The organism is Georgenia sp. X1117, assembly GCF_057784635.1.
The window spans coordinates 2,276,524-2,334,194 of sequence record NZ_CM173492.1; the positions used below are offsets into that span (position 1 = coordinate 2,276,524).

Here is a 57,671-nt window from a genome sequence, read left to right on the forward strand (position 1 = left end):
TGGGCGGTGCTCAGCCGGGTGGCCGTCGGCGGTCGCACGACCCGAGCTTGGCGAGAGGATCCACTGCATGCGAACGGGTATCGAGATCGCGTCCCCGATGGGAACGGCCTCCCGTGCCCCGGGCGGTCGCGCGGTCGTCGGCAGCGCGCCCCCTGCCGACCTCATCATCAACCACCCCGGGGTGGCCCCCGCGAACCTCGAGATCGCCGACACCCCGGGCGGCTGGATGATCCGCGTCGTCGGTGGTGCCGCGTTCGTCGCGGGGCAGCCGCTCACCGCGCCGGTCGCGATCGGCCAGGGCGTGGCCGTCCGCCTCGGGCACCCGGCACAGGGGCCCGAGCTGCGGATCCGTCCCGTCGGCGCACCGGCCGGACCGGGTGCCCCGGGCGCCCCGGCGGGTCCCGGGGGACCGGGCGCCGCCTCGGCGGGTCCCGCGGGACCGAGCGCCGCATCCGCGGGCTCGGCCGGTCCGAGCGCCGCGTCGGCCGCCTCCGCCGGCCCGGCCGCCCCCTCGTCGATCCCCTCGCCGGCCCGGCCCACCGGGACCCCGGCAGGCCCGCCCGCGGACGCACCGGCCGCGCGGGCGCAGGCCGCACCGCCCACGGGCCCGCCGAGGTCGGGCCCGGCGGGCAAGCCCGCGGCGCCGGACGCCCGCGCGTTCTCCGGCGCCCCGGCCGCCGACGCGCCGGCGGCCACCCAGTCCCTGCACCACGGCCGCCCCGTCGCCCCCGCACCCTCGGGCACCCCCGCGGGCAGCCCCTCCCCGGCCTCCGCCGCGGCCGGACGCGCGCCGGGGACCCTGACCATCGGCCGTGCGAAGAGCGCGGACATCACCCTCGACGACCCCCTCGTCTCCGGCCGGCACGTCGACCTCGTGCCCACCCAGGGCGGCTTCCGGGTCATCGACCGCGGCTCGCTCAACGGCACCTTCGTCAACGGTTCGCGCATCACCCAGGGCACGCTCCAGATGGGCGGCATCCTCGGCGTCGGAGGCACCTTCCTCCAGCTCGTCCCCGGCGGCCTGGTGCCCATCGACATCTCCGGCGGCGAGGGCAGCCTCGAGGCCGAGGACCTCACCGTGCGCGTGCCCGCGTCCCCCGACGAGCGCAAGCGGTTCAAGGAGGCCGGCGCGCAGGACCCGTCGAAGAAGACCATCCTCGACGACGTCACCTTCTCCCTGCCCGGGCGTTCGCTGCTGGCCGTCATCGGCCCCTCCGGCGCGGGCAAGTCGACGCTGCTGCGCTCCCTGGTGGGGCGGCCGCCCGCCGACGAGGGCATCGTCCGGTTCTCCGGGCTCGACGTCTACGAGCACGAGGCCACCATGCGCAACCGGATGGGCGTGGTCCCGCAGGACGACGTCGTGCACCGCACCCTCTCGGTGCGCAAGGCCCTCGAGTACGGCGCCGAGCTGCGCTTCGACGAGTCGGTCCAGCGCCGCGAGCGCGAGCAGGCCGTCGAGCGCGTGATGAACCAGCTCGGCCTGACCGAGCACTCGAGCACGCGCATCGACCGGCTCTCCGGCGGCCAGCGCAAGCGCGTCTCCGTCGCCCTGGAGATGCTCACCCAGCCGGACCTGCTCTTCCTCGACGAGCCGACCTCGGGCCTCGACCCCTCCCTCGACGCCGAGATCATGCACCTGCTCGCCGACATCGCCCACGGCGACGACTCGCGCGGGGTGCGCGGACGCACGGTCGTCGTCATCACGCACAACGAGGTCAACCTCGCTGAGTGCGACAAGATCCTCCTGCTCGCCCCGGGCGGCAAGACCGCCTTCTACGGCGCGCCTCACGAGGTCAAGCCGTACTTCGCCAAGGCGATGCGCTACCTGGGCCGCGAGGTCAGGGACCCCGACGACCTCACCTACGCGCAGATCTACGCGTTCATCAAGGAGGACCCCACCCGGTCCCAGCAGATGTTCGAGGGCGCCTCGGCCCGTCCGCACGTGCGGCGCGTCAACGTCAGCCGCCCCCAGCAGCTCGAGCGGCGCAGCCAGCAGTCCGTGGGGCGGCAGGTCTCCACGCTCGCGCGCCGGCAGCTGAGCCTGATGTTCGCCGACATGAAGTACCTGGCGGTGCTGGTGCTCATGCCCGTGCTGTTCGGCGTCCTCACCCTCGCCGTACCCAAGTACGAGGAGAACTCCGAACGGCTCGGTCTCCGGGCGCCCCAGCCCGGCGAGTTCGCCACGACGGAGGCCTCGCAGATCCTGCTCATCGTCATGGTGGGCCTGGCGCTGGCCGGCCTGGCGGTGTCGATCCGCGATCTCGTCGGCGAACGGGAGATCTTCCGGCGCGAGGCGGCGGTCGGGCTCAGACCCGACGCCTACCTCGGCGCCAAGGTCATCGTGCTCGGCACGGTCGCCGCCTACCAGGGGGCGGCCGCGGCGGTCATCACCCTCATGCTCAACAACCCGCCGGACGAGGGCTCGCTGCTGCCGTCGGGCGCCGTCGAGATCGTCATCGCGGCGATGGCGCTGACCGTGGTCAACATGCTGCTCGGCCTGCTGCTGTCGACGATGGCGCAGAACTCCGAGCAGGTGATGATGTCCATGGTCGGGGCCGGCATCCTCCAGCTCGTGCTCAGCGGCGGTGTGCTGGCCGTGGCCGGGACGCCGATCGCCGAGCAGCTCTCCTGGTTCATGCCCACGCGCTGGGGCTTCGCGATGACGATGTCGACGGTCGGCATCACGGACTTCCGCCCCGACCAGACCGACGCCCTGTGGGAGCACAGCCCGGAGATCTGGCTGCTCACCCTGGGGGCGCTCGTGGTCTGGGGCCTGGTGTACGCGCTGCTCACCCGCTGGCGCCTGGCCAAGCAGGCCGACTGACGTCGGTCGGGTCTCGAGGAGGAGACGTGGACGGTGGACGGACCGGCGACGGGGCCGGGCGGTACTGGCAGGAGCCGGCGGGCGGTCAGCACCGGCAGGAGCCGGCAGCTGGTCAGTACTGGCAGGCGCAGGGCCCGCCGCAGCAGTGGCACGGACCGGGCGGGGCGCAGGAGCAGCACGTCGGTGCGGGACGAGCACCGGGCGCTCCGGCCGAGGGACGTGGTCGACGGACATGGCCGCTCGTGCTCGTCGCCGCGCTGGTGGGCGCGGCGCTCGGGACGGGGGCGCCCCTCGCGGTGACGTCGGGCCTGTTCGACTCCGGGATCTCGGAGCTGGCCCTGCCGGAGACGCTCGACGACCTCAGAGAGCTCGAGGCCGTCCAGGCGGATCTCGGTGCGGGCGATACCACCGTGGAGGCGCGACGAGAGGTGCTCGTCGAGCTGCAGGAGTCACTGTCAGGCGCGCACGACGGCGCGGCGACAGCTGCCCGGACCTACGCCGACGAGGACCTCGAGACCATCGTCACCGTGTACGCGGTGGCAGCGGACAGTCCCGGACTCTGGTCGCCGCAGGACTCCGACTCGCTGGCCGAGCTCCTGGGTTTCGGCTCCCCGCAGGCCTGGGTCGTCACCGACGACGACGCCGAGTGCCTGGTCCGGGCCGCCGACCCGACGGTGCTGCTCACCGATGGCAGCCAGCCCACGCGTGACGTGGAGGCGGTGATCACCCTCTGCCAGCTGACGACGGACGGACTGACGGTGACGGTCCAGGGTGACTCGGTCGTGGCACCGGAGCGTGGCCTGGAGCTCGTGCGCGAGGCGGCCGAGGCGGTCGAGGTCGGCTGAGTGCCGGCTCGGCGTCACCGCCAGGGGACGACGACGCCGAACTCCCGGTGGAGCACCTGGAACAGGACGTCAGAGTTCAGCAACTTGTCCGGGCGCACCTTCGCCACGGTCCTGCCCGACCGGTCGAGCACCCTGAGCAGATCGGCCCTCCGCCACCTCCGCAGCGTCTCGACGGCGCCCAGGGAGGCGGCGTCGACGGGCCTGTTCCCGAAGGTGACCGTGCGGCCGGCCAGCGCGACGGCGCCGAAGTCGACGGGTGCGCCGGTGGCCGCGGCGCGCTGGACCTGGGCCATGACGGCGGCGTTGATCGCCCCGCGCATCGTGCGGACGACGCGCCTGTCGTCGACGTCGACCCTGTGTGTCGAGCCCTTCCGACCGATCACCGCGTGGCCGTCCCTGTACAGCCCGACGACATACTGCAGGTCGCCCCACGGCACGTCCTGCACGGCGGAGCGGGTGACGATACGGGCACCCTGGTCGCCGACCCAGACGAGGGTGGCGCCCCTCGGGCGTTCGGCGACGACGATGCCGAGGGCGCTGATGACGCTGAGCGCGGCGACGACGACGCCGACGATCTCGCCGTCCGTCGCGCCGAGGTAGACGCCGGCGGCGAGCCCGAGCATGGCGACGATGGCGGCGGCGCCGAACCCGATGCCGACGCGCATGCCCGTCGTCGCGGAGTAGGCGGGTGCCGGGGCCCGCTGCCCGGTCAGCGTGCGGGCGAGCGCGACGTCGCTGCGTAGGCGCACGACGACGAGCACGATGACGATCGCAGCGAGGACCGCGACGCCGACTCCGAGCCACACCCAGTACTCGTGCGCGCGTGCCGCGTCGACCAGCGCCTCCTCGTAGGAGCGGATCCTTGTCGTGGCCCCGCGCCCCTGGGGACGGGGGATGCGCTGCTCGCAGCGGTCACCGGGCGCCATGGGCTCGCCGTTGCACATGGCGACGGCCTCCGCGCCGAGGTGCCGTGAGGCCACGTACAGCCCGCCGGTGAGACAGAGTCCGAGCAGGAGGACGAGGGAGGCGGGGAAGCGACGGAGGGCGGCGAGGTGGTCGACCGCGGCACCGGGGGCGGGGGACGCAGAGCTCACGTGCGGACCGTAGGAGGCGGCGAGGGCGCCGTTCCCGTCCTCGACGCCGACGAGGTGCCCGTCCTCCCCGGTCGACAGCGGGCACGATCTCGCCCTGGCGGATCACGGTTGAGCGGAAGGAGACTCGACCGTGTCGGCGTGGATCCGACAGATCACGTCAGGGGACGACGACTCCGAACTGTTCGCGGAGCACGTGGAACAGGACGTCGGAGTTCGCGATGCGGACCGGGCGAAGGGTGATCGGGGTCCTGCCGTCCCGGTCGCGCACCTCGAGGTGGACGCCCTCCTTCGTCCGCACCGCGTTGATGGCGGCAAGCGAGCCGGCGTCGAACGACTTCTTGCCGAAGGTGATCGTGCGACCGGCGAGGGTGACGGCGCCGAAGTCGACGGGTGCGCCGGTGGGGGCGGCCTGCCGGACCTCGGCCAGGGCGGTCGAATTGATCGTCGAACGCATGGTCCCGAAGAAGTCCTTGTCGTCGACGCTGACCTGGTGCTTGGCGCCTTTCCAGCCGATCTCCATGAAGCTGTCGTTGCCCGGGTCGGTGAAGTACCGCAGGTCGCTCCACGGCACGTCCTGCGACGTGCTCCGCGTGACGATGCGGGCGCCCGGCTCGTAGGCCCACACCAGGGTGCTGCCCTTCGGGCGCGCCCGGACGACGACGGCGAGCGCGACGAGCACGCCGACGGCCGCGACGGCGACACCGACGATCTCGCCGTCGGTCGCACCGAGGCGCACGCCGAGGAAGAGGCCGACGGCGCCGATGGTGGCCGCGACGAGGAAACCGAGCCCCGCGCTGATGCCGGTCGTCGTGGAGAAGGCGGTCAGCGGCGCCTGCTCCCCGGACATCGAGCGGGCGAGCGCGACGTCGCTGCGCCAGCGCAGGACGACGAGCACGATGACGATCGCGGCGAGGACCGCGACGCCGATGCCGGCCCAGACCCAGGCCTCGTGGCCGCGCGCCGAGGCGACGAGCTGCTCCTCGTAGGAGCGGATCGTGGTCGAGGTGGAGAGGCGCCGACGACGGCGGCTGGTCTCCGAGCACTGGTCGCCGGGCTGCATGGTCTCGTCGCCGCACATGGCGACGGCTTCGGCACCGAGGTGCCGCGAGGCCAGGTACAGGCCCGCGGCGATGAAGACGCCGAGGAAGACGACGAGGCTGACGGGGAAGCGGCGGAAGGCGGCCAGGTGGTCGACCGCGGCTCCGGAGACGGGAGATGGAGAGTTCACCCGCGGATAGTAGGCGAGTCGTGGTCGCGCGATCCGCAGTGTGCCGCGGACGATGCTCCGCCTCTCGGCGCCCTCCTGCTGCGTCCCGAGCTCACGCACGCGATGCGGAGGAGGGGGAGGCGGATAAAAGTTGAGTGGAATAGACTCAAGTTGAGATCGGTTGAACTTCGCAGACACCGCACCCGATACCGAGGAGAGCCATGGACACCAAGCTCACGACCAGGTCGCAGGAGGCCGTCGCCTCCGCGCTCCAGCGCGCCACCACGGCCGGCAACCCGCAGATCGAGCCCAGCCACCTGCTGGGGGCGCTCCTCGACCAGGGCGAGGGCATCGCCCTGTCCCTGCTCGACGCCGTCGGGGCCGACCGCGCCGCGCTCGCCCGCCGCACCGAGGCCGCGATCGCCGCCCTGCCGGGCGTGAGCGGCGGGTCCGTCGCCCAGCCGCAGACCTCCCGCGCCTTCCTCACCGTCGTCTCCGGCGCGAGCGAGGAGGCGAGCGCGCTCGGCGACGAGTACGTCTCCACCGAGCACCTCCTCCTCGGCCTGGCCGCCGCCCCCGGCACGGACGAGATCCTCCGTGCCGCCGGGGCGACCGCCGACGCCCTGCGCGCCGCCGTGCCCGCCGTGCGCGGCAACCGGCCCGTGACCAGCGCGGACCCCGAGGGCACCTTCCAGGCCCTGGAGAAGTACGGCTCCGACCTCACCGCCGCCGCCCGCGAGGGCAAGCTCGACCCGGTCGTGGGCCGCGACGCCGAGATCCGCCGCGTCGTCCAGGTCCTCTCGCGGCGTACCAAGAACAACCCCGTCCTCATCGGCGAGCCCGGCGTCGGCAAGACCGCCGTCGTCGAGGGGCTCGCCCAGCGCATCGTCGACGGCGACGTCCCGGAGTCCCTGCGCGGCAAGACCCTCGTCGCGCTCGACATGGCCGGCATGGTCGCGGGCGCGAAGTACCGCGGCGAGTTCGAGGAGCGCCTCAAGGCGGTCCTCCAGGAGATCTCCGACTCCGACGGTCAGGTCGTCACGTTCATCGACGAGCTGCACACCGTCGTCGGGGCGGGCGCCGGCGGCGACTCCTCCATGGACGCCGCCAACATGCTCAAGCCGATGCTGGCCCGCGGGGAGCTCCGCCTCGTCGGTGCCACCACGCTGGACGAGTACCGCGAGCACATCGAGAAGGACCCCGCCCTCGAGCGCCGCTTCCAGCAGGTGTTCGTCGGCGAGCCGTCGGTCGAGGACACCGTGACGATCCTGCGCGGCATCGCACCGAAGTACGAGGCGCACCACCAGGTGACGATCTCCGACGGCGCGCTCGTCGCCGCCGCCACGCTCTCCGACCGGTACATCACCGGCCGGCGACTGCCCGACAAGGCGATCGACCTCGTCGACGAGGCAGCCTCGCGCCTGCGCATGGAGCTCGACTCCTCCCCGGAGGAGATCGACGTCCTGCGCCGGCAGGTCGACCGGCTCGGCATGGAGGAGGCCTACCTCGCCGAGAACCTCGACGACGGTGACGCCGCGACGGCCGAGCGCCTCGAGGCGCTGCGCGCCGAGCTGGCGGACCGGCGGGAGGAGCTCGACGGGCTCACCGCGCGGTGGGAGTCCGAGAAGGCCGGGCACAACCGGGTCGGTGACCTGCGTGCCCGCCTCGACGAGCTCGTCACCGAGGCGGAGCGCGCCGAGCGCGAGTCGCGGTACGAGGACGCCGGCCGCCTGCGGTACGGGGAGATCCCGTCGCTGCAGCGCGAGCTCGAGGCCGCCGTGGCCAGCGAGGAGGCCGACAGCGCCGAGGACGCGGGCACGAGCGACCCGATGATCGCCGACAAGGTCTCCGCCGAGGAGATCGCCGAGGTGGTCGGCGCCTGGACCGGCATCCCGGTCGGGCGCCTGCTCCAGGGCGAGTCCGAGAAGCTCCTCCACATGGAGGACGAGCTGGGCAGGCGGCTCATCGGCCAGACCGGCGCCGTGCGCGCGGTCTCCGACGCCGTGCGCCGCTCGCGCGCCGGCATCGCCGACCCCGACCGACCGACCGGCTCGTTCCTGTTCCTCGGCCCCACGGGCGTGGGCAAGACCGAGCTCGCGAAGTCGCTCGCGGACTTCCTCTTCGACGACGAGCGCGCCATGGTGCGCATCGACATGTCCGAGTACTCGGAGAAGCACTCGGTGTCCCGCCTGGTCGGGGCGCCCCCCGGGTACGTCGGGTTCGAGGAGGGCGGCCAGCTGACGGAGGCTGTGCGGCGGCGCCCGTACACGGTGGTCCTGCTCGACGAGGTCGAGAAGGCCCACCCCGAGGTCTTCGACATCCTCCTGCAGGTCCTCGACGACGGTCGGCTCACCGACGGTCAGGGCCGCACCGTCGACTTCCGCAACGTCATCCTCGTGCTGACGTCGAACCTCGGCTCGCAGTTCCTGGTGGACGTCAACGTCCCGGAGGAGAAGCGTCGCCAGCAGGTGATGGAGGTCGTGCGGGCGTCGTTCAAGCCGGAGTTCCTCAACCGGCTCGACGACGTCGTCATGTTCGACGCGCTCGGCATCGACGAGCTCGGCCGGATCGTCGACCTGCAGATCGCCCGGTTCGCCGAGCGGCTCGAGCCGCGCCGCATCACGCTCGAGGTCACCGACGCCGCCCGCGAGTGGCTTGCCCTCGAGGGCTTCGACCCCGCCTACGGCGCACGACCGCTGCGCCGCCTCGTCCAGCGCGAGATCGGCGACCGGCTGGCGCGCCTGCTGCTCGGCGGCGACGCCGCGGACGGCACCCACGTCGTCGTCGACCGCGGCGACGGCGAGGGGCTGGACGTGCGCACCGCGGAGGCGCCCGCCGCGTAGCGCACCCTGCCCGCCCGGGCGGGTGGCACATGCGTGAGGGGTGGGCGACGGATCGATCCGTCGCCCACCCCTCACGTGCTGCGTCAGGCGCTCGCGCGCACGCGTGCGCGCTGGGTGCCCAGGCCGGCTACGCCCATCTCCATGACGTCTCCGCCCGTGAGGTAGGGGAAGCGGCCCGAGAGCGCGACCCCCTCCGGTGTGCCCGTGGAGACGAGGTCGCCCGGCTCGAGGCGGACGTACCGCGAGAGCTCCTGGACGATGGTGGGCACGTCGAAGATGAGGTCCGCCGTCGTCGAGTCCTGCCGCGGCTCACCGTTGACGGTCGACCAGATCCGCAGGTCGCCGGGGTCCACCTCGTCGGCGGGGACGAGCACCGGGCCGACCGGGCAGAAGGTCGGCGCCATCTTCCCCTTCGACCACTGGCCGAGGGACTCCACCAGCTGGTGCTCCCGCTCGGAGACGTCGTTGCACACCACGTACCCGGCGATCGCGGCCATCGCCTCCTCCGGAGAGGAGAGCTGGTAGGCGGGAGTGCCGATGACGATGCCGAGCTCGACCTCCCAGTCGAGCTTCTCGGCCCCGGGCGGGATGAGCACGTCGTCGTGGGGGCCGACCACGGTGTTGGGGTGCTTGAGGAAGACGATGATCCGGCTCGGCGGCTCGGCCCCGGACTCCGCCGCGTGGGCGGCGTAGTTCTGACCGATGCCGATCACCGCGGTGGGCCGGGCGATCGGCGCGCCGATGCGCTGCCCCTCGACGTCCACGGTCGGCAGCTCGCCGGCGGCGAGCGCCGTCGCGACGCGGGCGGTCCCGCCCGAGGCGAGGAAGGCGCCGTCGATGTCGGCGGTGAAGCTGGACAGGTCGTAGGTCACGCCGCCGCGGCGGACGACCGGCCGCTCCTCGCCGGCGGCCCCGATGCGCATGAGCTCCATGCAGGTCACCGGGCGTCCGGGACGGCGACGACGGCGTCGATCTCGACGAGGAAGCCGGACAGGTCGGCCTGGATCGACGTGCGCGCCGGGTAGGGCTCGGAGAGGAGCTCCTTCGAGACCTCGTTGAACTCCGGCCAGTCGGCCATGTCGTTGAGGTAGACCCCGATGCGGACCGCGTTCGCCATCGAGGTGCCTGCCGCCTGCGCGACGGCCTCGAGATTGGCGAAGGTCCGGCGGACCTGCTCGGCGAAGGTCCCGCCGACCAGGGTGCCCTCGGCGTCGAAGGGCCCCTGCCCCGCGAGGAAGAGCAGCCCGCCATGGACGATGCCGGGGGAGTAGGGACCCGCGGGAGCGGGGGCGGTGGGTGCGGTGATCTGCTGCACGAGAGGTTCCTTCCTAGTGGCGGCCCAGGACGGGCCAGATGTCGACGACGGTGTCGTCCTCGACGGCGAGCACGTGGGAGTGCATGTTGGTCAGCCCGCAGGCGTGGTTGGGGCGGATCCGGACGAGGTCGCCGACCCGCAGCGAGTCCGACCCGCGCAGCACGCCGTGCTCCTCGTAGCCGGTGACCAGCACGCCGCCGCCCGCGCCGACGACCGTGCCGATCCGGCCGTCGCCGTGCAGGGAGCCGTCCGAGCTCATGGCCTTGATGCCGGCGTCGACGATGACGGGCTCGCCGCGCAGGGTGCTGACGACCCGGGCGAGCACGGTCGAGGCGGTGTCGGCCGGGTCGGTCGTGCCGATGGCGACCTGGTTCTCGTCGCCGTAGACGTAGGTGCCGGGGCGGGCCTCGGTCACCCCGTCGACGGCGGGGGCGGAACGGACCCCGGCGGTCGAGCCGACCGAGACGCTCGGCACCGGATGGCCGTCGGCCCGCAGGGCGCTCGCCACCTCGACGAGCGTGCGGCCCGCCGCGGTGCCGACCTCGACGCGGCGCTCCGGGTCGGCCCCCACGCCCTGGACCTGCCCCTCGTGCGTGAAGACGCCCTCGAGGACGAGCCCCGGCAGGGCCGCCAGCTCGCGGGTGGTGGCCAGGGCCTCGTCGGGGTCGACGCCCGTGCGCCCCAGCCCGGTGTCGACCTCGAGGCGGATCTCGACCTCGATCCCCTCGGCGGCGGCCGCCTCGGCCAGCGCCCGTGCGGGGGCGACCGAGTCGAGACCGACGACGAGCCGCGCCCGGCGGGCGACCGCCAGGGCCGTGGCGACCCGGTGCGGGCCGACCGGCGGGTAGGCCCAGAAGATGTCCGTCACCCCGGCCCCGGCGAGGGCCTCGGCCTCGGCGGCGGTGGCCGCGGTGAGCCCGACGGCGCCCGCCGCCAGCTGGAGCCGGGCCACCTCGGCGCTCTTGGAGGTCTTCCAGTGCGGTCGCAGGGCGACGCCGAGGTCGCGCGCGTGCTCGGCCATCCGCTCGACGTTGCGGCGCACGGTCGGCAGGTCGACGAGCACCGACGGCGTCGGCAGCTCCTCGATGCGGCGGCCGACGAGCTCGGCCGGGTCGGGTGTGGTCACGGGCCCTCCTGGGCTGGTGGGTCGGCGCTCGCTCGGCGCGCGGACGGCGGGGCCCGCCCGGTCGCGCGGGCGGGCGCGACCGGGCGGGAGTGCGATCAGCCCTTGTCGAGCGGGAACTCCCGCCGCACGTCGAACTGCGAGTACGCCACGTGGCGGGTGAGCGGGTCGGCGGCCTGGGCGTACTCCGTCAGCGGCAGCAGCGCCCGCGTCTCGCTGCGGAAGCGGACGTAGGGCTCCGCCAGGGCCACGCCCGCCGTGCGACCGAACTCGCCGTTGCTGGCCTCGATGAGCTTGCGGGCGAAGGGCCCGTCGTAGCCCTGGCTGACGAAGCAGTCCATCGCCGCGATCTTGCGGTCCACCACCGAGCTGATGTCGATGAGCAGGTCGTTGCGCACCCCGTAGGTGGACAGCGCGTCGCCGGCGACCACCGGCAGGCCCCCGAGGAAGACCTGCTTGACGTTGACCTCCTCCTTGCCGTCGAGGTTCTTGAGGAAGGAGGCGGCCCGGTCCATGGCGGCGATGAGGATCATCGTGGCGATGGTGTGGGTGGAGTTGGTGACCGCCGGGTTCTGCGGGTAGTCGGCGATGACGACGTCGGGCCGGTGCGTGGCGATGAGCTCGGCGACCTGGTCGACGATGTCCTCCTGGACGGTGCTCATGAGGTCGTCGTGGTCGAGGAACTCGATGGTGCCGATGCCGATGATGTCGGCCGCGCGACGCAGCTCGTCCTTCTTGTTCTCGATGATCTCGGCGCGCCCGGCGGCGGTGAGCCGCGGGTCGGCGTCGTCCTTGCGCGCCTCCTCGGCGTACACGTTGGGGTGGATGCGGCCGCCGTGGGTGATGATCACCGCGACGATCTCGTCGCCGGCGTCCGCGTGCAGCGCCAGCGTGCCGCCGCAGTTGGTGATCGTGTCGGCAGGGTGTGCGTACACGGTCATGATGCGCATGGGATGTGCTCCTCGGTAGGTACTGCTCTGTCCTTCTCGGAAAGCTGGGAAAGCTCTAGACGGTGGTGATGGCGGACGTGTGGCGGGCCCGCTGGCGGGCGGGGTCGGGGATCGGTGCGGCCTCCACGAGTCGTCGGGCGTAGTCGGTCTGCGGGTCGTTGAGGACGGCCCGCGCGTCGCCCTGCTCGACGATCGAGCCGTGCTGCAGGACGACGACGGTCTCGGAGAGCAGCTCGACGACGGCGAGGTCGTGGCTGATGAACAGGCACGAGAATCCCAGGCGCTGCTGCAGCTCCTGGAACACCTCCAGCACGGCGGCCTGGACCGAGACGTCCAGCGCCGAGGTCGGCTCGTCGGCGATGAGCAGCTCCGGCTCGAGGGTCAGCGCCCGGGCGATGCCCACGCGCTGGCGCTGGCCGCCGGAGAGCTCGTGCGGGAACCGGGTGGTCCAGGCGGTGGGCAGCTGGACCTGCTCGAGCAGGTCGGTCACGCGTGCGCGGCGCTCGGTGCGGGACATCTCGGGGCGGTGCGCGACGAGCGGCTCGGCGATGCACTCCCCGATGGTCATCCGCGGGTTGAGGGAGGAGGCCGGGTCCTGGAAGACCATGCCGTAGTGTGCCCGCGCCTCGCGGGCCGCGCCGCGGCGCAGCGTGCTCAGCTCGGTGCCCCCGACCCGGATGCTGCCCTCGGTGATCGGGGCGAGCCCGACGATGGCCTTGCCGATCGTCGACTTGCCCGAGCCGGACTCCCCGACGAGCCCGACCACCTTGCCGGTGGGGACGGAGAAGCTCACCCCGTCCACCGCGCGCAGGCCCTGGCGGCGCCACGAGCGGCGGTACTGGACGACGAGGTCGGTCACCTCGAGCGCGGGCGCCTCCGCGGCCTCGGGGGATGCGGTCGCGACGGCGTCCTCGCCGGAGGGCTGGGGCACGGCGTCGAGCAGGCGGCGGGTGTAGGGGTGCTCCGGCGAGGCGAACAGCGCGTGCGCCTCCGCTGTCTCCACCACCTCGCCGTCCTTCATGACGACGATGCGGTCGGCCATGTCGGCGATGACGCCCATGTCGTGGGTGATGAGCAGGATCGACAGTCCGCGGCGGTCGCGCAGCTCGCGCAGGACCGCGAGGATCTCGGCCTGGGTGGTGACGTCGAGGGCCGTGGTCGGCTCGTCGGCGATGATGAGGTCGGGGTCGTTGATGAGGGCCATGGCGATGACGGCCCGCTGGCGCATGCCGCCCGACCACTGGTGCGGGTACTGCTTGGCCCGCTCGGCGGCGTCGAGCACCCCGACCCGCTCTAGGCACTCGACCATCTTCTGGTGCGCCTCGCCCCGCGGTGCCCGCGGGTGGTGGATGCGATAGGCCTCCTCGATCTGCTTCCCGATCGAGGCGACGGGGTCGAGGGTGGTCATGTGGTCCTGGAAGACCATGGCGACCTTGCGCCCCCGGACGGCGCGCATCCGCCGGCTGCCGAGCGTGGCGAGATCGACGCCCTCGAGCTCGACGCCGCCGCTGACGATCCGCGCGCCCGGCGGCAGGATCCGCAGCACGCTCAGCGCGGTCATCGACTTGCCGGAGCCGGACTCGCCGACGACGCCGAGGATCTCCCCGGGCTGCACGTCGAGGCTGACGTCCTTGAGGATGTGCGCCGTGCCGTGCGGGGTGCGGATGTCGAGCGTGAGGCCACGGACGGCGAGCAGCGGCTGCGTGGAGGTCTCGTCGGTCATGTCAGTTCTTCCGGGGGTCGATGGCGTCACGGATGCCGTCGCCGACCGCCATGGCCGACAGGACGGTGATGGCGATCATGAGACCGGCCGGCACCCACAGCCACGGCATGGAGGACAGGACGGTGAGGGACTGGGCCTCGTTGAGCATGTTTCCCCAGCTGGACGCGGGCGGCTGGACGCCGGCCCCGAGGAAGGACAGGGACGACTCGAGCAGCACGGACTCGGCCACGAGCAGGGTGGCCGCGACGACGATGGGGGGCAGCACGCCCGGCACGAGGTGGCGCATGACGATGAAGCCCGTGCGGGAGCCCAGCGCGCGGGCGGCCTGGACGAACTCCTCCTCGCGCAGGCTGAGGACCACGCCGCGGGCGATGCGTGCCGGGGAGGGCCAGGCCAGGCCGGCGATGACGATGACGAGCATCGGAACGCTCGGGCCGATGACGCCGGCGAGGACGATGATGACCAGCACCGGGGGCACCGAGAGCATGATGTCGATGATGCGGCTGATGATCGCGTCGATGATCCCGCCGAACCAGCCGGCCAGGACCCCGGCGAGGGTGCCGATGGCCACCGCCATGATGGCGGCGAGGAAGCCGACCATGAGCGAGATCCGGCCGCCGTTGAGCAGGCGGCTGAGCACGTCCCGGCCGGTGGAGTCGGTCCCCAGCCAGTGCTCCGCCGAGGGGGCCGAGCGGATGTTGCCGAGGTCGATCGCGTTGGGCGGGTACGGGCTGATGACGGGGGCGAGCAGGCTCGCCACCACCGTGATGAGCAGGGCGACGGCGCCGATCACCGCGACCGGGTTGCGCAGGAAGCGCCGCCAGGCCAGCTTGTCGGGCGAGACCTGCTTCGAACTCGGCGCGACGTCGACGGCGGAGGCGGGCTGGTGGGACTGGTCGGTCATCGTGCGGTCCTCACCCTCGGGTCGATGATCGAGTAGGACAGGTCGGCGATGAGGTTGCAGATGAGCACCAGCACCGCGATGTAGAGGCCGAAGCCGATGAGCACCGGGTAGTCGCGGAAGTCGAGGGCCTCGATCGCCAGCTTGCCCATCCCGGGCCAGGAGAAGATCTGCTCGAGCACGACGGCGCCGGACAGCGCCGTCGGGATCGTCATCGCCAGGACGGTGACCAGCGACATCAGGCTGTTGCGCAGCGCGTGGCGCAGGGCCCGGGTCCGGGTGCCGCCCTTGGCGATGATCGTGCGCACGTAGTCCTTCTGCAGCTCCTCGAGCACGCCGGACCGGACGTAGCGGATGAAGTTGGCCGCGTTGGCCAGGGCCAGCAGCCCGACGGGCATGACCATGTGCAGGAGGAGGTCGCCGACGTCGTCGCGCCCCGTGGAGTGCATCCCCGAGGAGGGCAGGACGCCCAGGCTGACCGAGAAGGTGTAGATGGCGAGCATGCCGAGGAAGAAGCTCGGCACGGCGATGGCGATGACGCTGACCGAGCTGATCGTGTAGTCGGCGACGGTGTTGCGGCGCACGGCGGCGATGACGCCCGCCGGCACGGCGATGATGAGGCCGATGACCACGGCGCTGCCCATGAGCAGGGCCGTCGGGCCCAGCCGGTCGGTGAGGAGCTCACCGACCGGCCGGCCCGTGGAGTAGGAGTACCCGAGGTCTCCCGTCAACAGCCCGCCGAGCCACCGCCAGAACTGCACCACGACCGACTGGTCGAGGCCGAACCGCTCGCGCACCGACGCGATGTACGCGTCGCGCGAGGCGCCCGCCAGCTCCGGCGGCACCATCATCTCGATGGGGTCGCCCGGGGCGAGCCGGACGAGCGCGAACAGTCCGATGGCGATGAGCAGGAAGACCGCCACGCTCGAGAGGAGGCGTGGGACGAGAGATCTCAGCATGGAATCAGTCCGTCACGGTCCACTCGGCGGCGTTCCAGAAGCCGTTGGCGAAGTCGCCGTGCGGCTCGAAGCCCTGCAGCCGGTCGCTCGCGGCCCACAGCGTGTCGGGCACGTACAGCCACAGGTAGGGCACGAGCTGGTTGTCCAGGCGTGCCGCGTCCTGGTAGACGGACTCGCGCTCGGCCTCGTCGGCGGTGACGGCGCCCTCGGCGAGCAGGGCGTCGAGCTCCTCGTTGCAGAACAGCGAGGTGTTGCCGCCGGCGGGGAAGACGGCGTCGCAGGTCATGGCGTTCGCCGAGACGGTCGGGTCGGGGGTGTAGGTGCCACCGCCGGAGATCATCAGGTCGTACTCGGCGTTCTCGATCATCGACAGCTGGTTGGCCTCCTCGATCTGGTTGGCCTGGACGTTGATGCCGATCGCGGAGAGGTTCTCGATGACGACGTTGACGGCTGCGTCGCGGTCCGCGGTGCCCGGGATCCAGCTGACCTCGAGCGGGGCGTCGAAGTCGAAGCCGGCCTCCTCCAGGAGCGCCGTCGCCGCCTCGGGGTCGTAGTCGTAGGTCTCGAGGTCGTCGGGGAGCGCCCAGGGCGTCATGATCGTGCTGTTGAGGACCTCGCCGTGGCCGCCGAGGATGCCCTCGACGATGCCCTCGCGGTCGATCGCCATGAGCAGGCCCTGGCGGACGCGCTCGTCCTCGTGCCGGGTGAAGTTGACCAGCAGGCGCAGGAAGCCGGGCGAGGGTGCCGAGCTGACGTTGATGCCGTCGAGGCCCTCGACCGTCTCCATGTCCTGCGGGGAGATCTGCACGAGGTCGGTCTCACCGGTGGCGAGCTGGGCGGTGGCCACGTCGCTGGTGAGCATCTGGAGGTAGAGGGTGTCGATGCCGACCTCGGTCCAGTAGTTCTCGTTGGCGTCGAGGACGATGTTCTGGTCGGTGTTGAACTCCCGCATGACGTACGGGCCGGAGCTGACCGTGGGCATGGTGAAGAACTCGTGGGTCATGACCTCGGCCGGCTCGACCTCGCCGAGCACGTGCTCGGGGAGGATCCCGTAGCCGTTGCCGAACAGCGCGAGGAAGCCCGGGGTCGGTTCGGCCAGCGTGATCGTCACGGTCTGGTCGTCCGTGGCCACGATGCCCTCGACCGTCTCGGCCGAGCCGTCCTGGACCTCGTCGAAGCCGACGACGCCCGCGAAGGGCGCGGTGTTGGGGCTGGCGACGTCGGGGTTCGAGAACAGGTTGTAGGTGAAGACGACGTCGTCAGCGGTCAGCGGCTCGCCGTCGCTCCATTCCATCCCCTCGCGCAGGTGGAAGGTGTACTCGGTGGCGTCCTCGTTGACGTCCCAGGACTCCGCGATCCGCGGGACCGGCTCGAAGTCGGGGCCGACGTTGAACATGGGGTCGTAGACCAGCGACATCGTCAGCTGCTCGGCGCCCTGGCCGGGTGCGAGCGGGTTGAACTGGACGGGGGACTGGTAGAGGTGGAGGTTGGCCGAGGTCGCCTCGCCGCCGTCCCCACCTCCGCCGTTGCCGCCGTCGTCGGCGTCGCCGCCGGAACAGCCCACCAGCAGGGCGCCGGCGGCCGCCAGTGCGATGGCACCTTGGGCGATTCGTGATCGCATGATTGCTCCTCGTGGTCGGGGGATCCAGATGATCTGCGTTGATCAGGTGGTCAGGGGGTCCGCGTGGCGTCAGGGCGCGACGACGGGGGTGGTGAGGGCGCCGAGGCCCTCGACCTCGGCGACCATGGTGTCGCCGGGGGCGAGGAAGGTGCCGGTGGTGGCACCGACGCCGGACGGGGTGCCGGTGAGGATGACGTCACCGGGGGTCAGGGTCATCAGCCGCGAGCTGAAGGAGACGAGCTCGGCGACGGTGTGGACCATGTCGGTCGAGCTGCCGTGCTGCATGACCTCGCCGTTGAGCGTGAGCGTGAGGGTGAGGTCCTGCGGGTCGGGCACCTCGTCGGCAGTGACGAGGTAGGGCCCCACGGGTGCCGACCCGTCGAGCCACTTCCCCTCGAGCCAGTCGAAGAACCCGGTCATGGCCTCGCCGTCGCGCTCGACGCCGAGGTCGAGGCTGCGCGCGCTGATGTCGTTGCTCGTGGCGTAGCCGAAGACGTGGCCGAGGGCGTCGGCGACCGGCACGTCCTTCGCCTGCCGACCGATGACCACGGCGATCTCCACCTCCCAGTCGAGCTGACGGGTGATCGGGTCGAGCACCACGGGGGCGTCCGGTCCGATCACCGAGGTGTCGGGCTTGAGGAACAGGCGCGGCGTGGCCGTGCCCTTCTCGCGCCTCTTGGCGCCGGCCTCCTCGACGTGCGCCTGGTAGTTGGCGGCGACGGCGAGCACCTTGCCCGGCCGGAGCAGCGGGGCCAGGACCCGCGCGCCCGCCAGCGGGCGGCGCTGCTGCGTGCCCTGCCCGGGCTCGCCCCGGACCACCGCCGTCAGGTCGCCGTCGCCCGTGACGACGATCTCCTCGCCGTCGACGTAGCCGTGCCGGACGGTGCCCCCGTCGTCGAAGGTCAGCCATCTCATGTCCGGTCCTCCTTCACCAGTTGGTCGTCGTGGTCCGGCCCGAGCGGGCCGAGCCGGCGATCGCGGACAGGGTCGTCGTCTCGTCGTCCGCCGACGGCGCGGGAGACGGCGCGGGGGCCGGCATGCCGGGCGTGCCGGGGACGGAGAAGGGCACGTGGTCGGTGCCCCCTGCGGTGACCACCCGCAGGTGGGGGCGCAGGAGGTCGACCAGCACGGAGCCGTGGGTGCCGACGAGCCGGACCTGGGCCGTGAGGAACCGGCCGGCCTCGCCGGGGACGAGGGAGAGGTGGGCGCTGACCGCGACCCCGTGGTCGGCGCGGCCGAGGAAGGTCGTCGCGGCGCCGTCGCCCGTGGTGTGGGCCTGCAGGTCGACGCTCGTCGGGCCGGTCGCCGCGCGCAGGACGGCGAGCGCCTCGGGGCCGAGCACGTCCAGCGCCGGGCCGTCGCCGGTGGCGACGACGTCGAGGGCGACGGCGCGCAGCAGCCCGGTCTCGGCCGCGCGGACCGCGGCGACGGCGCGGGTCAGGCCCGGCCGCTCGGTCAGCGGGACGGCCGTGGTGGCGGCGGTGGTCGTGGCGCTCATGCCGGTGCTCCGATCGTGACGGTGCGGCCCTCGCGCAGCGACTCCTCGGAGGCGAGGGCGATGTCGACGGCGTGGATCGCGTCGGCGACGGGCGGGACGACCGCGGCGCCGTCGCGGGTGGCGCGGGCGAAGGCCTCGAGCTCGCGGACGAAGGTGCGCGGGCCGGCGCCGTCGGCCGGCCAGGCCGTCAGGCCCGTGTCGGTCCAGGCCAGGACGCCCTCGGCGTCCCAGCTGCGGGTGACGACGCCCGCGCTGCCCACGACGGTCAGCTCGAGGTAGCCGGCGCCGCGGGGGCGCTCGCCGCGGCTGATCTCGCACACCGCGGACGCGCCGGAGGCGAAGCCGAGCCCCATGACGAGGTAGTCGTGGATGTCGAGGGCCTCGCTCGTGGCGTGCTGGCCGACGGAGCGGACGCTGGTCGCCCGCTCGCCGACCCACCAGCTCGCCAGGTCGACGAGGTGGACGCCGTTGTGCAGGGAGTGCCCGCCGGACAGGGCGGGGTCCAGCACCCAGGTCTGCCAGCCGGGCCAGATCCAGCCGCCGTTCATCACCACGCGGACGAACCGCGGCGTGCCGATCCGGCCGGAGTCGATGACCTCGCGGATCGCCAGGGACTGGTCGGTGAAGCGGTGGCTGTGCCCGACGGCGAGCGCGAGTCCGCGGTCGGCCGCCTCCGCGGCGAGGGTGCGCGCGCCCTCGGCGGACAGCGCCAGGGGCTTCTCCATGAGCAGGTGCCGGCCCGCCGCGAGGACCTGCCGGCCGATCTGCTCGTGGGTCATGTTGGGGGTGCAGACGATGACGGCCTCGACGGCGTCGTCCGCGAGGAGCTCCTCGACGGAGCCGTAGCCGGCGCACCGCCGGGTGTGCGCCACCTCGGCGGCGCGGGCGGCGTCGAGGTCGCACACGGCGACGAGGCGGGCGTCCGTCATCGTGGCCAGCGCGGCCATGTGGGAGGTGGCGATGCCGCCGACCCCCACGATGCCGACGCCCAGGGGCGTGGAGTGCCCGGTCATGCGGTGCCCTTCCTCATGAGGTGTCCCGGACGGGCCCCGGTGGGCGTTCCGGCGGTGACGACGGCCGACCCGTTGACGAGCACGTGCTCGAGCCCGACGGAGGGCCGGGCGGGGTCGCCGAAGGTGGCGGTGGAGTCGAAGGACTCGTCGTCGAGGACGACGAGGTCCGCGCGGTGGCCGGCGGCGATGCCGGAGGTGATCCCGACGCGGGCGGCCGGTGCGGTGGTCAGGCGCCGGACGGTCTCGCCGAGCCGCGTGCCGGCGTCGCGCATCCGGCGGTAGCCGGCGGAGAGGGCGCCCCAGGATCGGGGGTGCGGCGCGGAGGCGCGGTGGGTGCGGTCCAGGGCGGTGCCGTCGGAGGCGACGGCGATCCAGTCGGTGGCCAGCGCCAGGTCGACGTCGGCCCAGCGGCCGGACTCGGCGGCGACGTCGACCAGCGCGTCGTTGGCGAGCAGGAGGTCGACGAGCCCGCGCCAGGGGTCCGCACCGATCTCCGCGGCGGTGCTGCCGACGACCTCGGGGGTGAGCGCCGCCTTCATGACGATGAGCTGGTCGGGCCGGTAGCCGGCGTCCCGCAGGTGCCCGGCGACCGCCGTCGGGTCCGCCAGGCAGGCCTGGACCACGGCGTCGGGACCCGCGGCGCGCAGCGCCGGCGGGAGCAGCTGGAGCAGCGTGGTGTGGCCGTGCACGTAGGGGTAGGCGTCCGCGGCGACGTCGATCGAGCCGCGCAGCCCGGCGACGTGGTCGAGCGCCGCGGCGAAGCCGTCCCCGCCGCCGATGCCGCGCAGGTGCGATATCTGCAGGCGCGGGCCGTCGGCGTCGACGACCGCGGCCACCTCGTCCACCGAGCGCGTCAGCTCGCCGGTGCGGTAGTCGCGCAGGTGCACCGACAGCACGCCGTCGTGCGCGGCGACGATGCGGGCGACCAGGCCGAGCTCCTCGGTCCCGGCCGACTCTCCCGGGGCGTACATGAGGCCGAGGCTCGCCCCGAGGACGCCGGCCGCGAAGGCCTCCTGGAGCTCGCGGCCGAGCGCGGCGAGGGCGTCGTCGTCGAGGGGCTCGGTCGCGTTGCCGGCCACGGCGAAGCGGGCCGAGCCGTGGCCCACCTGGGCGGCGACGTTCGTCGCCGTCGGGGTGTCGTCGAGCGCCTGCAGCCAGCCGGGGACGTCGCTCCAGGCCCGCTCGAGGTCGGGGGTGACGTCGATGGTGCTGATGATGCGGGCCAGGCCGGCGGCGTCGGAGCCGCCGGGGGCCGGGGACATGCCGCAGTTGCCGACCACCTCGGTCGTCACGCCCTGGAGGATCCGGCTCTCGTTGCCCGGGTAGGCGAGCAGGCTGAGGTCGGAGTGGGTGTGGATGTCGACGAGACCGGGGGCGACGACCCGGCCGGTGCAGTCGATGACCTCCGCGTCGTACCCGCCGGCGGGGCGCTCGCCCGCCGGGACGACGGCGTCGACCCGCGCCCCGGCGACGAGGACGTCGCCGGGGACGGGCACACCGCCGAGCCCGTCGGCCACGAGGCCTCCGAGCAGCACGGTCCGGGAGATCGGGGACATGTCAGGCGCGCGCCCCCGCGCTCGAGAGGAGCCCCTCGCGCGCCATCGCGCCGAGGACCTCCTCGGCCTGGCTGAGGGTGCGGTCGACGTGGCTCTCGGTGTGCGCGAGCGAGATGTGGTTCCGCTTGAGCGCCATCGGGTACATGAAGGAGCCCTTGTCGATCATGCGGCGGTGGAAACCGGCGTAGGCCTCGTCGTCGTTGCGCAGCAGGTCGCGGTAGCCGCGGACCTCGCCGTCGAGGAAGTAGGGGATGAACACCGAGCCGATGCCGGTGATCCGGGCGGGGACGTCGAGGTCGTCGGTGATCGACTGGAGCCCGGTGCGCATGCGGTCGCCGAGGCGGTTGACGTGGCCGTAGAAGTCGACCGCGGGGTCCTTGAGGACCTCGATGGTGGCGATCGCGGCGGCCGAGGAGGCGGCGTTGCCGTTGAACGTGCCCGCGAGCATGACCGTTCCGCCGGCGGGGGTGAACTGTGACATCAGCTCTCTGCTGCCGGCCAGGCCGGCGATCGGGAAGCCGTTGCCCATCGCCTTGCCGAAGGTGGTGAGGTCGGGGGTGACGCCGCAGATCTCCTGGTAGCCGCCGAGCGCGTGCCGGAAGCCGGAGATGACCTCGTCGAAGATGAGCACGCTCCCGTGCTTGCGGGTGATCTCGCGCAGGCCCTCGAGGAAGGACTGCTCGGGCAGGAGCGCGCCGACGTTGTGCGGGACCGGCTCGAGGATGACGGCCGCGATCTGGTCGGGGTGGGCGGCGAAGTGCTCCTCGACCGAGGCGAGGTCGTTGAACTCGGCGACGAGCGTGTGGTCGACGGCGTCGTCGAGGATGCCCGAGGAGTTCGGGTCGCGCTTCCACGCCAGGTCCGGCGGGGAGATGACGTTGCGGGCGATGGCGTCGTAGGAGCCGTGGAAGCAGCCCTGGAACTTGAGGATGTAGGGGCGGTCGGTCGCGCCGCGGGCGAGGCGGACGGCCTGGAACGTCGCCTCCGAGCCGCTCATGGTGGTGATGACCATCTCGGCGCTGGGGATGGCGTCGACGAGGAGCCGCGCGAGCTCCACCTCGAGCTCGGTGGTGCCGAGCCCGATGAGGTCGATGTCGGCGACGGCGCGGGTCACGGCGTCGTTGACGCGCTCGTCGCCGTGGCCGAGCAGGATCGCGCCGAAGGCGGCGTGGTAGTCGGTGTACTCGCCACCGTCCATGTCGGTGATGGTCGCGCCGCGCGCGGACCTCCACGCCCAGGGCGCGCCGATGCGCCGGGTCGCGGAGTTCACCCCACCGGGGATGATGCGCTCGGCTTCCTCGGCGAGGCGGCGGGAGACGGATGTCACGGGGTGCTCCTAGGTGTCGGTGCGTGCGTGCAGGTCGGTGGGCGGGGTGGGGGAGGTGGTGGTGGGGGTGGTGTCCGCCCGGGGCGTGTCCGCCGCGGCGGCGGGGACGCGGGGGGCGCGCAGGCCGAGCATGGTCAGCGCGTCGCAGCCGATGATCCGCTCGACGGTCTCCTCGGCGACGGTGGGCAGGTTCCCGGCCCGGAACCGGGCGACGGCGCGCAGGTTCTCGAGGGCCTGGGCCGGGGTCCACAGCGGGTAGTCCGAGCCGAAGACGAGCTTGTCGACGGTGCCCCACTCCTGCGCGCCGACGAGCGCGAAGAAGGCGTCCATCGGCCGGGAGGGGACGCCGGAGACGTCGGCGAAGACGCGGCGGTTCTTGCGCAGCACCACGTTGGCGTCGCGCTGCCAGGGGTGGCCCATGTGGGCCATCACCTGCGTGAGGTCGGGGTGGCGGCGGGCGACCTCGTCGACGACCATCGGCTGGCTCACCGCGAGCCGGCCGATCGGGCTGGGCGTGGCGCCCATGTGCCACAGGGCGACCATGCCGTGGTCCGTCAGCCGCGTGTAGAACTCGTCGAAGGCGGGGTCGAGCGGGTCGAAGAGCGAGAGGACGGGGTAGAGCTTGACGCCCTGGAAGCCCAGCCCGATCGCCTCGTCGAGCTGGTCGCGCCAGTCGGCGTCGAGCGGGTCGATCGCGCAGAACGGGATCGCCGGGGTCTGCATCCGCGAGACGAAGTCGGCGACGAAGGTGTTCGGCGTGCGCACGCCGGCCTGCGAGGCCGCGAGGCCGAAGACGACCGCGACGTCGACGCCCGCCTCGCGCATGACCCGGTCGTAGGACTCGGGGGTGACGACGGGGTACGGCTCGCCGCCGTAGGCGCCCTGCCAGTGGTCCTCGTGCTCGTGGCCCCAGTGCTCGGGCTGGTGGCAGTGGCTGTGGACGTCGATGATCACGCGGGCACCACCTTGTTGTGCAGGCGGGCGTGCGCGGCCTCGAAGCCCGGCACGGCCACGAGCTCGGCCGCCGCCGAGGTGAGGACGGGCAGGAGCTCGGTGCGCTCCTCGGGGCCGAGCTCGCCGCTGGGGGCGGAGACCGACAGCGCCAGCGTGGGGGAGTCCGTGGTGGGCAGCAGGACGGCCATGCAGGTGACGCCGCGGTTGCGCTCCTCGTCGTCGAGGCTGTACCCGGCCGCGCGGATCCTTGCCAGCTCGTCGACGATGCCGGCGCGCGTGGTGATGGTGCGCGAGGTCCAGCTCTCGTAGGGCTCCGAACGCGGCAGGTGCGGGTCGATCTCGTCCTCAGGGAGCACCGACATGAGGAGCTTGCCCAGGCCGGTGCAGTAGGCGTGGTCGAGGGTGCCGCCGGTGGCGAAGCGCAGCGCCCGGTCGGGCTCGGCGACGTGCAGGTGCATGACCGAGGGGCCCTCGAGCATGCCGAGGTTCGCGGTGAATCCCACCGAGTCGGCGAGCCGGCTGAGGACGGGGGCGGTCACCTCCGCCATGCTCGGCGGCCGGTAGCCCTCGGCGATCTCGTGGACGGCATGGCCGATCGAGTAGGCGGGGTGCTCACCTGAGCGTCGCACGAAGCCTTCGTCCTCCATGACGTTGAGCAGCCGGACCACGGTCGACTTCGGCAGGTCGAGCTCCGAGGCGACCACCGCCAGCGTGAGCGGGGTGCGTGCGCTGCCGAGCAGTCGCAGGATCGCCAGGGCTCGGTTGAGCCCCTGCGAGTGATACGACTTGGCACGCTGTTCCATGTCGGCACGGTAGATGAGCATCGGCGACATGGAAACAGGTTTCATGTTACGGCTCTGTCACGCGACATGAAACGCCCGCGCTGCCGCCCCTCGTCGGCGAGTGAGCACTTTTCTGCCTGGCGAGTGAGCGGGTCACGATCGCGTCACGGGACATGGCACTCTCGACATGGAATGGCGGTCCATGCTCGGATGACCAGGTCAGCGCCAGGCAAAGGAGCCGCACGTCATGACCCACCCTCGAGCAAGGACCAGCCCATCTGGTCGCGACCCACAGCCGGAAGCCGCCGCGGGAGACCGCCACCGCCGGCGGCTCGGCGTCGTCACCGGCGCGCTCGCCGCCCTCACCCTGGCGCTCGCGCCCGGCGTCGTCGCATCGGGAACGCCGGCCGCCGCCGCACCCGCGGACGGGACGGTGCGGACCTTCGACGACGAGCCGCTCGGCGCACCGCCCGAGGACTGCGGGGTCATCGGCGACGTCACCGTGGCCGAGGCCGCGTTCGGCGGTGCCGCCGAGACCAACCGGGCGATGCGCCTGGTCGACGCCAGCAGCGACGTCTACACCCGCGCCTGGTGCGCCTACCCCCAGAGCGAGGAACGCTCCGTCTCCTACCGCTTCTCGCCGGCGCAGCTCGACGCCGGCCCGTACGTGGCCATCCAGGGTGCGCCCGGCACGAGCGCCAACGGGGTCTGGCGCTTCACCTTCAACCGGGCGGGCGACGACATCCGCATCGCCGCCTACGACGGGTCCTCCTTCGGCGACGTCGGCATCGTGGCCGACGGCGCAGCCCTGGGCGAGTGGGTCGACGTGACGATCAACGCCACCACCGACCGCGCCGAGCTCGTCGTCAACGGCGTCCGTTTCGAGACCGACCGCCGCAACGCACCCTCGCCCACGATGGGCGACGTCTTCTTCGGGTCCGCCGGCCAGAGCGCCGTCGGCGTCGACTACTACATCGACGACCTCGCCGTCTCGGACGAGCTCCCCGACGACGCCTTCGCCGGCATTCCCGTCGAACCGCTCGCCGACGACTTCGTCGACGCCGGCGAGGCCGCCGACGTCCCGGTGGCGCGCTTCCAGCTCCCCGAGGGGGCCGACGCCGCCGACTTCACGGCGGAGTCCACGTGGCAGGGGGAGACGATCCCCATGACGTCGAGCGGACCGGACCGCGACGGCTGGGTCACCCTGTCGATGACGCACGACTTCCACGAGGGGGACAGCGGCATCCTCGGCACGGTCGTCATCGGGCCCGACGGCGTCGAGTCCATGGCGCGGCAGTCGGTCACCGTGACCTCGAGGGTCCGTCCCGACGTCGTCATCGCGACGGCCGACGGCGAGGAGCGGCCGTTCTTCCCCGAGGTCGCGAGCCTCGACGACGGCCGCCTCGTCACGGTCTACTACTGGGCCAACGAGCACTCGCCGGGCGACACCGGCGGCGAGCCCGGGGAGATCCGGTGGACCGAGAGCGCCGACGGCGGGCAGACCTGGTCGGAGCCGCGGGTCATCGTCAACTCGCCGGCGGACGACCGCGACCCACAGATCACGCAGCTGCGCGACGGGACGATCGTCCTCACCTGGTTCCAGACCGACTGGACCAACTACCCCGACGAGGCCGCCACGATCACCGGCACCTATGTGTCGCGTTCCGAGGACGGGGGCGACACGTGGTCCGAGCCGGCGCTCGTGGGCTCGGAGATGAGCTGCGGCTGCGGTCCGCGCAGCGGCCACTACTACCTCGGCTGGTCCGCCGAGTCCGGCAACGTCATCGAGCTTGACGACGGTGACCTGCTCGTCCCCCTGTACGGGACGCTGCCCGACGCCGCGCTCGGCCGCGCCAGCGTGGTGCGCAGCACCGACGGCGGCCGGACCTGGCCCGTGGAGAACGAGGTGATGATCCCCGCCGAGCCTGGGGTCGGCCTCTCCGAGATCGAGGTCGCCGACCGCGGCGACGGGCACCTCACGGCGGTCATCCGCCCGGGCATGGTCAGCGACTCCTACGACGGCGGACGCACGTGGTCCGTCGCCACGACGGTCCCGTGGAGCATGCAGGCGCCGGACCTCCTCTCGCTGCCCGGCGACGAGCTGCTGCTCACCTACGGCGGCAGCGACTACGGCTCGAACGAGCCGGTCATCGGCCGGCTCCTGAGCGGCGACGAGGCGTGGACCGACACCGAGGCCGTCCTGCTCTACCTCTCGCGGCAGAACGTCGACCAGGGCGACCCGAGCTCCGCCGTCGTCAGCGAGCACGAGTACCTCACGGTCAGCTACGACACGAACATCAACGCGGTCGTCGGCACCTTCAGCTCGAGGAGCGACTACCGCGACGACCCGGCCCCCGAGCCCGAGCCCGAGCCCGAGCCGGAGCCGGAGCCGGAGCTGCCGGCGCCGGGTCGTGGGTTCTTCCTCAACGACGGGTGGGACGCGACCGCGGACCACGTCTTCGCGTACGGCCGCTCGGGTGACGAGGTCCTCGTCGGTGACTGGGACGGGGATGGTTCGGACACCCTCGCGGTGCGTCGGGGGAACCGGTACTTCCTCAACAACACCCTGGTGGGCGGTAACGCGGACGTGGAGCTCGGCTTCGGCCGCGCGGACGACACGGTCCTGGTCGGTGACTGGGACGGCGACGGCGTGGACACCTTCGCGATCCGCCGAGGAAACGCCTACTTCCTGACCAACACGCACGAGGGTGGCGATGCGGAGGTCGAGCTGAACTACGGCCGCTCCGGGGACGAGGTCCTCGTCGGTGACTTCGACGGCGACGGCTCGGACACCTTCACGGTTCGCCGGGGCAACCGGTACTTCATTAACAACAGCCTCACCGGCGGTCGCGCGGACGCCGAGCTCGGCTACGGCCGGGCCTCGGACGACGTGGTCGTGGGTGACTGGGACGGCGACGGCACTGACACCTTCGCGGTCCGTCGCGGCAACCTCTACCTGGTCTCCAACTCGCTGACCTCGACGGTCGCGGAGATCGAGCAGCGCTACGGCCGCGCCTCGGATGAGGTCTTCGTCGGCGACTGGAACGGCGACGGCACCGACACCCTCGGCATCCGCCGCTGACGCCCCCGACGTCGCGGATCCCGACCGTCCCCCCACGGACAGCACGACCAGCACACGCAAGGCGGCGCGCTCCCGGCACGGATCACCGGTCCGTGCCGGCAGCGGCCGCGCAACGGAAGGCAAAGGAGAGCCACGAGATGACCCATCCTCGAGCCAGTTCCCCGCCCGGCGGCCGACGACGACGTCGGAAGAAGCTGGGCGTCCTCACCGGAGCGCTCACCGCGCTCGCGCTCGCCGTCGTGCCCGCCGCAGTCGCGCCGGGATCGACCGCCGTCGCCGCACCCGCGGACGGGACGGTGCGGACCTTCGACGACGAGCCGCTCGGCGAACCCCCGGCCGACTGCCGAATCATCGGTGACGTCACCGTCGCCGAGGCCGCCTTCGGCGGGGCCGCCGAGACCAACCAGGCGATGCGCGTCGTCGACGACAGCAACGAGGTCTACACCCGCGCGTGGTGCGACTACCCGCAGTCAGAGGAGCGCTCGGTCTCCTACCGGTTCTCCCCGGCGCAGTTCGACGCCGGGCCCTACGTGGCCATCCAGGGCGCGCCCGGCACGAGCGCCAACGGCGTCTGGCGCTTCACCTTCAACCGGGCGGGCGACGACATCCGGATCGATGCCTACGACGGCTCCAGCTTCGCCACCGTCGCCACGGTGACCGGCGGCGCGGCCCTCGGCGAGTGGGTGGACGTGACCATCAACGCCACGACCGAGCGGGCCGAGCTCATCGTCAACGGCGTCCGTTTCGAGACCGACCGCCGCAACGCGGCCTCGCCGACCATGGGAGAGATCTTCTTCGGGTCCGCGGGCCAGAGCGCCGTCGGCGTCGACTACTACATCGACGACCTCGCGGTCTCGGGCGAGCTCCCCGACGACGCCTTCGCCGGCGTCACGATCGAGCCGACCTTCGACGACGAGGGCCTGACCCGGGGCACGGAGGTCGTCGACGCCGCGGTCGGACGCTTCCAGCTTCCCGAGGGGGCGTCGGTCGAGGACTACTCGGCCGAGGTGCAGTGGGGCGAGGAGACGATCCCTGCCGTCCTCAGCGGCCCCGACGCCGAGGGGTGGGTCACCGTCTCGGTGACGCACACCTTCGAGCGGGCGGGGGCGAGCACCATGCGCACCGTCGTCACCGACGCCGGCGGGGCGAGCTCCGTGGGCGAGCAGCTGATCACGGTCTCCGGGGACCTGTCGACGCTGACCTTCGAGGACACCGAGGTCGGCGCCCTGCCGCCCGACTGTTCCGTCCTCGACGGGTACCTCGCCGGGGGCGTGAGCGACGAGATGGCCTCCGAGGGCAGCCGGTCGCTGCGGCTGCAGGACACCAGCGAGACGGCGGCGGTCGGCCTGACCTGCACGACCACCGAGCAGCAGGGCGCCTACCTGGCGTTCGACATCCACCCGCAGTCGGTGCAGGGCCTGACCGTCGACATCATCGGCGACTCGCTCATCCCCACCGGCCAGCCGGCCAACTCCCTCTTCCGCCTCTCTGTGCGCGCCGACGGCAGCATCCAGTGGTACGAGCAGTGGACCGCGTCCTGGCGCGAGGTCGCCCCGGCCGGCACCGTCACCCTCGGTGAGTGGTCCCGGCTCGAGCTGGCGGTGCCCGACGACGAGGCCGCCGTCCGGGTGAGCCTCGACGGCGAGTACGTCGGCACCGGCGGCCCCACGATCGGCAACAACTCCAGCTCGACCAACGAGATCACGGCGGTCACCGGCATCGCGCTGACCACCGGCGCCGTCGGCGCAGGGGCCGTGCAGGACGACGTCTTCATCGACGACCTCACCTTCGGCGCGGCGGAGGACACCCCGGCCGACGCGGTCGGCACCGCGCCGTTCCACGTCAGCGGCACGACGACGGTCGACGCCAGCGGCGAGCAGGTCGGCTTCCCCAACCCGGCGGTGGTCGTGCCGAACGCCGACGGCGTCAACCGCCTCCTCATGCCGTACTCCGCGCACGAGGACGACGACGACCAGGCGGGCTTCCTCGTCAGCGCCTCGGACGACGGCGGCGAGAGCTGGTACCTCGACGACGCGGCGAACCCGATGCCGGACACCACGGGGTTCCAGCTCACCAGGCTGCGCAGCGGCGAGGTGCTCGCGGTCAACTTCCACGCCTACATGAACGAGGGGACCGACAACCGGGAGGCCCTGATGGAGACCGCGGTCTCCGACGACGGCGGGGCCACCTGGACCCACCGGGACGGCACCCTGACGACGCCGGAGCCGATGCGACCCATCGGCAACTCGGAACGACCAGGGACCACCCTGGCCGGACTGGTCCCGCTGCACACGGTCGTCGAGGACCCCGACGGCACGCTCTACATGGCGGCCTACGGGTACTACGAGGGTGACGAGGGCTTCCGTCAGGTCGTCCTCGTCTCCGAGGACGGCGGAGTGAACTGGGACGTCCGGGCGACGGTCGCCGAGGCCGACCCGGAGCAGATCGACATCCAGGCCTACGAGGGACCCGCCGAGGGCGCGATCGAGCGGCTCGCCGACGGCTCGCTGCTCATGGTCATGCGCGTCGGGTGGCGGCTGCCGATGATCGCCTCGTACTCGACCGACGACGGAATGACCTGGAGCGAGCCGGAGCAGATCGAGGTCGGGCCCGAGGGGCGCGAGCTCCACAGCGTCCAGCCCACGATGGAGCTGCTGCCCACCGGTGAGCTGCTGCTCATGGTGGGTCGGCCCGGGATCGTCATGACGATGTCGGAGTCCGGGCTCGGTGACGACTGGTCCACCCCGGTCGGCATCGACTACGTCAACAGCGAGAACGGCGCCTTCACCGTGCTCGACCCGACCAACATCATCGTCGCCGGTGACCGTGGGCGGGCCGCGCCCTGGGAGATCTGGTCGCGGCAGGTCGGCGTCGACCCCTCCTGCGAGGAGACGATCAGCGGGGCGCACGACGGTCCCGTGACCGCGGGTGCCGGCGGGCTGTGCCTGGTGGATGCGGAGGTCGACGGCGACGTCACCGTCTCCGACGGCGGGCGGCTGCTCGTCCAGGACTCCGTGGTCACCGGGGACGTGAGCACCGACGGCGCCTCGACCGTGGGCATCTGCGGCGCGCAGGTCACCGGCTCGGTGAGCCTGGTCGGCGGCACCGCCAACGTCTCGATCGGCGACACGGTCAGCGGCTGCGCCTCGTCCACGATCGACGGGTCGCTCAGCGTCAGCGGCACCGCCGGCGCCGTGGTGCTCGACCGCTCGCAGGTGGGTGGCGACGTGGCTCTGTCCGGGAACAGCAGCGTGCAGGAGACCGTCCTCGCGGGGCTCGTCGTCGACGGGAACCTGGACTGCACGGACAACGCCGTGGCCCCGACGGACGCCGGGGTTGCGATGACCGTGGCCGGCCTGAGCATGGGGCAGTGCGGCGACGACGAACCGCCGGTCGATCCCGAGGTCGTCGAGCCGGCAGACGTCACGTTCACGGACGAGGACGGCACGGCCGACGACACGTACACGGTGCCCGAGGTCGAGGGCGTGGAGTACCTGCTCGGCGAGGAGGTTGTGGCCGCCGGCACATACCCCGGTGAGGGGACCGTGACGATCACGGCTCGCGCGAAGGCGGGCTTCGAGCTCGCCGAGGGGGCGACGACCGAGTGGTCGCACACCTTCGACGCCAGCGAGGAGCCGGGGCCCGACCCGGAGCCGGAGCCCGAGCCGGAGCCGGAGCCGGAGCTGCCGGCGCCGGGTCGTGGGTTCTTCCTCAACGACGGGTGGGACGCCACGGCGGACCACGTGTTCGCCTATGGCCGTAGTGGGGATGAGGTCCTCGTGGGTGACTGGGACGGGGACGGTTCGGACACCCTCGCGGTTCGCCGCGGGAACCGGTACTTCCTCAACAACACCCTGGTCGGTGGGAACGCGGACGTCGAGCTCGGCTTCGGCCGAGCTACGGACACGGTCCTGGTGGGTGATTGGGACGGCGATGGCGTGGACACGTTCGCCGTGCGTCGCGGGAATGCCTACTTCCTCACCAACACCCACGAGGGTGGCGATGCGGAGATCGAGCTGCGGTACGGCCGTGCCGGAGACGAGGTCCTCGTCGGCGACTATGACGGCGATGGTGTGGACACCTTCACCGTCCGTCGTGGGAACCGGTACTTCATCTCCAACTCGCTCACCTCCGGCTGGGCGGACTCCGAACTCGGCTACGGTCGCGCCTCGGACGACGTCGTGGTCGGTGACTGGGACGGGGACGGGGCGGACTCCTTCGCGGTCCGCCGCGGGAACCTCTACCTGGTGTCCAACTCGCTGACCTCGACCCGTGCGGAGATCGAGCAGCGCTACGGCCGCGCCAGCGACGAGGTGTTCGTCGGCGACTGGAACGGCGACGGCACCGACACCCTCGGCATCCGCCGCTGACAGATCGGAGGGTGCCGACCCGCCACCGTCCCTGTGGCGAGTGAGCACTTTTCTGCCTGACGAATGAGCACGGCCCGGTCCGCACGGACCGGGCCGTGCTCATTCGTCGGACCACTTTCCGCTCACTCGCCGGTCCGTTCTCTGCTCACTCGCGAGGCGGGGCAGGGGCTCACCCGTCGAAGATCACGATCGCGTTACGCGACATGACACCCTCGACATGGAACGGCGGTCCATGCTCGGATGTCCAGGTCAACGGTAGGCAAAGGAGCCAGACGTCATGACCCACCCACCAGTCAGTACCCACCGTTCCGCCCGGCGCCGGAGGACGGGCGCCGCCGCGGGAACGCTCGCGGCCCTCGCCCTGGCGCTCGTGTCGGGCGTGGTCTCCCCGGGGTCGGAGGCCGCCGCGGAACCCGCGGTCGACGCCGATCCCACGCGGCTGACCTTCGAGTCCGACGAGGTCGGCGCGGTCCCCGAGCAGTGCGCCACGCTCGACGACCACCTGCCGGCCGCCGTGAGCGACGAGATCGCCGCCGAGGGGGACCACTCGCTCCGGCTCCAGGACACGAGCGCCGAGGCCGCCGTGGGAGTGACCTGCGCCGTCGAGCCCCAGCAGGGCGCCTATGTCTCCCTCCAGGTCAACCCGCAGGCCGCGGAGGGCTTCACCGTCGACCTCGTCGGTGAGTCGCTCGTCGACACCGGCCACCCCGCCAACGCCCTGTTCCGCCTCTCGGTGCGCGCCGACGGCAGCATCGAGTGGTACGAGCAGTGGACCGGCCGCTGGTTCCAGCTCGCCCCGGCCGGCACCGTCCCGCTGGAGAGCTGGACCCAGGTCGAGCTGTCGGTGCCGAGCGACAACGCCGCCCTGCGGGTGACCGTCGACGGCGAGTACGTCGGCTCCGCCGGGTCCACGATCGGCAACAACTCGGGTCAGCACAACGAGATCACCGCGCTGACCGGCCTCTCCCTGTCGACCGGCGCCAGCGGCGCGGAAGCCGCCGTCGACGACGTGTTCGTCGACGACATCACGTTCGCCACCGCGGACCAGACCCCGCCCGAGGCCGTCGGCACCACCCCCTTCGATCTGGGGGAGGAGGTGACACTCGACGACACCGGCGAGCAGGTCGGCTTCCCCCTCGGGGGCATCCTCGCGCCCACCGACGACGGCGGCGACCGGATCCTCATCCCCTACTCGGGCCACGAGGACGCGATCGACGCGTCCGGCTTCCTCATCGGCGCCTCGGACGACGACGGCGCGTCCTGGTACAGCGGTGAGGACTTCAACCCGATGCCGGACGCCTCGGGCATCACGCTCACCCGCCTGCGCAACGGCGACATCATCTCGATCAACTACAACGCCTTCATGAACGAGGGGACCGACAACCGCGAGGCCCTCGTCGAGACCGCCGTCTCCTCCGACGGCGGCGTGACCTGGACCCAGCGCGCGGGCACCCTGACGACGCCGGAGCCGATGCGTCCGATCGGAGACTCCTCCCCGCGCCCGGGGACGACGCTGGCGGGCTTCGTCCTCCTGCACACCCTGCTCGAGGACCCCGACGGCACGCTCTACATGTCGGCCTACGGCTACTACGAGGGCGACGAGAAGTACCGGCAGGTCCTCCTCGTCTCCCACGACGGCGGCATCGACTGGGAGGTCGCCGGCACCGTCGCGGAGGCCGACCCGGAGCTGGTCGACACCCAGGGCTACGATGGCCCCAGCGAGGGCGCGGTCGAGCGGCTCGCCGACGGCTCGCTCATCATGGTCATGCGCACCGGCTGGCACCTGCCGATGATCTACTCCCGGTCGACCGACGACGGCGCGACGTGGAGCGAGCCGGAGCAGATCGAGGTCGGCCCGGGCGGTCAGGAGCTGCTCAGCGTCCAGCCCACGATGGAACGCCTCCCCTCCGGCGAGCTCATGCTCATGGTGGGTCGGCCCGGCCTGGTGATGACGATGTCGGAGTCCGGGATGGGCGACGACTGGTCCGTCCCGGTCGGCGTCCACTACGCCAACTCCGAGAACGGCAGCTTCACGATGCTCGACCCGACCACCACCGTCGTGGCCGGCGACGACGGCCGCGTGGAACCGTGGCGGGTCTGGTCGCGCCAGACCACCGTCGACCCGGACTGCGAGCAGACGATCAGCGGGGCGCACGACGGCCCCGTGGTGGCCGGCGCAGGTGGGCTGTGCCTGATCGACGCGGAGGTCGACGGCGACGTCACCGTCTCCGACGGCGGCCGGCTCGTCGTCCAGGACTCGACGGTCACCGGAGACGTGTCCACCGACGGCGCCTCGGGCGTCGCCATCTGCGGCACCGAGGTCACCGGTGCCGTCAGCCTGGTGGGGACGACCGGCTTCGCCTCGGTCGGCGACACGACCAGCGCCTGCGCCTCCTCGACGATCGACGGGTCGCTGACCGTCAGCGGCACCACGGGCCCCGTGTCCCTGGACCGATCGACCATCACCGAGGACGTCACGCTCGTCGGCAACAGCAGTGCCGAGGAGACCGTCCTGGCCGGGATCACCGTCGACGGGAACCTCGACTGCACCGACAACGCGGCCGTCCCGACCGACTCCGGCGTCCCGACGACCGTCGCGGGCCTGAGCACGGGGCAGTGCGGCGATGACGAGGTGCCAGACCCGGACCCCGAGCCGGAGCTGCCGGCGCCGGGTCGTGGGTTCTTCCTCAACGACGGGTGGGACGCGACGGCGGACCACGTCTTCGCGTACGGCCGCTCGGGTGACGAGGTCCTCGTCGGTGACTGGGACGGGGACGGTTCGGACACTCTCGCGGTTCGCCGCGGGAACCGGTACTTCCTCAACAACACGCTGACCGGTGGGAACGCGGACGTGGAGCTGGGCTTCGGCAGAGCCACGGACACGGTCCTGGTGGGTGACTGGGACGGCGACGGCGTGCACACCTTCGCCGTGCGCCGGGGGAACGCCTACTTCCTCACCAACACCCATGAGGGTGGCGATGCGGAGGTCGAGCTGCGGTACGGCCGTGCCGGTGACGAGGTACTGGTCGGTGACTTCGACGGCGACGGCGCGGACTCCTTCACCGTTCGTCGTGGGAACCGGTACTACATCAACAACTTCCTGACCGGTGGGAACGCGGACGCGGAGCTGGGCTACGGCCGCGCGTCGGACGACGTGGTCGTGGGTGACTGGGACGGTGACGGCGTCGACACCTTCGCGGTGCGCCGCGGGAACCTGTACCTGGTCTCCAACAGCCTGACCTCGACGCGTGCGGAGATCGAGCAGCGCTACGGCCGGGCCAGCGACGAGGTGTTCGTCGGTGACTGGAACGGCGACGGCACCGACACTCTCGGCATCCGCCGCTGACAGATCGGAGGGTGCCGACCCGCCACCGTCCTCGTGGCGAGTGAGCACTTTTCTGCCTGACGAATGAGCGCTGCCCGATCCGTACGGACCGGGCAGCGCTCATTCGTCGGACCATATTCCGCTCACTCGCCGGGCTGGATCCCGCTCACTCGTGACACGCTGGCGGGGTGGCTACCTACCCCGCACTGGACCGGTTCGAGTTCGAGACGACGCTCATCGTCGCCACACGGGAGGGCGGCGTCGTCTCCACCGACGGCGACGTCGAGCGCGTCTTCCCGTGGAAGTCGGTCACCAAGCTGCTCACCGCGACGGCGGCGCTGATCGCCGTCGAGGCCGGTCACCTCACCCTCGACGAGCCGGCCGGCCCCGAGGGATCCACCGTCCGCCACCTCCTCGCCCACGCCTCCGGCCTGCCGATGGACGCCGGTGGACCCACGCAAGCACCGGAGAAGCGGCGCGTCTACTCCAACCTCGGTTTCGAGACCCTCGGCGAGCTCGTCGGCGAGCGGACCGGGATGCCGATCAACGACTGGGTGCGCAGCCAGGTCGTCGACCCGCTCGGCCTGACGTCCCTCGTCGCCGAGGGCAGCTGCGCCCACGGCTACTCGGGCTCGACGGCGGACCTCATGACCTACGGCTTCGAGCTCCTCGACCCCGAGCTGGTCTCACCCGACCTGCACGCCGAGGCCACCGCGACCGTCTTCCCCGGGCTCTCCGGTGTGCTCCCCGGCTTCGGGCGACAGACGAACAACGACTGGGGCCTGGGCTTCGAGGTCCGCGCCGACAAGGACCCCCACTGGACCGGTCCGAGCGTCGCGCCACTCACCTTTGGCCACTTCGGCCAGTCGGGCTCGTTCCTGTGGATCGACCCCACGCGCGGCGCCTCGGCGGCCTTCCTCGGTGACCGGCGGTTCGACACCGAGGTCCACGGCGTCATCTGGCCCGAGCTCAACGCTCAGGTCGTCGACAGGCTTGACCGGGGCTGATCGCCGGCGGGCGGACGGGCCAGCAGGGGCACGACGCACAACCAGATCACCGCGATGGTCTGCCCGACGACGGACAGCACGTACATCGTGCCCACCAGGATCGAGACCGGGCCGAGCAGCGCGACCACCCCGCAGATGTAGCCCGTGCCATGTGAGAACTCCCTGACGAAGCCGGCCTCCGAGAGCGTGCGGGTGGCGCCGAGGACGATGAGACCGAGTCCGACGGTCGGTCCGTAGAGCCACGCCGCGGTGGCGACCACACCCAGGCCGACGGCGACGACACGGTCGGCGCGGTCCTCGACGAAGAGGGGGGTGCCCCACGCAGCCGCGGCTGCCACCACCAGGGCGGATGTGCCGATCATGGCGCCGAGCGTGGCGAGGTGGTGGCTGGTCCCATCGGGGCGGACCTTGTGGAGCCATTGGCCGGCCGTCAGTCCGACCATGCCGAAGGGGATCGCGGCCGCGAGGGACGCTGCCGCCGTCCCGACCCACGGTCCCTGCGCGGCGCCGTCCCACTGGGGCACCCAGTCGTCCGGAAAACGGGTGCTGGGGGTCTGGCGTCATAGCTCTTCCAGGAGCGAGGGCGACAGCGGGGACAGCGTCCACGTCGACCCGACGCCGAGGCCCACGGTGACCGCGATGAAGGTCGCGATGAGGCCGACCCCGGCGGCCAGGGCCCAGGCCGCGACGGGCAGGCCGCCCGAGTCGCCGTTGCGCAAGGTGTCCCATTCGTCGTCGGGGATGATCCGCACCGACGGTAGGGAACGCTGTCATCCCTCTCAAGGTCGTCGACGGGGCAGTTGTGCCTGGTCAGCACTCCACGCTGCCTCGTCGACGTGGAGCGTGTGGGCGGGGAGACCCGCACGCGGCCGGGCTCATGAGCCCGGCTCCGTCACCCGGGACGGTTCAGAAGGCCCGGCCGGAGTAGCGGGGCATGAGCATGAGCCACACGAGGCACGCGACCTGGCCGACGACCGCGATCCCGATCCCGATGGCGAAGAGCAGGGTGATGGGGGTGAGGAGCGCGACCACGCCGGCTGCCTTCCCGAGGCCGGCCCGCACCGGTCCGATGTCGTGCTCCGGCCGTAGCGACCAGACCGCGGCGGTGCACATGAGCCCGATGCCCACGGTCAACGGGAAGGCCCACAGCACCATGATGACGAGGAAGAACGTCTCCTCGACGTGGGGTGTCTCGTAGTTCACGTAGTCGCTGAACAACGGGATCCAGCCCAGCACGGCACCGAGAGTGGCCGCCGGGCCGGCGATCATGGCGCCCGCGCCGGCCGCGTCGGGCAGTCCGGATCGGTCGCCCCACGACCGCAGCACCGTGCGCAGGCGCATGCCCATGATGGCCAGCACGGTGCCGAGCCCGAGCATCACCGGCGGGAGGAACACCGAGGGGTAGACGAACCGGTAGCTCTCGGCCGCCGACTCCGTCGGCCGCCAGAGGAAATCTCTGATCTGACTGCTGGGCCCGAACAGCAGGAAGAACGAGAGGACGGCCAGCACGAGCGCGAGGATCGCCCAGCTGCCGGGCGAGGCGCCGGTGTCCGGATCCTCGGAGTGAGGGACGCTCACGGAGTTCTCCCGACGCAGGTGAGAGGGGTACCCCCACAGGATATGTGGAGCGCCGCTACGGCGGTCCGATACGGCCGGCGAGCCGGGGTGCAATCAAGTCTCTCCGCGTCCCGAGTCCCGCGTCCCGGGCCCTGAGCGACCCCGTCAGCGCCTCACCGCCCCACCGGTCAGCCCGCGAGGTCGAGGTCGACGATCACCGGTGCGTGGTCCGAGGCCCCCTTGCCCTTGCGCTCCTCGCGGTCGATGGCGGCGCCGGTCACCTGAGCGGACAGCGCGGGGGAGGCGTAGACGAAGTCGATGCGCATGCCCTCGCGCTTGGGGAAGCGGAGCTGCTGGTAGTCCCAGTACGTGTACTGACCCGGAGTGTGCTCGCGCGTGACCTCCGCGTACCCGGCCTCCTCGAAGGCGGCGAAGGCGGCCCGCTCGGGCGGGGTCACATGGGTCTTGCCCTCGAAGAACTCCATGTCCCACACGTCCTCGTCCAGGGGCGCCACGTTCCAGTCGCCCATGAGCGCGATCCGGCGCTCTCCGCCGGCGTCGAGCCACCCGCGCGCGACGTCCTTGAGGGTGTCCAGCCACTGCAGCTTGTAGGCGTAGTGCGGGTGGTCGATCTCGCGCCCGTTGGGCACGTACAGGCTCCACACCTCGACGCCGCCGCACGTCGCTCCGATCGCGCGCGCCTCGGCCACCGGCGGGTCGCCGAACTCCGGCATCCCCGGGAAGCCGACGGCGACGTCGTCGAGCCCCACCCGCGAGGCGACGGCCACGCCGTTCCACTGGTTGAGCCCGTGCATCGCCACCTCGTAGCCGGCCTCCTCGAGGGCGGCCATGGGGAACTGCTCCGGCTTGCACTTGAGCTCCTGCATCGCCAGGACGTCGACGTCCTGACGCTCGAGGAAGGCGACGACCCGGTCGATCCGGGTCCGGACGGAGTTGACGTTCCAGGTGGCGATCCGCATGACCATCACGCTAGCGCCCCGCAGGGACAGGGCCCCGACGACGAGACATGCCCCCGACGACGAACCCCGCCCGTGCTCATCGGTGCACGTTGACCGACGGCCCTGCCGATTCGTCCGCTTCGTGCCTATGCTCGTGAGACCCGCCACGCCGACGTGGCACCGACGTCGAAGGAGCCGCCTCCCATGACCGTCTACGCAGCACCCGGAGCCCCGGACAGCCTGGTCTCGTACCGCTCCCGCTACGACCACTGGATCAACGGCGAGTACCGCGCCCCCGTCAACGGCCGGTACTTCGAGAACCCGAGCCCGCTCACCGGCAAGACCTTCACCGAGGTCGCCCGCGGCGACGCCGACGACATCGAGGCCGCCCTCGACGCCGCCCACGCCGCCGCGCCCGCCTGGGGGCGCACCACCGCCGCCGAGCGCGCGGTCATCCTCAACAAGATCGCCGACCGCATCGAGGAGAACCTCGAGGAGATCGCCGTCGCCGAGACCTGGGAGAACGGCAAACCGGTGCGCGAGACGCTGGCCGCCGACATCCCGCTGGCGATCGACCACTTCCGCTACTTCGCCGGGGCCATCCGCGCCCAGGAGGGCAGCATCACCGAGATCGACAACGACACGGTCGCCTACCACTTCCAGGAGCCGCTGGGCGTCGTCGGGCAGATCATCCCGTGGAACTTCCCCATCCTCATGGCGGTGTGGAAGCTCGCCCCGGCCCTGGCCGCCGGCAACGCGATCGTGCTCAAGCCCGCCGAGCAGACCCCGGCGTCGATCCTCTACCTGGTGGAGAAGATCGCCGACCTGCTCCCGCCGGGCGTCCTCAACGTCGTCAACGGGTTCGGCGCCGAGGCCGGCAAGCCGCTCGCCTCCAACCCGCGCATCCGCAAGATCGCCTTCACCGGCGAGACGACGACCGGCCGGCTGATCATGCAGTACGCCAGCCAGAACATCATCCCGGTCACCCTCGAGCTCGGCGGCAAGAGCCCGAACATCTTCTTCTCCGACGTCGCCCAGGCCAAGGACGACTACTACGACAAGGCCCTCGAGGGCTTCACCATGTTCGCGCTCAACCAGGGCGAGGTCTGCACGTGCCCCTCGCGCGCGCTGGTCTCGGACGACATCTACGAGTCCTTCATGGCCGACGCGATCGAGCGCACCCGTCAGGTCAAGCTCGGCAACCCGCTGGACACCGACACCATGGTCGGCGCCCAGGCCAGCAACGACCAGCTCGAGAAGATCCTGTCCTACATCGACATCGGCAAGCAGGAGGGCGCCAAGATCCTCCTCGGCGGCGAGCGGGTCGAGCACGACGGCGACCTCGCCGAGGGGTTCTACGTCGCCCCGACGATCTTCGAGGGCCAGAACTCGATGCGGATCTTCCAGGAGGAGATCTTCGGCCCCGTGGTCTCGGTGGCCCGCTTCTCCGGGTTCGACGACGCGATCTCCATCGCCAACGACACCCTCTACGGCCTCGGCGCCGGCGTGTGGTCCCGCGAGGCCACCACCTGCTACCGGGCGGGCCGGGCCATCCAGGCCGGCCGGGTGTGGACGAACACCTACCACCAGTACCCGGCGGGCGCGGCGTTCGGCGGGTACAAGGGCTCGGGCATCGGGCGCGAGAACCACCAGATGATGCTCGACCACTACCAGCAGACGAAGAACCTCCTGGTCAGCTACGCGCCCAAGCGGCTCGGGTTCTTCTAGACACCCAGACCGGCCCGTCCGGGGCCCGCCGGCCGCCCCCCTCGCGACGCCGGCGGCCCCGGACGGGCCACCTCGCAGGCGGGCGCCCGGCCCGGTCCGGGCGCCCGGAAGGAGGCACCATGTCCACCGAACGAGTGACGCACACCGAGGCGGCCGCGGCGATGCTCCGCCAGCTGCGGGCCACCCACGGCGAGCTGATGTTCCACCAGTCCGGCGGCTGCTGCGACGGGTCCTCGCCCATGTGCTACCCGCTGGGCGACTTCCTCACCGGCGACGCCGACGTCCACCTCGGGGACCTCACCGTCCAGGTCGACGAGGGCGCCGGCGGCGACGCGGAGACGTTCACGGTGCCGGTGTGGATGAGCCGCAGCCAGTTCGAGTACTGGCAGCACACCCACCTGACCATCGACGTCGTGCCCGGTCGCGGCGCCGGCTTCTCCCTCGAGGCGCCCGAGGGCGTGCGGTTCCTCATCCGCTCGCGCCTGTTCAGCGACGCCGAGACCGAGGACCTCGTCCCGCTCGGCAGCTGACGGAGCTGACGGGCCGGTCGGCCGCGCGGCGTCGGCGCGGCCGGCTCGTCGGCGCGGGCTGCTCGACGGCGGCGCGTCGGCCGGGCCGGCGGGGGTCGATATCCTCGGGCGCATGAGCGAGACCTCCTCCGCGCCCAACGACTCCCAGCGCGCCCGCCTGGCCGCCTTCGTCGCCGACCTCGCCGTCGTGCACGGCCACGTCGTGCTCTCCTCGGGCAAGGAGTCCGACCACTACGTCGACATGCGGCGCGTGACCCTGCACCACGAGGCGGCGCCGCTGCTCGGTCACGTCCTGCTCGACCTCCTCGAGGAGGAGGGCCTGGGGATCGGCGAGATCGACGCCGTCGGCGGCCTCACGCTCGGCGCCGACCCGGTGGCGCTGTCCGTCCTGCACGCCGCGGCCAGCCGGGGCCAGGGCCTGGATGCGTTCGTCGTCCGCAAGGAGGCCAAGGCGCACGGCATGCAGCGGCGGATCGAGGGCCCGGACATCCGCGGCCGCCGCGTCGTCGTCCTCGAGGACACCTCGACCACCGGGGGCTCGGTGCTGACCGCCGCCCACGCCGTCGCGGAGGCGGGCGCCGAGATCGCCGGGGTGGTCGTCGTCCTCGACCGCGGCACCGGTGCGCGCGAGGCCGTCGAGGAGGCCGGCTACCGCTACATCAACGCCCTCGACCTCAGCGACGTCGGGCTCGCCTGACCCCGGCGTGAGTCACGCCCGACCGCCCCGCGAGGGCGCGGACCTCCCTGACCTGGGCGGCGTCGACGCCGTCCCCACCTTCCCTGGCCCCGCCGCCACCGACCCCGACCCCACGACCCCCGACGTCGAGGAGGACGCGCCCGGGCGCAGCGTCGGCGTCGGGCCCTGGGAGGGCGACCCGCCCGCGGACCCGCGCCTCGACCCCGAGCTGCTCGCCGACGGCGACCGGCGCAACGTGGCCGACCACTACCGCTACTGGAGCGTGGCCGCGATCCGCGCCGACCTCGCCGCCCGCGCGCAGCCGCTGCACCTCGCCCTGCTCAACACGGGCCGCGACCTCAACATCGGTTCCCTCGTGCGCACGGCCAACGCCTTCAACCTCGCCTCGGTGCAGATCGTGGGCCGGCGCCGGTGGAACCGCCGCGGCGCCATGGTCACCGACCGGTACCTGACGATCGAGCACCGCCCCGACGCCGACGCCCTCCTGGCGTGGGCGCGCGGGCTCGGCCTGGCCGTCGTCGGGGTGGACAACCTGCCCGGCTCGGTCCCCCTGGAGGGGCTCGCCCTGCCGCGCGAGGCGGTGCTCGTCCTCGGCGAGGAGTCCGTCGGCCTGCCCGAGGACCTGGTCGGACGCTGCGACCTGCTCGTCGCCATCACCCAGCACGGCTCGACGCGGTCGCTCAACGTCGCCGCCGCGGGGGCCATCGCCATGCACGCCTGGATGACGCAGCACGCCACCGGCTGAACCGGCTGCCACCGACGCCGGACGGAAGGCCCGGACGCCGCGCGGCAGAAGGTGGGATGATCGGAGGCGTTACGGATCCGCTCAACGACCAGGAGGTCCACGATGCCCATCGCCACCCCCGAGGTGTACGTCGAGATGATCGACCGGGCGAAGTCCGGTGCGTTCGCCTACCCCGCCATCAACGTCACCTCCTCGCAGACGCTGACCGCAGCGCTGCGCGGGTTCGCCGAGGCCGAGTCCGACGGCATCATCCAGGTCTCGGTCGGCGGCGCGGAGTACGCGTCGGGCTCGACCGTCAAGGACCGGGTCGCCGGCTCGCTCGCCCTGGCCGCCTACGCCCGCGAGGTCGCCAAGGGCTACGGCGTCACCGTCGCCCTGCACACCGACCACTGCGCGGAGCAGAACCTCGACAGCTGGGTGCGCCCGCTGCTCGAGCTCGAGGCCGCCGAGGTCGCCGCCGGCCGTCCCGCCGCCTTCCAGTCGCACATGTGGGACGGCTCGACCGTCGACCTGGAGACCAACCTGCGCATCGCCGAGGAGCTCCTGGAGAAGTCCGTCGCCGCGCGCACGCTGCTCGAGATCGAGATCGGCGTCGTCGGTGGCGAGGAGGACGGCCACGAGGCCGAGATCAACGAGAAGCTCTACACCACGCCCGAGGACGGCCTGGCCACGGCCCGCGCGCTCGGCACCGGCGAGAAGGGCCGCTATCTCACGGCCCTGACCTTCGGCAACGTCCACGGCGTGTACAAGCCCGGCGCCGTCAAGCTCCGCCCCGAGCTCCTTGGCGAGATCCAGGAGGCCGTGGGCAAGGAGGTCGGCAAGGAGAAGCCGTTCGACCTGGTCTTCCACGGAGGCTCCGGCTCGACCGAGGACGAGGTGCGCACCGCCGTGCGCAACGGCGTCATCAAGATGAACATCGACACCGACACCCAGTACGCCTTCACCCGCCCCGTCGTGGAGCACATGTTCCGCAACTACGACGGCGTGCTGAAGATCGACGGCGAGGTCGGCAACAAGAAGCAGTACGACCCGCGCTCGTGGGGCAAGTCGGCCGAGGCCGGCATGGCCACGCGCATCGTCGAGGCCTGCGAGTGGCTCGGCTCCGCGGGCAAGAAGATCTCCTGACCCCGTAGCCGGCGCACCTTCGCGCCGGCCCCGCACGACGACGGCTCCCGCCCGGTCCGATCAGGCCCGGGCGGGAGCCGTTCGCTTGGTGGGGGCAGGACGTGGCGGACGTCCGCGCGTCGCGCGTGAGGCGTGGCGGGGGAGCGCGCAGGTCCCGTGCGGACCTGCGCTCAGCCCCGCGGGGCGCGCACGTGGTCGAACAGCTCGGCGGACACGTAGCGCTCACCGCCGTCGGGCAGGATCGCCACGATCGTCTGCCCGGCGTGCTCGGGGCGCCGCGCGAGCCGGGCCGCGGCGTGCAGCGCCGCTCCCGAGGAGACGCCCAGCAGCAGGCCCTCGGTGCGGGCCGCCCGGCGGGCCCAGTCGATGGACTCGTCCTGGGGGACGGTGACGATCTCGTCGATGAGCTCGAGGTCGGTGACCGGCGGGACCCCGTTGCCGCCGGTGATGCCCTGGATCTTGTGCGGCTGCCACTCGCCGCCGCTGAGCACCGGGGCCTCGGCGGGTTCGACCCCGACCAGGCGGACGGCCGGGTTCTTCGTGCGCAGGAACCGGCCCGCGCCGCTGAGCGTGCCGCCGGTACCGGTGGTGGCGACGAGGACGTCGACCTGCCCGCCGGTGTCCGCCCAGATCTCGGGGCCGGTCGTGGCCTCGTGCACGCCGGGGTTGGCGGGGTTGCCGCCCTGGCCCGAGAGGAACAGCGTCGGGTCCTCCTCGACGAGCCGGTTGGCGTGCTGGTTGGCCCCGGCCATGCCCAGCTCGCCGGGGGTGAGCACGAGCTCGGCACCGAAGGCGCGGATGAGGGCGCGGCGCTCGGCGGAGACGTCGTCGGGCAGGACGATGACCACCCGGTAGCCGAGCAGCGCACCGATCCACGCGAAGGCGATGCCCGTGTTGCCGCTCGTGGCCTCGAGGATCGTCCCGCCGGGGCGCAGGCGGCCGTCGGCCTCCGCGGCCCGCACGATCGACAGCGCCGTGCGGTCCTTGACGCTCGCGGCGGGGTTGGCGGTCTCGAGCTTGCCGAGGACGGTCGCCGGAGGGGGTGCGCCGTCGTCGTCGGCGAGCAGCCGGCCGATCCGCACCAGCGGGGTGCGGCCGACCAGGTCGATGGCGTTCTCGGCGATGAAGGTCATGGGGGCTCCTGTCGGAAGGTGGCTCCGATCAGGCTTCCACCGGGGGCGGGGCGCCGGGACCGCGCGTGGCCGACGTCCCGGATCGTGGATGGCCCCCGCCCGCCCCGGCGTCGGCGGCCGCGGGTACGCTCGAGCGGGCGTCGGGCCGACCGGCGGCCGTCCCGGCGCGGCCGGGACGCAGCGAGCGAGGGAGCAGGACATGCCGGCAGTCGTGGTCGTCGGGGCCCAGTGGGGCGACGAGGGCAAGGGCAAGGCCACCGACCAGCTCGGCAGCCGGGTCGACTACGTCGTCAAGTTCAACGGCGGCAACAACGCGGGCCACACCGTGGTCGTCGGCGACGAGAAGTACGCCCTCCACCTCCTGCCGTCCGGCATCCTCAGCCCCGGCGTCGTCCCGGTGATCGGCAACGGCGTGGTCGTCGACGTCGACGTCCTGTTCGAGGAGCTCGACGCGCTCGAGGCCCGCGGCGTGGACGTCTCCAAGCTCCGCGTCTCGGCGAACGCCCACCTCATCCCCAGCTACAACCGCACCCTCGACAAGGTCACCGAGCGCTTCCTCGGCAAGCGTCAGATCGGCACCACCGGCCGCGGCATCGGCCCCACCTACGCCGACAAGATGAGCCGCGTGGGCCTGCGCGTCCAGGACCTGTTCGACGAGTCGATCCTGCGGCAGAAGGTCGAGGCCGCCCTCGACTTAAAGAACCAGGTCCTCGTCAAGATCTACAACCGGAGGGCCGCCGAGGTCGACATCGTCGTCGACGAGCTGCTCGCCCACGCCGAGCGCCTGCGCCCGATGGTCACCGACGTCTCCCTCGAGCTCAACCGGGCCCTCGACGCCGGGCGCACCGTCCTGTTCGAGGCCGGCCAGGCCGCCATGCTCGACGTCGACCACGGCACCTACCCGTTCGTCACCTCTTCCTCGGCGACGGCGGGCGGCGCCAGCACCGGCTCGGGCATCGGGCCCACGCGCATCGACCGCGTCGTCGGGGTCATCAAGGCCTACACCACGCGCGTCGGCGAGGGGCCGTTCCCCACCGAGCTCCACGACGACATGGGTGAGCACCTGCGCAAGACCGGCGGCGAGTTCGGCGTGACGACCGGCCGCCCCCGCCGCACCGGTTGGTACGACGCGGTCATCGCCCGCTACGCCTCGCGCGTCAACGGGCTCACCGACCTCGTGCTCACCAAGCTCGACGTCCTCACCGGCCTGGAGAAGGTGCCGGTGTGCGTGGCCTACGAGATCGACGGCGAGCGGGTCGACGAGATGCCCGCCGACCAGTCGTCCTTCCACCACGCGACGCCGATCTACGAGGAGCTGCCGGGCTGGTGGGAGGACATCTCCCAGGTCCGCGCGTTCGACGACCTGCCGCAGGCCGCGCAGGACTACGTGCTCGCGCTGGAGGAGATGTCCGGGACGCGGATCTCCTCGATCGGCGTCGGGCCGGACCGCACGGCGACGATCGTGCGCCACGACCTGCTCGACTGAGCACCGGACCCCAGACGGGCTGAGCCCCGGACCCGACCGGGTCGTCGGAGGCGACCGCGGCGTCGGCTCCTTCTGCCGCGCGGCCGCAGCCCTCACACACGACGACGGCGCCCGCCTCCCGTACGGGAGGCGGGCGCCGTCGTCGTGGCCCGAGACGTCAGGGGCCGGGCAGCGGCCCCGGGTCGGTCAGGACCAGCCCTGGCCCTGCTGAGGGGGCTGCTGGCCGCCCTGGCCCCAGGGCTGGCCACCCTGTCCGCCCTGGTCCCAGCCCTGCTGGCCCTGGCCCGGGCTCTGCGCGCCCCAGCCGGGCTGACCGCCCCACTGGGCCTGGTCGGGGCTCTGGGCGCCCCAGCCGGGCTGACCGCCCCACTGCTGCTGGCCGGCGCCCCACTGCTGGCCGCCCTGGTCCCAGCCGGGCTGGCCGCCCTGCGGGCCGCCCCACTGCTGCTGACCGCCGTAACCACCGCCCGCGCCGTAACCGCCCGGACCGCCGGGGCCGCCCTGGGCGGCGGCCGCCCGCTTCTTCTTGTTACCGCGGGTCACCGCGAGAATGATGATGAGCAGCACGAGCGCGACGACCACGCCGATGGCGGTCCACAGCGCCCAGCCGGGGATGCTGTCGAGGAAGCCGGCGGAGGCCGAGCCGGTGGCGGTGATGCCGTCGCGGTACCACTCGATGCCGGTGAAGGTCACCTCGTTGCCGTTGACCTCGCCGCCGCCGCCGTCGATGACGTCACCGGGGAAGACGACCGTCGTGGTCATCTCCGGGGTGCCGAGCGCGGCCATCGACTCCACGTCGATCGTCGGGTCGCCCTGCAGGCTGAAGGTCAGGGTGTCGCCGTCCTGCGTGACGATGTAGCTGCCGTCGTCGTTGACCATCTGGTCGGTCGGGCCGGACGCCTCGAGGGTGCAGCCGACCAGGCCGTTCTCCTCGTAGTCCTCCGCGGTGACGGTGGCGCCCTCGACGGGCGAGTCGTCCTCCGCGAGCTCCTGGCAGTTGACGTCGGCGCGGGTGACCGCGGGGCTCAGCGCCACGCCCTGCGCGTGCACGTCCGTGGTGCCGTCGGTGCCGATCTCGTAGCTGATGTCGGCCCGGAAGCAGCCGGAGAGCACGAGAAGCAGGATGGGAAGGGACAGAAGGGCCGTGATGCGCCTGCGCAGGCCACTAGGCTGAGGATGACGTCTCATGTACGTCACGGTAGCGGTCCGCGGGCGGGTGGGTCGTGCATAGATCTATCCCCCCTGTCGATCGATGCCCGGTGTCACCGGACGCTCCGAGGGGACGGACCCTCGGCATCGAGGAGGATGATCAAGGATGACCACCCAGAGCCCGGCGCGTGACCTGGTTCGAGAGTCGGCGCCGTCGGGCGTGCCCGAGGAACTGCTCACCTGGGTCGGCGAGGTTGCCGAGCTGACCAGGCCCGACGCCGTCGAGTGGGCCGACGGCTCACAGGAGGAGTGGGACCGGCTCACCGCCGGGATGGTCGAGTCGGGGACACTGATCCGGCTCGCCGAGGACAAGCGGCCCAACAGCTTCCTCGCCCGCTCGCTGCCCTCGGACGTCGCGCGCGTGGAGTCGCGCACCTACATCTGCTCCGAGAAGGAGGAGGACGCGGGCCCGACGAACAACTGGGCCGAGCCCGCCGCGATGAAGGAGACCCTGCGCGGCGTCTTCCACGGGTCGATGCGCGGACGCACGATGTACGTCGTCCCCTTCTCCATGGGGCCGCTCGGCGGGGCGATCTCCCGGCTCGGCGTCGAGATCACCGACTCGCCCTACGTCGTGTGCAACATGCGGATCATGACCCGCATGGGCACGCCCGCGCTCGAGCAGATCAAGGCCGGCGGCTACTGGGTGCCGGCCGTGCACTCGGTGGGCTACCCCCTGGTCGACGCCGACGGCGCGAGCCGCCCCGACGTGCCCTGGCCGTGCTCGGACGAGAAGTACATCACCCACTTCCCCGAGACCCGTGAGATCTGGTCCTACGGGTCCGGCTACGGCGGCAACGCCCTGCTGGGCAAGAAGTGCTACGCCCTGCGCATCGCCTCCGTCCTCGCCCGCGACGAGGGCTGGATGGCCGAGCACATGCTCATCCTCAAGCTGACCGACGAGCGCACCGGCAAGAGCTACCACGTCACCGGCGCGTTCCCCTCGGCCACCGGCAAGACCAACCTCGCCATGCTCCAGCCCACGATCCCGGGCTGGAAGGTGGAGACCGTCGGCGACGACATCGCCTGGATGCGCCAGGGCGAGGACGGCCGGCTGTACGCCATCAACCCCGAGGCCGGGTTCTTCGGCGTCGCGCCGGGCACGGGTCGCTCGACCAACCCGGTCGCGGTGGACACCCTGCGGGAGAACATCCTCTTCACCAACGTGGCCCTGACCGACGACGGCGACGTGTGGTGGGAGGGCCTGACCGACGAGCCCCCGGCCCACCTCACCGACTGGCAGGGCGAAAGCTGGACGCCGGACTCGGGCCGGCCCTCGTCGCACCCCAACAGCCGGTTCACCGCGCCCGCCGCGCAGGCGCCGACGATCGCCGACACCTGGGAGGACCCGGCCGGCGTGCCGATCGACGCCATCCTCTTCGGCGGGCGGCGCGCCTCCAACGTCCCGCTCGTGGCCGAGGCCTACGACTGGGAGCACGGGGTGTTCATGGGGGCGACCGTGGCCTCCGAGCAGACGGCGGCCGCCGAGGGGACCGTGGGGGCGCTGCGCCGCGACCCCTTCGCCATGCTGCCGTTCTGCGGCTACAACATGGCCGACTACTGGGGCCACTGGCTGACCATGGGGGAGAAGCTCGGCGAGCATGCGCCGCGGATCTACCAGGTCAACTGGTTCCGCAAGGACGCAGACGGCCGGTTCATGTGGCCCGGCTTCGGCGACAACTCCCGGGTGCTGGACTGGATCATCCGCCGGGTCAGCGGCGAGGTCGGGGCCGAGGACGGGATCACCGGCCGCGTGCCGCGGACGGAGGACCTCAACCTCGACGGGCTCGACCTGGCACCGGAGGTGCTCGAGGAGATCTTCCGCGTCGACCCAGCGGCGTGGTCGGCCGAGAGCGACGACACCGAGACCTACCTCGAGCAGTTCGGCGACAAGGTGCCCGCGCAGGTGCGCGAGCAGCTCGGCCGGCTGCGCGAGCGCATCGCCGCGGCGCAGGCGTAAGGGACAGGCGCAGGGGCGGGGCGCCGGCGTCGGCCCGTGAGCGGCCGGCCCGGTGAGCGGCCGGCCCGGTGAGCGGCCGGCCTGCTGAGCGCATGACCGACCGGCCCGGGGGCGGGGCCGGTCGGTCGGCGAGGTCGCGGCGCCCCGTACCCTTGCGCGGGTGAAGATCCTCCTCATCGGTTCCGGGGCGCGCGAGCACGCCCTCGCCCGCGCGCTCGCCACCGACCCCGCCACGGAGTCCCTCGTCATCGCCCCGGGTAACCCCGGCACGGCGACGCTCGGCGAGAACGTGGACGTCGACATGCTCGACGGCGCCGCCGTCGCCGCCCTGGCGACCGCGCGAGAGGTGGATCTCGTCGTCGTCGGGCCCGAGGCCCCGCTCGTGGCGGGCGTGGCCGACGCCGTGCGTGCCGCCGGGATCCCGGTCTTCGGCCCGAGCGGCGCGGCCGCCCGCCTCGAGGGCTCCAAGGCGTACGCCAAGGAGGTCATGGCGCTCGCCGAGGTGCCCACGGCGATGGCCCGCGTGTGCACCACCGCCGCGGAGGTCGCCGACGCGCTGGACGCGTTCGGCGCCCCCTACGTCGTCAAGGACGACGGGCTCGCCGCCGGCAAGGGCGTCGTCGTCACCGACGATCGCGAGCTCGCGCTGGCTCATGCGACCGCCTGCCTGGCCCCGGCCGGCGGCGGGACGGCCACCGGCGAGGTGGCCGTCGGTGACCCGGCCACCGGGGGGCGCGCCGGCGTCGTCGTCGAGGAGTTCCTCGACGGGCCCGAGGTCTCGCTGTTCTGCCTCTCCGACGGCGAGCGCGTCCTGCCGCTGGCCCCCGCCCAGGACTTCAAGCGCATCGGCGACGGCGACACCGGCCCCAACACCGGTGGCATGGGCGCCTACTCGCCGCTGCCGTGGGCGCCGGCCGACCTCACCGAGCAGGTGCTCGAGCGCGTCGCGCGGCCGGTGGTCGCCGAGCTTGCCCACCGGGGGACCCCGTTCGTCGGGCTGCTGTACTGCGGGCTCGCGCTGACCTCGCGCGGGCTGCGGGTCATCGAGTTCAACGTGCGCTTCGGCGACCCCGAGACGCAGGTCGTCCTCGCCCGGCTGCGCACCCCGCTGGCCGGGCTGCTGCACGCGGCCGCGACCGGCAACCTGCCGGCCGAGGACGTCCTCGAGTGGGACGAGGGCGCGGCCGTCGGCGTCGTCGTGGCCTCCCCGGGCTACCCGGCCAAGGTGCACACCGGCGACGAGGTGGCCGGGCTCGCCGAGGCCGAGGGGATCGACGGCGTCCACGTCGTCCACGCGGGCAGCGCCGAGGTCGACGGGCGCGTGGTCTCCAGCGGGGGGCGGGTGCTCACCGTCGTCGGGCAGGGGGAGGACCTGGCCGCGGCCCGCGCGACGGCCTACGCCGGGGTGGGGCAGGTGCGGCTGGACGGCGCGCAGCATCGCTCGGACATCGCCCTGGCGGCGGCCGAGGGGCGCGTCACGGTCCCGGTCGCCGCGGGGTAGCTCGCCGCTGGCTGGCACCCCATCCGCCGCGCCTCAGCGAGAACATGGGTCGTGTGTCGAGCGCATGCCCCGTGTCCATCGTCTCGAGACGCAACCCGATGTCTCGATGATTGGGGAGGCGGCGGGCTGGTGCGCCACCCGCCGCCCCACCTGCTACACCGCCGCCCGTCGTCGAGAACATGCCTTGTGTATCGAGCGCATGCCCCGCGTGCATCGTCTCGAGACGCAACCCGATGTCTCGATGAGTGGGGGCGCCCATGTCTCGATGAGTGGGGGCGCCCATGTCTCGATGAGTGGGAGGCGCAGCAGCCGGGGCGACCGCGCGGCGCCGCGGTGCCAGGATGGGCGCATGAGCATCGGGGTCGGTGAGGCGCCGCACCTGCGCGGCTGGAGCCACGTCTACAGCGGCAAGGTGCGGGACATGTACGTGCCGGCGGACCAGGACTCGGGCCGCGGCGGCGACGTCGTGCTCATGGTGGCCTCGGACCGGCTCAGCGCCTTCGACCACGTCCTGCCCACGCCGATCCCCGGCAAGGGCGTCATCCTCACCCAGCTCACCCTGTGGTGGTTCGAGCAGCTCGCCGACCTGGTGACCGACCACGTCGTCTCCCTCGACGTCCCGGCGGAGGTCGCCGGGCGCGCGATGATCTGCCGGCGGCTGCAGATGTACCCGATCGAGTGCGTGGTCCGCGGCTACCTCACCGGCTCGGCGCTCGCGGAGTACCGGGCCGGCGGGGCGGTCTGCGGCGTCGAGCTGCCTCCGGGGATGGTCGACGGCGACCGCATCGACCCGCCGATCTACACGCCCGCGGCCAAGGCGGCCGTCGGCGAGCACGACGAGAACATCACCTTCGAGCAGTCCGCCGAGAAGGTGGGTGTCACCGCCGCCCGCCGCCTGCGCGACCGGTCCCTGGCGGTGTTCCGGCGGGCGTCCGAGATCGCGCTCGAGCGCGGGCTCGTGCTGGCCGACACCAAGTTCGAGTTCGGCTTCGAGAACCGTCCGGGCGACGTCGAGCTCGTCCTCGCCGACGAGGTCCTCACCCCCGACTCCTCGCGGTTCTGGCGCGCGGCGGACGTCGTCCCGGGCAGCACGCCGCCGAGCATCGACAAGCAGTTCGTGCGCGACTGGCTCACCTCCCCGGCCTCGGGCTGGGACCGTGCGGGCGACACGGCGCCCCCGCCGCTGCCCGAGGACGTCGTCGAGCGCACGCGCGAGCGCTACGTCACGGCCTTCGAGACCCTCACGGGGCGGACGGCCCCGGTCTGACCAGCGACGGGCGCCTACCCTGGCGCCAGTCGTCCGTACCTGAAGGAAGGGCACCACATGGGCCGCATCGTCGTCGACGTCATGCCGAAGCCGGAGATCCTCGACCCCCAGGGCAAGGCGGTGGTCCGCGCGCTCGAGCACCAGGGCCTCACGGGGTTCGGCGTGCGCCAGGGCAAGCGGTTCGAGCTCACCGTCGACGGCGAGGTCACCGAGGAGCACCTCGAGGCCGCCAGGCGCGCCGCCGCCGACGTGCTGTCCAACCCGGTCATCGAGGACGTCGTGGCCGTGCGCGCGGACGAGCAGGCCGACGACGCCGCGGCCGGGGTGGCGCTGTGACCGCACGCATCGGGGTGGTCACCTTCCCGGGCACCCTCGACGACGTCGACGCCGCCCGCGCGGTGCGCCTGGCCGGCGCCGAGCCGGTGGCGCTGTGGCACGCGGACGCGGACCTGCAGGGGGTCGACGCCGTCGTCCTGCCCGGCGGCTTCTCCTACGGCGACTACCTGCGGGCCGGCGCGATCGCGGCGCTGGCGCCGGTGGTGCGCGCGGTGGTCGACGCGGCGCGGGCCGGGACGCCCGTGCTGGGGATCTGCAACGGCTTCCAGGTGCTGTGCGAGGCGCACCTGCTGCCCGGCGCGCTCGTGCGCAACGAGCGCCAGCGCTTCATCTGCCGCGAGCAGCGGCTGCGGGTGGCCTCGGCCTCGACGGCGTGGACCAACCGCTTCTCGGTCGGCCAGGAGATCGTCGTGCCGTTGAAGAACGGCGAGGGGCGGTACGTGGCCACCGAGGAGACTCTCGACGAGCTCGCCGCCGAGGGGCGCGTGGTCTTCGAGTACGTCGGCGTCAACCCCAACGGGTCGCTGCGGGACATCGCCGGGGTCAGCGACGCGTCGGGCCGCGTGGTGGGGCTGATGCCGCACCCGGAGCATGCCGTCGAGCGCGGGTTCGGGCCGGACTCCGACGCCGGTGCGCGCGCCGGCACCGACGGCCTCGAGCTGTTCCGCAGCGCGGTGGCCAGCCTCGTCGGAGCCTGACCGCAGCGAGCAGCCGCGCCTGCGCGCGTCACGGGCGAGGCGGCAGGACGGGACCGAGCCGCTCGTCGTCGGACCTGTCGTCGCGGACGCGCTCGCCGCGGCCGCGGTCCTCACGCCCGAGCCTGCCCAGGAGCCCGACCAGCGCCGCCGCGTACTCCTCCGTCCGGGCGAAGTGCACGTCGTGCGGGCTGTGCACGCGCACGGTCTCGTTGTCGGGCAGGAGGTGCTCGACGCGGGCGAGGTCGTCGTCGTCGAGCGCCGCCAGGAGCGTGCCTTGGCGGTCGTGGCGGGTCGGGGTCGCCTTGACGAAGACCGTCGGGCAGGAGATCGCCGCCAGGGTGGCGGCCTGGTCGAATCCGCGTAGCCAGCTGCCGTCGGCGAAGGAGGCGGTGAACCGCAGGTCGAACGGCTGGCTCATGGTGCCCCAGATCCGGTTGATGCTCACCCCGACCCAGCGCACGATCGGCACGCGGGTGGGATCGGCCCGCCGTTGCCTGATCACGCTGCGGGTGAAGAGCGTCCACAGCGGCCCGAAGATCTGCTTCCAGTAGCTGCGGGGCATGTACCAGCACACCCAGTCGCGCTCGGCGTCCTGGGCGACGAACTCGACGGCGCTCTCGAACGCGTCGACGTAGACGTAGGTCTCTTCGATCCGGTCGGGCTCGGTGGAGAAGAACGGGGAGTCCTCGAGGAGGACGCCGCGCACGAGGTCGGGCCGGCGCGCGGCGAGGAGCGCGGCGATCAGCCCGCCCGACGAGTGCCCGGCGACGACGACGGGGCCGTCGAAGGACCGCTCGACGAGCGCCGCCACGTCGTCGGCGATCTGCACGCCGGTGTAGTCCTCGGGGTTCCAGGTGCTCCTGCCGTGCCCGTGCACGTCGACGACGAGCACCCGGTAGGTGTCGACGAGATGCGGCAGCGCCTTGGCGTACTCCTGCCACACGCAGCCCTGGCCGGGAATGAGCAGCAGCGGCACGCCGTCGTCCTGCGGGCGCTCGGCGACGTTGAGCTCGAGGCCCTCGCGGATGCGGACCGTCCGCTCGCGGAAGCCCAGGCGCTCCGCCGCGCGGACGTGCGCGGCGAAGTAGTCCTTCGTCCGGCGCGACGCCCGCAGTGCGCCAACGGCGATGACGGCCGACGCGGCGGCGACGGGGACGAGGGAGGCGAGCAGGAGCGATTTCATCGGTGGATGCTCCCCGGACCGAGCTGCGCGAGCGGCCTGAGCGGCCCGAGCGGCCCGAGCGGCACGGCGGTCGTCGGCGGCGTGCTCATGCGCCCTCCCCTGCGGATGCGGTCTTCGCCGCGACCGTAACATAGGTTAGGTTACGGTTCGTCGGGCGTCAGGGAACATGACGGGAGCATGGGGCGTCACCACAGGAGCGAGGAGCGGGTGCATGAGCGCAGCGAGGCAGCGCTGGCTGGACATGGGCGTCGAGGTGCTCGCCGAGGAGGGTGGGGTCGACGCGCTCCGCATCGACCGCCTCGCCGATCGGCTGGGCCTGTCGACCGGGTCCTTCTACCACCACTTCCGGGGCGTGGCCGGGTTCAAGAAGGACCTGCTGGTGCACCTGGAGGAGATCCAGACCGCCGGGTTCGCGGACACGGTCGCCGCCACCGACGTGGTGCCCGAGGACCGCGTGCAGACCTCCGCCGATCTCATCGGCCGGCTCGCGACGGCGCGCGCGGACCTCCGGCGTCCGCGGCTCGAGGCGGCGCTGCGCGCCTGGGCGCTCACCGACCCCGACGCGGCACGGACGCAGGCCGCGATCGACGAGGGGCGGCTCGAGACGATCCGCGCGGTGTGGCGCCAGGTCTCCCGGGACGAGGAGGAGGTGCGGCTGGCCGCCCTGCTGCCCTACGTCGTCGCGATCGGGGCGAGCGCGATCATGCCGCCGCTCGCCGACGACGACCTCCACCGCCTCTTCGAGATGATCGTCTCCCTCGTCCCCGATGCCGCGGCCGAGCACAGCGACGGCGCCCGATGAGCTCCTCTCCCTGACCGCGGACCTGGTCGCCAACCTGACCGCGGACCTGACCGCAGACCTCATCGCCGACCTCGGCAGGAACGCTGCGCCGATTCCCCTGGTGCACCGTCCCCGGCCCCGCTAGGCTCGCCTCTGGTTGCATATCGCAACTGGAACTCGACGAGGAGGACCCATGGGACGACTCATCTACTCGATGCAGGTCTCGCTCGACGGATTCGTGCAGGACGAGCACGGCGACTTCTCCTGGGCGGCGCCCGAGGCCGACGACCACGACGCCATGAACGACGAGATGGACGGCGTCGGCACCTACCTCATGGGCCGGCGGATGTACCAGATGATGCACCCCTGGGAGACCGACCCCGCCCTCGCCGAGGAGGGGCCCGAGATGGCCCGGTTCGCCCACATGTGGCAGCGGGCGGACAAGTACGTGTGGTCGACGACCCTGACCGAGCCGATCACGGCCCGCACGCAGCTGCGCTCCAGCTTCGACCCCGAGGAGGTCCGCGCCCTCAAGGAGTCCACCGCCGGCGACCTGACGATCGACGGCCCCACCCTCGCCGCCCAGGCGCTCGCCCACGGCCTCGTCGACTCGGTCCGCCCGGTGGTCTACCCGGTCGCGATCGGCCGCGGCCTGCGGTTCCTGCCCGACCGGCGCCTCGACCTGCGGCTGCGGCGCGAGTGGCGGGTCGGTCGCGGGGTGGTCTTCCTCGACTACGACGTCGTCCGCCGTCCCGGCGCCGAGGACTGAGGGGGGCGCGCCGTGGCCAGGCTCGTCTACCTCATGCAGGTCTCCCTCGACGGCTACGTGCAGGACGCCGAGGGCCGCTTCGACTGGGCCGTCCCGGACGACGTCGAGCACGCCGTCCTCAACGAGGAGACCCTCACCTGCGGCACCTACCTCCTCGGCCGCCGGATGCACGAGGTGATGTCCGTCTGGGAGACCGATCCGTCACTAGCGGCCTCCGGTCCCGTCGAGGCGGAGTTCGCCCGGCGCTGGGCGGAGGTCGACAAGTACGTCTGGTCGACCACGCTCTCCGCGGTCGGCACGGCGCGCACGCAGCTGCGGTCGCACTTCGACCCCGACGAGGTCCGCGCGATCGTCGCGGGCGCCGACCGGGACGTCGCCATCGAGGGCCCCACGCTCGCGGCGCACGCCTTCCGGCACGGCCTCGTCGACTCGGTCCGGCCGATCATCTACCCGGAGATCCTCGGCGGCGGCCTGCGCTTCTGGCCCGACCAACGCCTCCACCTCGAGCTACGGCGGACGCGGGAGTTCGGGCGCGGCCGGGTGCTCATGGACTACGACGTCGTGCGATAGCCCCGGGGCGGGCATGGAATGTGCGCCCGGGCCGACCTGTTGGCGCGGGTATGAAGGCCATCGGATTCCACAGCCCAGGTGACCCCGACGTCCTCGAGGAGATCGAGCGGCCCGACCCGGCGCCCGGTCCGGCGGAGGTGCTCGTGCGCGTGCACGCCGCCGCCGTCAACCCGACCGACACCACGCGCCGCGCCGGCACGGCGAGGCGTCCCGCCGGCGAGCCGCCGGTGGTCCCGGGGATGGACGCCGCCGGCGTCCTCGCCGCGATCGGACCGGACACCGAGACCCCGCTCAAGGTCGGGGACCGCGTGATGGCGATCGTCGTGCCCGACGGCGCGCACGGCGCCTATGCGGAGCAGGTCGTCCTGCCGGCGGACTCCGTCGTCGCGGCGCCGCGAGACACCAGCCACGCCCAGGCCGCCACGCTGCCGATGAACGGGCTCACCGCCCGCCTCGCGCTGGACACCCTCGACCTGCCGCGCGGCAGCGTGATCGCGGTCAGCGGGGCCGCGGGTGCCATGGGCGGCTACGCGGTGCAGCTGGCCAAGGCGGACGGGCTGACCGTCGTCGCCGACGCCGCGGAGAAGGACGTCGAGCTCGTCACCGAGCTGGGGGCCGACGTCGTGCTCGAGCGCGGCGAGGGGTTCGCCGAGCGCGTGCGCGAGCACCACCCCGACGGCGTGGACGGCGCCGTCGACGGCGCGCTCCTCCACGAGGCTCTCGCCCCGGCGGTGAAGGACGGCGGCTCGGTCGTCACCGTCCGCGGCCACGACGGCACCGCCGAGCGGGACGTGACGTTCCGGCCCATCTTCGTCGGCGAGTACGCCCGCGAGCGCGCGAAGCTCGAGACCCTGCGCAAGCAGGCCGAGAGCGGCGCGGTCACGCTGCGGGTGGCGGAGATCCTGCCGAAGGACCAGGCCCCGGAGGCGCACCGCCGGCTTGAGGCGGGCGGGACGCGCGGGCGGCTCGTGCTCGCGTTCTAGGGGCGGTTGCCGGCGTCGTCCTCGTGCCGCGAGGCGGTCGCGAGGCGCCTGGCTCGCTCCTCGCGGGGCGCCTGTGAGCGGCGCGCGGGCTGCCCACCGCGCGTCAGGCGGCGTCGGGCGAGTCCCGCTCGGCGC

47 protein-coding genes (1 of these 47 running past the window's edge) are annotated in these 57,671 nt (G+C 72.5%); 22 read left to right on the top strand and 25 right to left on the bottom strand.

The window, feature by feature from the left end:
• Positions 1–67 precede the first annotated feature (67 nt).
• Positions 68–2,824 (top strand): ATP-binding cassette domain-containing protein, encoded by a 2,757-nt coding sequence (locus AC3D3D_RS10500; RefSeq protein ID WP_463662023.1) that lies wholly within the window; start codon positions 68–70, stop codon positions 2,822–2,824.
• 26 nt (positions 2,825–2,850) lie between these two features.
• Positions 2,851–3,669, top strand: coding sequence for a hypothetical protein (locus tag AC3D3D_RS10505; protein ID WP_463662024.1), 819 nt, complete (start codon positions 2,851–2,853; stop codon positions 3,667–3,669).
• Between the two features lie 14 nt (positions 3,670–3,683).
• On the opposite strand, the gene AC3D3D_RS10510 is transcribed toward AC3D3D_RS10505, so the two are convergent.
• The gene (locus tag AC3D3D_RS10510) at positions 3,684–4,763 is read right to left on the bottom strand and encodes a hypothetical protein (RefSeq protein WP_463662025.1); all 1,080 of its coding nucleotides are present in this window, start codon (positions 4,761–4,763) and stop codon (positions 3,684–3,686) included.
• A gap of 157 nt (positions 4,764–4,920) precedes the next feature.
• Positions 4,921–5,991, bottom strand: coding sequence for a hypothetical protein (locus tag AC3D3D_RS10515; protein ID WP_463662026.1), 1,071 nt, complete (start codon positions 5,989–5,991; stop codon positions 4,921–4,923).
• 200 nt (positions 5,992–6,191) lie between these two features.
• Between AC3D3D_RS10515 and clpB the strand changes: the two genes are divergently transcribed.
• Positions 6,192–8,813 (top strand): ATP-dependent chaperone ClpB, encoded by a 2,622-nt coding sequence (gene clpB, locus AC3D3D_RS10520; RefSeq protein WP_463662027.1) that lies wholly within the window; start codon positions 6,192–6,194, stop codon positions 8,811–8,813.
• An 83-nt stretch (positions 8,814–8,896) separates the two neighbouring features.
• Here clpB and AC3D3D_RS10525 read toward each other — a convergent pair whose 3' ends face one another.
• The 15 genes from AC3D3D_RS10525 to AC3D3D_RS10595 all read right to left on the bottom strand — a co-directional run bounded on the left by AC3D3D_RS10525 (position 8,897) and on the right by AC3D3D_RS10595 (position 24,556).
• On the bottom strand, positions 8,897–9,745 hold the full coding sequence (locus AC3D3D_RS10525) for a fumarylacetoacetate hydrolase family protein (RefSeq protein ID WP_463662028.1): 849 nt from the start codon (positions 9,743–9,745) through the stop codon (positions 8,897–8,899).
• Positions 9,746–9,750: 5 nt separating this feature from the next.
• Positions 9,751–10,128, bottom strand: a complete 378-nt coding sequence (locus AC3D3D_RS10530) for a RidA family protein (RefSeq protein WP_463662029.1) — start codon at positions 10,126–10,128, stop codon at positions 9,751–9,753.
• 13 nt (positions 10,129–10,141) lie between these two features.
• Complete coding sequence (locus AC3D3D_RS10535) at positions 10,142–11,254, bottom strand: alanine racemase (RefSeq protein WP_463662030.1); 1,113 nt, start codon at positions 11,252–11,254, stop codon at positions 10,142–10,144.
• Positions 11,255–11,349: 95 nt separating this feature from the next.
• Complete coding sequence (locus AC3D3D_RS10540) at positions 11,350–12,192, bottom strand: PIG-L deacetylase family protein (RefSeq protein ID WP_463662031.1); 843 nt, start codon at positions 12,190–12,192, stop codon at positions 11,350–11,352.
• A gap of 64 nt (positions 12,193–12,256) precedes the next feature.
• A complete protein-coding gene (locus AC3D3D_RS10545) occupies positions 12,257–13,924 on the bottom strand; it encodes an ABC transporter ATP-binding protein (protein ID WP_463662032.1) in 1,668 nt (555 codons plus the stop codon).
• A 1-nt stretch (position 13,925) separates the two neighbouring features.
• On the bottom strand, positions 13,926–14,828 hold the full coding sequence (gene opp4C / locus AC3D3D_RS10550; RefSeq protein ID WP_463662033.1) for an oligopeptide ABC transporter permease: 903 nt from the start codon (positions 14,826–14,828) through the stop codon (positions 13,926–13,928).
• Positions 14,825–15,784, bottom strand: a complete 960-nt coding sequence (locus AC3D3D_RS10555) for an ABC transporter permease (RefSeq protein WP_463662034.1) — start codon at positions 15,782–15,784, stop codon at positions 14,825–14,827. The genes opp4C and AC3D3D_RS10555 overlap by 4 nt, the downstream gene beginning before the upstream one ends.
• 4 nt (positions 15,785–15,788) lie before the next feature.
• Positions 15,789–17,405, bottom strand: a complete 1,617-nt coding sequence (locus AC3D3D_RS10560; protein WP_463662035.1) for an ABC transporter substrate-binding protein — start codon at positions 17,403–17,405, stop codon at positions 15,789–15,791.
• 69 nt (positions 17,406–17,474) lie between these two features.
• Complete coding sequence (locus AC3D3D_RS10565) at positions 17,475–18,320, bottom strand: fumarylacetoacetate hydrolase family protein (RefSeq protein ID WP_463662036.1); 846 nt, start codon at positions 18,318–18,320, stop codon at positions 17,475–17,477.
• A gap of 13 nt (positions 18,321–18,333) precedes the next feature.
• The gene (locus tag AC3D3D_RS10570; RefSeq protein ID WP_463662037.1) at positions 18,334–18,903 is read right to left on the bottom strand and encodes a hypothetical protein; all 570 of its coding nucleotides are present in this window, start codon (positions 18,901–18,903) and stop codon (positions 18,334–18,336) included.
• Complete coding sequence (locus AC3D3D_RS10575) at positions 18,900–19,916, bottom strand: Gfo/Idh/MocA family protein (RefSeq protein WP_463662038.1); 1,017 nt, start codon at positions 19,914–19,916, stop codon at positions 18,900–18,902. Before AC3D3D_RS10575 ends, AC3D3D_RS10570 begins: the two co-directional genes overlap by 4 nt.
• Positions 19,913–21,472 (bottom strand): N-acyl-D-amino-acid deacylase family protein, encoded by a 1,560-nt coding sequence (locus tag AC3D3D_RS10580; protein ID WP_488511968.1) that lies wholly within the window; start codon positions 21,470–21,472, stop codon positions 19,913–19,915. The genes AC3D3D_RS10575 and AC3D3D_RS10580 overlap by 4 nt, the downstream gene beginning before the upstream one ends.
• 1 nt (position 21,473) lies before the next feature.
• Positions 21,474–22,799 (bottom strand): aspartate aminotransferase family protein, encoded by a 1,326-nt coding sequence (locus AC3D3D_RS10585; protein ID WP_463662040.1) that lies wholly within the window; start codon positions 22,797–22,799, stop codon positions 21,474–21,476.
• Between the two features lie 9 nt (positions 22,800–22,808).
• The gene (locus AC3D3D_RS10590; RefSeq protein WP_463662041.1) at positions 22,809–23,753 is read right to left on the bottom strand and encodes an amidohydrolase family protein; all 945 of its coding nucleotides are present in this window, start codon (positions 23,751–23,753) and stop codon (positions 22,809–22,811) included.
• Positions 23,750–24,556 (bottom strand): IclR family transcriptional regulator, encoded by an 807-nt coding sequence (locus AC3D3D_RS10595; RefSeq protein WP_463662042.1) that lies wholly within the window; start codon positions 24,554–24,556, stop codon positions 23,750–23,752. The genes AC3D3D_RS10590 and AC3D3D_RS10595 overlap by 4 nt, the downstream gene beginning before the upstream one ends.
• A 226-nt stretch (positions 24,557–24,782) precedes the next feature.
• On the opposite strand from AC3D3D_RS10595, the gene AC3D3D_RS10600 reads away from it, so the two are divergent.
• From AC3D3D_RS10600 to AC3D3D_RS10615, 4 genes are all read left to right on the top strand, one after another.
• A complete protein-coding gene (locus AC3D3D_RS10600) occupies positions 24,783–27,617 on the top strand; it encodes a sialidase family protein (RefSeq protein WP_463662043.1) in 2,835 nt (944 codons plus the stop codon).
• A gap of 137 nt (positions 27,618–27,754) precedes the next feature.
• Positions 27,755–31,987 carry a sialidase family protein gene (locus AC3D3D_RS10605; protein ID WP_463662044.1) on the top strand — a complete coding sequence of 1,411 codons (4,233 nt, stop codon included), beginning with the start codon at positions 27,755–27,757 and terminating at the stop codon, positions 31,985–31,987.
• A 277-nt stretch (positions 31,988–32,264) separates the two neighbouring features.
• Positions 32,265–35,333 (top strand): sialidase family protein, encoded by a 3,069-nt coding sequence (locus AC3D3D_RS10610; RefSeq protein ID WP_463662045.1) that lies wholly within the window; start codon positions 32,265–32,267, stop codon positions 35,331–35,333.
• 167 nt (positions 35,334–35,500) lie between these two features.
• Positions 35,501–36,319, top strand: a complete 819-nt coding sequence (locus AC3D3D_RS10615) for a serine hydrolase domain-containing protein (RefSeq protein WP_463662046.1) — start codon at positions 35,501–35,503, stop codon at positions 36,317–36,319.
• Here the strand turns inward: AC3D3D_RS10615 and AC3D3D_RS10620 are convergent.
• The 4 genes from AC3D3D_RS10620 to AC3D3D_RS10635 all read right to left on the bottom strand — a co-directional run bounded on the left by AC3D3D_RS10620 (position 36,289) and on the right by AC3D3D_RS10635 (position 38,856).
• Complete coding sequence (locus tag AC3D3D_RS10620; RefSeq protein WP_488511973.1) at positions 36,289–36,681, bottom strand: hypothetical protein; 393 nt, start codon at positions 36,679–36,681, stop codon at positions 36,289–36,291. The genes AC3D3D_RS10615 and AC3D3D_RS10620 overlap by 31 nt on opposite strands.
• A 198-nt stretch (positions 36,682–36,879) precedes the next feature.
• Entirely contained in the window at positions 36,880–37,071 is a 192-nt protein-coding gene (locus tag AC3D3D_RS10625) for a hypothetical protein (protein WP_463662048.1), read from the bottom strand.
• A gap of 154 nt (positions 37,072–37,225) precedes the next feature.
• Positions 37,226–37,897 (bottom strand): hypothetical protein, encoded by a 672-nt coding sequence (locus AC3D3D_RS10630; protein WP_463662049.1) that lies wholly within the window; start codon positions 37,895–37,897, stop codon positions 37,226–37,228.
• A 167-nt stretch (positions 37,898–38,064) separates the two neighbouring features.
• Positions 38,065–38,856, bottom strand: coding sequence for an exodeoxyribonuclease III (locus tag AC3D3D_RS10635; RefSeq protein WP_463662050.1), 792 nt, complete (start codon positions 38,854–38,856; stop codon positions 38,065–38,067).
• 183 nt (positions 38,857–39,039) lie between these two features.
• Between AC3D3D_RS10635 and exaC the strand changes: the two genes are divergently transcribed.
• The 5 genes from exaC to fbaA all read left to right on the top strand — a co-directional run bounded on the left by exaC (position 39,040) and on the right by fbaA (position 43,660).
• Complete coding sequence (exaC, locus tag AC3D3D_RS10640) at positions 39,040–40,563, top strand: acetaldehyde dehydrogenase ExaC (RefSeq protein WP_463662051.1); 1,524 nt, start codon at positions 39,040–39,042, stop codon at positions 40,561–40,563.
• Positions 40,564–40,682: 119 nt separating this feature from the next.
• The gene (locus AC3D3D_RS10645) at positions 40,683–41,093 is read left to right on the top strand and encodes a DUF779 domain-containing protein (RefSeq protein ID WP_463662052.1); all 411 of its coding nucleotides are present in this window, start codon (positions 40,683–40,685) and stop codon (positions 41,091–41,093) included.
• A gap of 112 nt (positions 41,094–41,205) precedes the next feature.
• Positions 41,206–41,790, top strand: a complete 585-nt coding sequence (pyrE, locus tag AC3D3D_RS10650; RefSeq protein ID WP_463662053.1) for an orotate phosphoribosyltransferase — start codon at positions 41,206–41,208, stop codon at positions 41,788–41,790.
• 7 nt (positions 41,791–41,797) lie between these two features.
• Entirely contained in the window at positions 41,798–42,535 is a 738-nt protein-coding gene (locus AC3D3D_RS10655; protein WP_463662054.1) for a TrmH family RNA methyltransferase, read from the top strand.
• A gap of 102 nt (positions 42,536–42,637) precedes the next feature.
• A complete protein-coding gene (gene fbaA, locus AC3D3D_RS10660) occupies positions 42,638–43,660 on the top strand; it encodes a class II fructose-bisphosphate aldolase (protein WP_463662055.1) in 1,023 nt (340 codons plus the stop codon).
• Between the two features lie 170 nt (positions 43,661–43,830).
• Here fbaA and cysK read toward each other — a convergent pair whose 3' ends face one another.
• Complete coding sequence (cysK, locus tag AC3D3D_RS10665) at positions 43,831–44,793, bottom strand: cysteine synthase A (protein WP_463662056.1); 963 nt, start codon at positions 44,791–44,793, stop codon at positions 43,831–43,833.
• A 199-nt stretch (positions 44,794–44,992) separates the two neighbouring features.
• On the opposite strand from cysK, the gene AC3D3D_RS10670 reads away from it, so the two are divergent.
• Positions 44,993–46,279, top strand: a complete 1,287-nt coding sequence (locus tag AC3D3D_RS10670) for an adenylosuccinate synthase (protein WP_463662057.1) — start codon at positions 44,993–44,995, stop codon at positions 46,277–46,279.
• 186 nt (positions 46,280–46,465) lie between these two features.
• Here AC3D3D_RS10670 and AC3D3D_RS10675 read toward each other — a convergent pair whose 3' ends face one another.
• Entirely contained in the window at positions 46,466–47,392 is a 927-nt protein-coding gene (locus AC3D3D_RS10675; protein WP_488511977.1) for an LppM family (lipo)protein, read from the bottom strand.
• A 202-nt stretch (positions 47,393–47,594) separates the two neighbouring features.
• Here AC3D3D_RS10675 and AC3D3D_RS10680 point away from each other — a divergent pair, with 202 nt between their 5' ends.
• The 5 genes from AC3D3D_RS10680 (at position 47,595) to purQ (ending at position 53,250) form a co-directional block, all read left to right on the top strand.
• Positions 47,595–49,448 (top strand): phosphoenolpyruvate carboxykinase (GTP), encoded by a 1,854-nt coding sequence (locus AC3D3D_RS10680; protein WP_463662058.1) that lies wholly within the window; start codon positions 47,595–47,597, stop codon positions 49,446–49,448.
• Positions 49,449–49,608: 160 nt separating this feature from the next.
• Entirely contained in the window at positions 49,609–50,949 is a 1,341-nt protein-coding gene (gene purD, locus AC3D3D_RS10685; protein WP_463662059.1) for a phosphoribosylamine--glycine ligase, read from the top strand.
• A gap of 349 nt (positions 50,950–51,298) precedes the next feature.
• Positions 51,299–52,216: a phosphoribosylaminoimidazolesuccinocarboxamide synthase gene (locus AC3D3D_RS10690; RefSeq protein WP_463662060.1), complete on the top strand. Its 918-nt coding sequence runs from the start codon at positions 51,299–51,301 to the stop codon at positions 52,214–52,216.
• A gap of 57 nt (positions 52,217–52,273) precedes the next feature.
• Positions 52,274–52,552 carry a phosphoribosylformylglycinamidine synthase subunit PurS gene (locus tag AC3D3D_RS10695; protein ID WP_463662061.1) on the top strand — a complete coding sequence of 93 codons (279 nt, stop codon included), beginning with the start codon at positions 52,274–52,276 and terminating at the stop codon, positions 52,550–52,552.
• Positions 52,549–53,250 carry a phosphoribosylformylglycinamidine synthase subunit PurQ gene (gene purQ, locus AC3D3D_RS10700; RefSeq protein ID WP_463662062.1) on the top strand — a complete coding sequence of 234 codons (702 nt, stop codon included), beginning with the start codon at positions 52,549–52,551 and terminating at the stop codon, positions 53,248–53,250. Before AC3D3D_RS10695 ends, purQ begins: the two co-directional genes overlap by 4 nt.
• A gap of 28 nt (positions 53,251–53,278) precedes the next feature.
• Here the strand turns inward: purQ and AC3D3D_RS10705 are convergent, their stop codons facing one another.
• Complete coding sequence (locus AC3D3D_RS10705) at positions 53,279–54,433, bottom strand: alpha/beta fold hydrolase (RefSeq protein WP_463662063.1); 1,155 nt, start codon at positions 54,431–54,433, stop codon at positions 53,279–53,281.
• A 211-nt stretch (positions 54,434–54,644) separates the two neighbouring features.
• On the opposite strand from AC3D3D_RS10705, the gene AC3D3D_RS10710 reads away from it, so the two are divergent.
• The 4 genes from AC3D3D_RS10710 to AC3D3D_RS10725 all read left to right on the top strand — a co-directional run bounded on the left by AC3D3D_RS10710 (position 54,645) and on the right by AC3D3D_RS10725 (position 57,536).
• Positions 54,645–55,235: a TetR/AcrR family transcriptional regulator gene (locus AC3D3D_RS10710; RefSeq protein WP_463662064.1), complete on the top strand. Its 591-nt coding sequence runs from the start codon at positions 54,645–54,647 to the stop codon at positions 55,233–55,235.
• Positions 55,236–55,407: 172 nt separating this feature from the next.
• Positions 55,408–55,983: a dihydrofolate reductase family protein gene (locus AC3D3D_RS10715; RefSeq protein ID WP_463662065.1), complete on the top strand. Its 576-nt coding sequence runs from the start codon at positions 55,408–55,410 to the stop codon at positions 55,981–55,983.
• A gap of 12 nt (positions 55,984–55,995) precedes the next feature.
• Positions 55,996–56,553, top strand: coding sequence for a dihydrofolate reductase family protein (locus tag AC3D3D_RS10720; protein ID WP_463662066.1), 558 nt, complete (start codon positions 55,996–55,998; stop codon positions 56,551–56,553).
• Positions 56,554–56,603: 50 nt separating this feature from the next.
• Positions 56,604–57,536: an NADP-dependent oxidoreductase gene (locus tag AC3D3D_RS10725; protein WP_463662067.1), complete on the top strand. Its 933-nt coding sequence runs from the start codon at positions 56,604–56,606 to the stop codon at positions 57,534–57,536.
• Positions 57,537–57,639: 103 nt separating this feature from the next.
• Here AC3D3D_RS10725 and AC3D3D_RS10730 read toward each other — a convergent pair whose 3' ends face one another.
• Positions 57,640–57,671: the 3' end of an SIP domain-containing protein gene (locus AC3D3D_RS10730; protein ID WP_463662068.1), read on the bottom strand. The gene runs 421 nt beyond the window's last position; only the last 32 of its 453 coding nucleotides appear in the window; its start codon lies off the right edge, out of view; it ends in the stop codon at positions 57,640–57,642.

What these genes read in the sequence shown, in the direction of transcription:
- AC3D3D_RS10500 (WP_463662023.1), top strand. Translation starts at nt 68, where the DNA reads ATGCGAACGGGTATCGAGATCGCGTCCCCGATGGGAACGGCCTCCCGT.
- clpB (WP_463662027.1), top strand. Translation starts at nt 6,192, where the DNA reads ATGGACACCAAGCTCACGACCAGGTCGCAGGAGGCCGTCGCCTCCGCG.
- AC3D3D_RS10525 (WP_463662028.1), bottom strand. Translation starts at nt 9,745, where the DNA reads ATGGAGCTCATGCGCATCGGGGCCGCCGGCGAGGAGCGGCCGGTCGTC.
- AC3D3D_RS10540 (WP_463662031.1), bottom strand. Translation starts at nt 12,192, where the DNA reads ATGACCGTGTACGCACACCCTGCCGACACGATCACCAACTGCGGCGGC.
- AC3D3D_RS10545 (WP_463662032.1), bottom strand. Translation starts at nt 13,924, where the DNA reads ATGACCGACGAGACCTCCACGCAGCCGCTGCTCGCCGTCCGTGGCCTC.
- opp4C (WP_463662033.1), bottom strand. Translation starts at nt 14,828, where the DNA reads ATGACCGACCAGTCCCACCAGCCCGCCTCCGCCGTCGACGTCGCGCCG.
- AC3D3D_RS10555 (WP_463662034.1), bottom strand. Translation starts at nt 15,784, where the DNA reads ATGCTGAGATCTCTCGTCCCACGCCTCCTCTCGAGCGTGGCGGTCTTC.
- AC3D3D_RS10560 (WP_463662035.1), bottom strand. Translation starts at nt 17,405, where the DNA reads ATGCGATCACGAATCGCCCAAGGTGCCATCGCACTGGCGGCCGCCGGC.
- AC3D3D_RS10565 (WP_463662036.1), bottom strand. Translation starts at nt 18,320, where the DNA reads ATGAGATGGCTGACCTTCGACGACGGGGGCACCGTCCGGCACGGCTAC.
- AC3D3D_RS10570 (WP_463662037.1), bottom strand. Translation starts at nt 18,903, where the DNA reads ATGAGCGCCACGACCACCGCCGCCACCACGGCCGTCCCGCTGACCGAG.
- AC3D3D_RS10575 (WP_463662038.1), bottom strand. Translation starts at nt 19,916, where the DNA reads ATGACCGGGCACTCCACGCCCCTGGGCGTCGGCATCGTGGGGGTCGGC.
- AC3D3D_RS10580 (WP_488511968.1), bottom strand. Translation starts at nt 21,472, where the DNA reads ATGTCCCCGATCTCCCGGACCGTGCTGCTCGGAGGCCTCGTGGCCGAC.
- AC3D3D_RS10595 (WP_463662042.1), bottom strand. Translation starts at nt 24,556, where the DNA reads ATGGAACAGCGTGCCAAGTCGTATCACTCGCAGGGGCTCAACCGAGCC.
- AC3D3D_RS10600 (WP_463662043.1), top strand. Translation starts at nt 24,783, where the DNA reads ATGACCCACCCTCGAGCAAGGACCAGCCCATCTGGTCGCGACCCACAG.
- AC3D3D_RS10605 (WP_463662044.1), top strand. Translation starts at nt 27,755, where the DNA reads ATGACCCATCCTCGAGCCAGTTCCCCGCCCGGCGGCCGACGACGACGT.
- AC3D3D_RS10610 (WP_463662045.1), top strand. Translation starts at nt 32,265, where the DNA reads ATGACCCACCCACCAGTCAGTACCCACCGTTCCGCCCGGCGCCGGAGG.
- AC3D3D_RS10620 (WP_488511973.1), bottom strand. Translation starts at nt 36,681, where the DNA reads ATGATCGGCACATCCGCCCTGGTGGTGGCAGCCGCGGCTGCGTGGGGC.
- AC3D3D_RS10635 (WP_463662050.1), bottom strand. Translation starts at nt 38,856, where the DNA reads ATGCGGATCGCCACCTGGAACGTCAACTCCGTCCGGACCCGGATCGAC.
- exaC (WP_463662051.1), top strand. Translation starts at nt 39,040, where the DNA reads ATGACCGTCTACGCAGCACCCGGAGCCCCGGACAGCCTGGTCTCGTAC.
- AC3D3D_RS10645 (WP_463662052.1), top strand. Translation starts at nt 40,683, where the DNA reads ATGTCCACCGAACGAGTGACGCACACCGAGGCGGCCGCGGCGATGCTC.
- pyrE (WP_463662053.1), top strand. Translation starts at nt 41,206, where the DNA reads ATGAGCGAGACCTCCTCCGCGCCCAACGACTCCCAGCGCGCCCGCCTG.
- fbaA (WP_463662055.1), top strand. Translation starts at nt 42,638, where the DNA reads ATGCCCATCGCCACCCCCGAGGTGTACGTCGAGATGATCGACCGGGCG.
- cysK (WP_463662056.1), bottom strand. Translation starts at nt 44,793, where the DNA reads ATGACCTTCATCGCCGAGAACGCCATCGACCTGGTCGGCCGCACCCCG.
- AC3D3D_RS10670 (WP_463662057.1), top strand. Translation starts at nt 44,993, where the DNA reads ATGCCGGCAGTCGTGGTCGTCGGGGCCCAGTGGGGCGACGAGGGCAAG.
- AC3D3D_RS10680 (WP_463662058.1), top strand. Translation starts at nt 47,595, where the DNA reads ATGACCACCCAGAGCCCGGCGCGTGACCTGGTTCGAGAGTCGGCGCCG.
- AC3D3D_RS10690 (WP_463662060.1), top strand. Translation starts at nt 51,299, where the DNA reads ATGAGCATCGGGGTCGGTGAGGCGCCGCACCTGCGCGGCTGGAGCCAC.
- AC3D3D_RS10695 (WP_463662061.1), top strand. Translation starts at nt 52,274, where the DNA reads ATGGGCCGCATCGTCGTCGACGTCATGCCGAAGCCGGAGATCCTCGAC.
- AC3D3D_RS10705 (WP_463662063.1), bottom strand. Translation starts at nt 54,433, where the DNA reads ATGAAATCGCTCCTGCTCGCCTCCCTCGTCCCCGTCGCCGCCGCGTCG.
- AC3D3D_RS10710 (WP_463662064.1), top strand. Translation starts at nt 54,645, where the DNA reads ATGAGCGCAGCGAGGCAGCGCTGGCTGGACATGGGCGTCGAGGTGCTC.
- AC3D3D_RS10715 (WP_463662065.1), top strand. Translation starts at nt 55,408, where the DNA reads ATGGGACGACTCATCTACTCGATGCAGGTCTCGCTCGACGGATTCGTG.
- AC3D3D_RS10725 (WP_463662067.1), top strand. Translation starts at nt 56,604, where the DNA reads ATGAAGGCCATCGGATTCCACAGCCCAGGTGACCCCGACGTCCTCGAG.